53 protein-coding genes and 1 tRNA gene (1 of these 54 only partly in view) are annotated in these 56,220 nt (G+C 61.4%); 30 read left to right on the top strand and 24 right to left on the bottom strand.

Features of this window, described 5'->3' with window-relative positions:
• Positions 1-351 carry the 5' portion of a hypothetical protein gene (locus AAAX34_RS04530; RefSeq protein ID WP_349110160.1) on the bottom strand. The gene continues 1,413 nt to the left of window position 1, outside the view, so the window shows 351 of its 1,764 coding nt (coding positions 1-351); it begins with the start codon at positions 349-351; its stop codon lies beyond the left edge, outside the window.
• A gap of 294 nt (positions 352-645) precedes the next feature.
• On the opposite strand from AAAX34_RS04530, the gene AAAX34_RS04525 reads away from it, so the two are divergent.
• The gene (locus AAAX34_RS04525) at positions 646-1,446 is read left to right on the top strand and encodes an SDR family oxidoreductase (protein ID WP_006235414.1); all 801 of its coding nucleotides are present in this window, start codon (positions 646-648) and stop codon (positions 1,444-1,446) included.
• Between the two features lie 13 nt (positions 1,447-1,459).
• Here AAAX34_RS04525 and AAAX34_RS04520 read toward each other — a convergent pair whose 3' ends face one another.
• Positions 1,460-1,603: a hypothetical protein gene (locus AAAX34_RS04520; protein WP_349110158.1), complete on the bottom strand. Its 144-nt coding sequence runs from the start codon at positions 1,601-1,603 to the stop codon at positions 1,460-1,462.
• Between the two features lie 196 nt (positions 1,604-1,799).
• On the opposite strand from AAAX34_RS04520, the gene tgt reads away from it, so the two are divergent.
• Both tgt and AAAX34_RS04510 read left to right on the top strand, forming a co-directional pair.
• On the top strand, positions 1,800-2,939 hold the full coding sequence (gene tgt / locus AAAX34_RS04515) for a tRNA guanosine(34) transglycosylase Tgt (protein WP_349110156.1): 1,140 nt from the start codon (positions 1,800-1,802) through the stop codon (positions 2,937-2,939).
• Between the two features lie 235 nt (positions 2,940-3,174).
• The gene (locus AAAX34_RS04510; protein WP_349110154.1) at positions 3,175-3,933 is read left to right on the top strand and encodes a TIGR00730 family Rossman fold protein; all 759 of its coding nucleotides are present in this window, start codon (positions 3,175-3,177) and stop codon (positions 3,931-3,933) included.
• 168 nt (positions 3,934-4,101) lie between these two features.
• Here AAAX34_RS04510 and AAAX34_RS04505 read toward each other — a convergent pair whose 3' ends face one another.
• Positions 4,102-4,962 (bottom strand): DegV family protein, encoded by an 861-nt coding sequence (locus AAAX34_RS04505; RefSeq protein WP_349110152.1) that lies wholly within the window; start codon positions 4,960-4,962, stop codon positions 4,102-4,104.
• 156 nt (positions 4,963-5,118) lie between these two features.
• Between AAAX34_RS04505 and AAAX34_RS04500 the strand changes: the two genes are divergently transcribed.
• From AAAX34_RS04500 to AAAX34_RS04460, 9 genes are all read left to right on the top strand, one after another.
• On the top strand, positions 5,119-5,781 hold the full coding sequence (locus AAAX34_RS04500; RefSeq protein WP_349110150.1) for an HAD hydrolase-like protein: 663 nt from the start codon (positions 5,119-5,121) through the stop codon (positions 5,779-5,781).
• 55 nt (positions 5,782-5,836) lie between these two features.
• Entirely contained in the window at positions 5,837-7,273 is a 1,437-nt protein-coding gene (locus AAAX34_RS04495) for a M20 family metallopeptidase (RefSeq protein ID WP_349110149.1), read from the top strand.
• Positions 7,274-7,662: 389 nt separating this feature from the next.
• Positions 7,663-8,601, top strand: coding sequence for a phosphate ABC transporter substrate-binding protein (locus AAAX34_RS04490; protein WP_349110147.1), 939 nt, complete (start codon positions 7,663-7,665; stop codon positions 8,599-8,601).
• 24 nt (positions 8,602-8,625) lie between these two features.
• Positions 8,626-9,534: a phosphate ABC transporter permease subunit PstC gene (gene pstC / locus AAAX34_RS04485; protein ID WP_006235426.1), complete on the top strand. Its 909-nt coding sequence runs from the start codon at positions 8,626-8,628 to the stop codon at positions 9,532-9,534.
• Positions 9,527-10,453: a phosphate ABC transporter permease PstA gene (gene pstA, locus AAAX34_RS04480; RefSeq protein ID WP_195239468.1), complete on the top strand. Its 927-nt coding sequence runs from the start codon at positions 9,527-9,529 to the stop codon at positions 10,451-10,453. Before pstC ends, pstA begins: the two co-directional genes overlap by 8 nt.
• Positions 10,450-11,322: a phosphate ABC transporter ATP-binding protein PstB gene (gene pstB, locus AAAX34_RS04475; RefSeq protein WP_195239469.1), complete on the top strand. Its 873-nt coding sequence runs from the start codon at positions 10,450-10,452 to the stop codon at positions 11,320-11,322. The genes pstA and pstB overlap by 4 nt, the downstream gene beginning before the upstream one ends.
• A gap of 163 nt (positions 11,323-11,485) precedes the next feature.
• Positions 11,486-13,345 (top strand): ABC-F family ATP-binding cassette domain-containing protein, encoded by a 1,860-nt coding sequence (locus tag AAAX34_RS04470; protein ID WP_195239470.1) that lies wholly within the window; start codon positions 11,486-11,488, stop codon positions 13,343-13,345.
• Positions 13,346-13,351: 6 nt separating this feature from the next.
• A complete protein-coding gene (locus AAAX34_RS04465; RefSeq protein ID WP_349110144.1) occupies positions 13,352-14,122 on the top strand; it encodes a Cof-type HAD-IIB family hydrolase in 771 nt (256 codons plus the stop codon).
• A gap of 187 nt (positions 14,123-14,309) precedes the next feature.
• The gene (locus AAAX34_RS04460) at positions 14,310-14,699 is read left to right on the top strand and encodes a metal-dependent transcriptional regulator (RefSeq protein WP_349110143.1); all 390 of its coding nucleotides are present in this window, start codon (positions 14,310-14,312) and stop codon (positions 14,697-14,699) included.
• 279 nt (positions 14,700-14,978) lie between these two features.
• On the opposite strand, the gene AAAX34_RS04455 is transcribed toward AAAX34_RS04460, so the two are convergent.
• From AAAX34_RS04455 to AAAX34_RS04435, 5 genes are all read right to left on the bottom strand, one after another.
• Positions 14,979-16,931 (bottom strand): heavy metal translocating P-type ATPase, encoded by a 1,953-nt coding sequence (locus tag AAAX34_RS04455; RefSeq protein WP_349110142.1) that lies wholly within the window; start codon positions 16,929-16,931, stop codon positions 14,979-14,981.
• 100 nt (positions 16,932-17,031) lie between these two features.
• Positions 17,032-17,250 (bottom strand): heavy metal-associated domain-containing protein, encoded by a 219-nt coding sequence (locus tag AAAX34_RS04450; protein WP_349110140.1) that lies wholly within the window; start codon positions 17,248-17,250, stop codon positions 17,032-17,034.
• A 63-nt stretch (positions 17,251-17,313) separates the two neighbouring features.
• Positions 17,314-17,679 carry a metalloregulator ArsR/SmtB family transcription factor gene (locus tag AAAX34_RS04445; RefSeq protein ID WP_055285819.1) on the bottom strand — a complete coding sequence of 122 codons (366 nt, stop codon included), beginning with the start codon at positions 17,677-17,679 and terminating at the stop codon, positions 17,314-17,316.
• 389 nt (positions 17,680-18,068) lie between these two features.
• Complete coding sequence (locus AAAX34_RS04440; protein ID WP_349110138.1) at positions 18,069-19,190, bottom strand: hypothetical protein; 1,122 nt, start codon at positions 19,188-19,190, stop codon at positions 18,069-18,071.
• A 638-nt stretch (positions 19,191-19,828) separates the two neighbouring features.
• Entirely contained in the window at positions 19,829-20,797 is a 969-nt protein-coding gene (locus AAAX34_RS04435) for a hypothetical protein (protein ID WP_006235437.1), read from the bottom strand.
• 172 nt (positions 20,798-20,969) lie between these two features.
• On the opposite strand from AAAX34_RS04435, the gene AAAX34_RS04430 reads away from it, so the two are divergent.
• Positions 20,970-22,070: a putative manganese transporter gene (locus AAAX34_RS04430; protein WP_349110136.1), complete on the top strand. Its 1,101-nt coding sequence runs from the start codon at positions 20,970-20,972 to the stop codon at positions 22,068-22,070.
• A gap of 165 nt (positions 22,071-22,235) precedes the next feature.
• Here AAAX34_RS04430 and AAAX34_RS04425 read toward each other — a convergent pair whose 3' ends face one another.
• Genes AAAX34_RS04425 through AAAX34_RS04415 form a run of 3 tightly spaced genes read right to left on the bottom strand, consistent with a single transcriptional unit; the run spans position 22,236 to position 23,320 of the window.
• Positions 22,236-22,718 (bottom strand): DUF188 domain-containing protein, encoded by a 483-nt coding sequence (locus AAAX34_RS04425; RefSeq protein WP_349110134.1) that lies wholly within the window; start codon positions 22,716-22,718, stop codon positions 22,236-22,238.
• A complete protein-coding gene (locus AAAX34_RS04420) occupies positions 22,719-23,138 on the bottom strand; it encodes a DUF308 domain-containing protein (RefSeq protein WP_349110132.1) in 420 nt (139 codons plus the stop codon).
• Between the two features lie 8 nt (positions 23,139-23,146).
• Entirely contained in the window at positions 23,147-23,320 is a 174-nt protein-coding gene (locus AAAX34_RS04415) for a hypothetical protein (RefSeq protein ID WP_349110130.1), read from the bottom strand.
• A 264-nt stretch (positions 23,321-23,584) separates the two neighbouring features.
• Here AAAX34_RS04415 and AAAX34_RS04410 point away from each other — a divergent pair, with 264 nt between their 5' ends.
• The 3 genes from AAAX34_RS04410 to AAAX34_RS04400 all read left to right on the top strand — a co-directional run bounded on the left by AAAX34_RS04410 (position 23,585) and on the right by AAAX34_RS04400 (position 25,534).
• Complete coding sequence (locus AAAX34_RS04410) at positions 23,585-24,256, top strand: nitroreductase family protein (RefSeq protein ID WP_349110128.1); 672 nt, start codon at positions 23,585-23,587, stop codon at positions 24,254-24,256.
• An 82-nt stretch (positions 24,257-24,338) separates the two neighbouring features.
• Positions 24,339-24,881, top strand: a complete 543-nt coding sequence (locus AAAX34_RS04405; protein WP_349110127.1) for a histidine phosphatase family protein — start codon at positions 24,339-24,341, stop codon at positions 24,879-24,881.
• 17 nt (positions 24,882-24,898) lie between these two features.
• Positions 24,899-25,534 (top strand): histidine phosphatase family protein, encoded by a 636-nt coding sequence (locus tag AAAX34_RS04400; protein ID WP_195192211.1) that lies wholly within the window; start codon positions 24,899-24,901, stop codon positions 25,532-25,534.
• 128 nt (positions 25,535-25,662) lie between these two features.
• On the opposite strand, the gene AAAX34_RS04395 is transcribed toward AAAX34_RS04400, so the two are convergent.
• From AAAX34_RS04395 to AAAX34_RS04370, 6 genes are all read right to left on the bottom strand, one after another.
• Positions 25,663-26,352 (bottom strand): DUF1015 family protein, encoded by a 690-nt coding sequence (locus AAAX34_RS04395; RefSeq protein ID WP_349110125.1) that lies wholly within the window; start codon positions 26,350-26,352, stop codon positions 25,663-25,665.
• 39 nt (positions 26,353-26,391) lie between these two features.
• Complete coding sequence (locus tag AAAX34_RS04390) at positions 26,392-27,612, bottom strand: M20 family metallopeptidase (RefSeq protein WP_349110123.1); 1,221 nt, start codon at positions 27,610-27,612, stop codon at positions 26,392-26,394.
• 177 nt (positions 27,613-27,789) lie between these two features.
• Entirely contained in the window at positions 27,790-28,953 is a 1,164-nt protein-coding gene (locus tag AAAX34_RS04385) for a phosphoglycerate dehydrogenase (protein WP_118259326.1), read from the bottom strand.
• Between the two features lie 69 nt (positions 28,954-29,022).
• Positions 29,023-30,147: a 3-phosphoserine/phosphohydroxythreonine transaminase gene (serC, locus tag AAAX34_RS04380; protein ID WP_349110121.1), complete on the bottom strand. Its 1,125-nt coding sequence runs from the start codon at positions 30,145-30,147 to the stop codon at positions 29,023-29,025.
• Positions 30,148-30,288: 141 nt separating this feature from the next.
• Positions 30,289-32,031 (bottom strand): DNA/RNA helicase domain-containing protein, encoded by a 1,743-nt coding sequence (locus tag AAAX34_RS04375; RefSeq protein ID WP_349110119.1) that lies wholly within the window; start codon positions 32,029-32,031, stop codon positions 30,289-30,291.
• A complete protein-coding gene (locus tag AAAX34_RS04370; protein WP_215673928.1) occupies positions 32,024-32,380 on the bottom strand; it encodes a nucleotide pyrophosphohydrolase in 357 nt (118 codons plus the stop codon). Before AAAX34_RS04370 ends, AAAX34_RS04375 begins: the two co-directional genes overlap by 8 nt.
• Positions 32,381-32,479: 99 nt before the next feature.
• Here AAAX34_RS04370 and AAAX34_RS04365 point away from each other — a divergent pair, with 99 nt between their 5' ends.
• Positions 32,480-32,686, top strand: coding sequence for a hypothetical protein (locus AAAX34_RS04365; protein ID WP_192934449.1), 207 nt, complete (start codon positions 32,480-32,482; stop codon positions 32,684-32,686).
• 41 nt (positions 32,687-32,727) lie between these two features.
• Here the strand turns inward: AAAX34_RS04365 and AAAX34_RS04360 are convergent, their stop codons facing one another.
• On the bottom strand, positions 32,728-34,329 hold the full coding sequence (locus tag AAAX34_RS04360; RefSeq protein WP_349110116.1) for a potassium/proton antiporter: 1,602 nt from the start codon (positions 34,327-34,329) through the stop codon (positions 32,728-32,730).
• Between the two features lie 253 nt (positions 34,330-34,582).
• Here AAAX34_RS04360 and AAAX34_RS04355 point away from each other — a divergent pair, with 253 nt between their 5' ends.
• The gene (locus AAAX34_RS04355; RefSeq protein WP_349110114.1) at positions 34,583-35,422 is read left to right on the top strand and encodes a metallophosphoesterase family protein; all 840 of its coding nucleotides are present in this window, start codon (positions 34,583-34,585) and stop codon (positions 35,420-35,422) included.
• A 307-nt stretch (positions 35,423-35,729) separates the two neighbouring features.
• Here AAAX34_RS04355 and AAAX34_RS04350 read toward each other — a convergent pair whose 3' ends face one another.
• Positions 35,730-37,313, bottom strand: coding sequence for a lipopolysaccharide biosynthesis protein (locus AAAX34_RS04350; protein ID WP_349110113.1), 1,584 nt, complete (start codon positions 37,311-37,313; stop codon positions 35,730-35,732).
• A gap of 181 nt (positions 37,314-37,494) precedes the next feature.
• Here AAAX34_RS04350 and AAAX34_RS04345 point away from each other — a divergent pair, with 181 nt between their 5' ends.
• The 6 genes from AAAX34_RS04345 (at position 37,495) to AAAX34_RS04320 (ending at position 43,956) form a co-directional block, all read left to right on the top strand.
• The gene (locus AAAX34_RS04345) at positions 37,495-39,066 is read left to right on the top strand and encodes an L-lactate permease (protein WP_349110112.1); all 1,572 of its coding nucleotides are present in this window, start codon (positions 37,495-37,497) and stop codon (positions 39,064-39,066) included.
• Between the two features lie 278 nt (positions 39,067-39,344).
• Entirely contained in the window at positions 39,345-41,015 is a 1,671-nt protein-coding gene (gene pckA, locus AAAX34_RS04340) for a phosphoenolpyruvate carboxykinase (ATP) (protein ID WP_349110111.1), read from the top strand.
• 227 nt (positions 41,016-41,242) lie between these two features.
• Positions 41,243-41,962 (top strand): phenylalanine--tRNA ligase beta subunit-related protein, encoded by a 720-nt coding sequence (locus AAAX34_RS04335; RefSeq protein WP_349110110.1) that lies wholly within the window; start codon positions 41,243-41,245, stop codon positions 41,960-41,962.
• Between the two features lie 170 nt (positions 41,963-42,132).
• Entirely contained in the window at positions 42,133-42,582 is a 450-nt protein-coding gene (locus AAAX34_RS04330; protein WP_035137250.1) for a MarR family transcriptional regulator, read from the top strand.
• A 119-nt stretch (positions 42,583-42,701) separates the two neighbouring features.
• Positions 42,702-43,556 carry a DegV family protein gene (locus AAAX34_RS04325; protein WP_152067984.1) on the top strand — a complete coding sequence of 285 codons (855 nt, stop codon included), beginning with the start codon at positions 42,702-42,704 and terminating at the stop codon, positions 43,554-43,556.
• A 79-nt stretch (positions 43,557-43,635) separates the two neighbouring features.
• Positions 43,636-43,956: an MGMT family protein gene (locus AAAX34_RS04320; RefSeq protein ID WP_349110108.1), complete on the top strand. Its 321-nt coding sequence runs from the start codon at positions 43,636-43,638 to the stop codon at positions 43,954-43,956.
• Positions 43,957-44,349: 393 nt separating this feature from the next.
• Here AAAX34_RS04320 and trpS read toward each other — a convergent pair whose 3' ends face one another.
• A complete protein-coding gene (gene trpS, locus AAAX34_RS04315) occupies positions 44,350-45,399 on the bottom strand; it encodes a tryptophan--tRNA ligase (protein ID WP_022094797.1) in 1,050 nt (349 codons plus the stop codon).
• A 159-nt stretch (positions 45,400-45,558) separates the two neighbouring features.
• Complete coding sequence (locus AAAX34_RS04310; RefSeq protein ID WP_349110106.1) at positions 45,559-46,758, bottom strand: MraY family glycosyltransferase; 1,200 nt, start codon at positions 46,756-46,758, stop codon at positions 45,559-45,561.
• Positions 46,759-47,295: 537 nt separating this feature from the next.
• Between AAAX34_RS04310 and AAAX34_RS04305 the strand changes: the two genes are divergently transcribed.
• The 5 genes from AAAX34_RS04305 (at position 47,296) to proB (ending at position 51,725) form a co-directional block, all read left to right on the top strand.
• Positions 47,296-48,222, top strand: coding sequence for a radical SAM protein (locus AAAX34_RS04305; RefSeq protein ID WP_341864611.1), 927 nt, complete (start codon positions 47,296-47,298; stop codon positions 48,220-48,222).
• Positions 48,223-48,372: 150 nt separating this feature from the next.
• Positions 48,373-48,445 (top strand) — tRNA-Ala (locus AAAX34_RS04300).
• A gap of 64 nt (positions 48,446-48,509) precedes the next feature.
• Entirely contained in the window at positions 48,510-48,929 is a 420-nt protein-coding gene (locus AAAX34_RS04295; RefSeq protein WP_349110103.1) for a hypothetical protein, read from the top strand.
• Positions 48,930-49,012: 83 nt separating this feature from the next.
• Positions 49,013-50,518 (top strand): nicotinate phosphoribosyltransferase, encoded by a 1,506-nt coding sequence (locus AAAX34_RS04290; RefSeq protein ID WP_349110102.1) that lies wholly within the window; start codon positions 49,013-49,015, stop codon positions 50,516-50,518.
• 79 nt (positions 50,519-50,597) lie between these two features.
• Entirely contained in the window at positions 50,598-51,725 is a 1,128-nt protein-coding gene (gene proB, locus AAAX34_RS04285; RefSeq protein ID WP_035137237.1) for a glutamate 5-kinase, read from the top strand.
• A gap of 99 nt (positions 51,726-51,824) precedes the next feature.
• Here proB and AAAX34_RS04280 read toward each other — a convergent pair whose 3' ends face one another.
• Entirely contained in the window at positions 51,825-53,243 is a 1,419-nt protein-coding gene (locus AAAX34_RS04280; RefSeq protein ID WP_349110100.1) for an alpha/beta fold hydrolase, read from the bottom strand.
• Between the two features lie 112 nt (positions 53,244-53,355).
• On the opposite strand from AAAX34_RS04280, the gene AAAX34_RS04275 reads away from it, so the two are divergent.
• Positions 53,356-54,642: a glutamate-5-semialdehyde dehydrogenase gene (locus tag AAAX34_RS04275; protein ID WP_349110098.1), complete on the top strand. Its 1,287-nt coding sequence runs from the start codon at positions 53,356-53,358 to the stop codon at positions 54,640-54,642.
• 74 nt (positions 54,643-54,716) lie between these two features.
• On the opposite strand, the gene AAAX34_RS04270 is transcribed toward AAAX34_RS04275, so the two are convergent.
• Complete coding sequence (locus AAAX34_RS04270; RefSeq protein WP_349110097.1) at positions 54,717-55,568, bottom strand: IS3 family transposase; 852 nt, start codon at positions 55,566-55,568, stop codon at positions 54,717-54,719.
• A 20-nt stretch (positions 55,569-55,588) separates the two neighbouring features.
• Positions 55,589-56,086: a helix-turn-helix domain-containing protein gene (locus AAAX34_RS04265; protein ID WP_349110096.1), complete on the bottom strand. Its 498-nt coding sequence runs from the start codon at positions 56,084-56,086 to the stop codon at positions 55,589-55,591.
• Positions 56,087-56,220 lie beyond the last annotated feature (134 nt).

Raw genomic sequence — 56,220 nt, 5'->3', positions numbered from 1 at the left:
AGCGGCCTCTTCTTCCTCGGCGTCAACGTCGGCATCGGCGACGGCGTCTTTCATCGCTTTGACAGCATCCATCATGGAGTCCATGACGGCATCGAGCTCTTCTTCCGAAGACACCTCGATGGGGCCCGCTGCTTGCGGGGCGTCGTCCTGTACAGGGGCGTCGTCCTGAGCGGGTGCATCGTCGTTTTGCTCATCGGCGTTTTCTGTTTCGGTGGTTTCCGCCGTAGCGCTTTCGTCCAAGATGGGGTCGTCGATGTCGATACCATCGCAGGTCACAGTGTCAGTATCTGCGGTGACGTCTGCGGGATCATCAATATGCTGTTGAGTCTGGGGGTCCAGCTCGTCTGTCATAGGCATGTGCTCCTCATCGTTGTTTGTCACCCTATGATAAAGTCTCGCGCCGACATCCCGCGCGCCGCAGCAAAGTTTCAAAACGTGTTCGATGGCTCGATCTGATAACAATAACTCGGCCGCTTTATCCAGTTTGTGCTTGACAATCCCTTCGCCGAACGACGTGGTGCCGTTCGCCTACCGCGGTCTTTTATTTTCGCTTGAACACGCTAAAGTTGCATCTCAGCTTTTGGCGCGTGAAGTTGGATGCGCGCAGTCGGCGGGCGTGCCCGTCGCGATTTGAAAGGACTATGTATGGGACTTTTCACTGGTAAGACCGTGATCGTCACCGGCGGCGGCAAGGCCACGCTTAAGGACGGTTCTGCTGGCTCCATCGGCTACGGCATCGATATCGCATTTGCCAAGGAGGGCGCGAACCTCGTCATCACTGGCCGCAACGTCGCCAAGCTCGAGGCCGCCAAGGAGTCTCTCGAGGCCGAGTACGGTGTCAAGGTTCTGCCTGTTCAGGCCGATGTCTCGGCTGGTCAGGACAACGAAGCCGTCGTCCAGAACGTCATCGACAAGGCCATTGAGGAGTTCGGCCGCATCGACGCCGTCGTCAACAATGCTCAGGCCAGCGCCTCGGGCGTGACCATCGCCGATCACACCATGGACCAGTTTAACCTGGCCATTTACTCCGGTCTGTATGCTACCTATCTGTATATGCAGAAGGCCTATCCGCACCTGAAGGAGACCAAGGGATCCGTGGTCAACTTTGCTTCGGGCGCCGGCCTGTTTGGCAACTATGGCCAGTGCAGCTATGCTGCCGCCAAGGAGGGCATCCGCGGCCTGACCCGCGTTGCCGCCAACGAGTGGGGCAAAGACGGCATCAACGTCAACATCGTGTGCCCGCTTGCCTGGACTGCCGCGCTCGAGAACTTCCAGGATGCTTACCCCGAGGCGTTCAAGGCCAACGTTCACATGCCGCCGGCGGGCCACTACGGCGACGTCGAGAAGGAAATCGGCCGCGTGGTCGTTCAGCTCTGCGGTCCCGACTTTAAGTACATGAACGGCGAGACCGTCACCCTCGAGGGCGGCATGGGCCAGCGGCCCTAGCAGTTACGCGGTTCTACGAACCGCGTAACCAGTTGACGCTGCAAACCCGCCAGAGCGGCAATCTGTCTTTCAACTTCGGCGGCATGACCAGAAGGTCAATGCCGCCTTGTTTCAAGGCACCTTGCTCGCTTTGGCGGGTTTTCGCTGTCGGTGCCATAACATCGGCGTTGCTGTGGCTGTCGGAAATGATCCGTTGGGGACGGAGGAAAACGGATCATTTTTTATCCTGGTGCATTGGTGCATTGGTGCAAGGGGGCAGGTTTCCTTTGCACCAGTTTCTGTCGAGTCGGTGCTTCTTGCGGGTTGCCCGTATAATGGTTTGCGTATGAACCGCAACCAAGGAGTTCCAGTTTATGGACCAGAGCCTTTTTAAATTCGATCTGATCGCCGAGGATCCGACGACGCATGCGCGTGCCGGCGTGCTGCACACCCCGCACGGCGACATCGAGACGCCGATCTTCATGCCCGTGGGCACAAAGGCAAACGTCAAGGGCATTCCTACCGAGACCGTCAAACAGCTCGGCGCCCAGATCGTGCTTGCCAATACCTATCACCTGTCCATGCGTCCCGGCGAGGACACCATCGCCGAGCTGGGCGGCCTGCACAAGTTTATGAACTGGCACGGCCCTATCCTCACCGATTCGGGCGGCTTCCAGGTGTTCAGCCACAACGATGCCGTCAAGCTCACCGACGAGGGCGTGCGCTTTATCGTCAACGACTATGACGGCCGCCATGTGTTCTGGACGCCCGAGGACAACATGGAAATCGCCATGAAGCTCGGTTCCGACATCTGCATGCAGCTCGACCAGTGCCCGGGCTATCCCGCCACGCGCGCCTACGTTGAGCGCGCCGTTGAGCTGTCGAGCATGTGGGCTGAGCGTTGCTATAAGGCGCATACCCGCGACGACCAGGCACTCTTTGGCATTGTTCAGGGCGGCATGCACCTAGATCTGCGCCTGCGCTCGCTGCGCCATCTGGAGGAGTGCGGCGACTTCCCCGGTTACGGCATTGGCGGCTACTCGGTGGGCGAGGACCACGAGACCATGTTCGAGACCCTGGCACCACTCGTAAGCGAGTACATGCCCATGCACAAGCCGCGCTACCTGATGGGCGTCGGCAACCCGACGACGCTCGTGCGCGGCGTGGGCGTGGGCATCGACATGTTCGACTGCGTGCTGCCGACGCGCACGGGCCGCATGGGTACGGCGTTCTCCAGCGAGGGTCGCCTCAACTTCCGCAACGCCCGCTTTGCGCACGACGATGGCCCCATCGATCCCACCTGCACCTGCCCGGTGTGCACGGGCGGCTACAGCCGCGCGCTCATCCGCCACATGGTCACGCAGAAGGAGATGCTCGGCGGCATTTTGCTGTCGATGCACAACATCTACTACTTGCTCAACCTTATGCAGCGTGCTCGCCAGGCCATTATCGAGGGCCGTTACGGTGCGTTCGTGAGCGACTGGATGAACAGCCCTGCGGCGGTGGATTACTAAGAGCTGCGGGCGCGCTTGCGGGTGCGCTTGCGCGGTGTCGAGGCCACGTGCCAATCGACCGTGCACAACCGGCACCGGGCATCGCATGCGCCGGCATCGGCTGCGCGACCGCTGACCGATAGCTTGCAAGTGCTTGATGCATCGTGGGTACCATACCGAATAGTTGATGCTCGGGCGGGTGTTTGGCGCATGGCGTCGACCCCGCCCGTTTTTCTTTTTCTCGATAGGAGCACCCATGATTAAGAACGAGAACGTCGAGGGCGAGCCTGCCTACGACGAGACGTACCGCCGCGGCCCCGTGGTTATGCGCGGCCCCATGATTCCTAAGGACAACACCTACGCCAACCTGCTGGCGCCCGAGGAGTCGACCGATTGGCTGCATGCCGATCCGTGGCGCGTCCTTCGTATTCAGGCAGAATTCGTCGATGGTTTTGGCGCGCTGGCCGAGCTCGGACCTGCGGTGACCATCTTCGGTAGCGCCCGCACGCCCAAGACCGATCCGCTCTACAAGGCGGCGCGTACCGTCGGGCGCAAGATCGCGCAACGTGGCGTGGCGGTCATCACCGGTGGCGGCCCCGGCATCACGGAAGCGGCCAACAGGGGAGCGGCGAGTGTCAACGGCAAGTCAGTTGGCCTAGGCATTGAATTGCCGCACGAGCAGGGGCTCAATAAATACGTGAACCTCGGCATGGACTTCCGTTACTTCTTTGTGCGCAAGACCATGTTCGTCAAATACAGCTCGGGCGCCATCGTGTTTCCCGGAGGTTTTGGTACGCTCGACGAGATGTTCGAGGTACTCACGCTGGTGCAGACACACAAGGTCAAGCGCATGCCGCTCGTGCTGGTGAGCAGCGAGTACTGGCAGGGCCTGTTCGACTGGCTCAACGGCCCGGTGATGGGCGCCGGTATGATCAGCCCGCTCGATCCGGATCTGGTACACATTACCGACGACCTCAACGAGGCCGTCGACATCGCCCTGAGCGGGCTGATGTAGAGTAGCTAAAATGGGACGGGGCTAAAAAGACTGGTCTGAAACGTTTGATACCAGTCTTTTTAGCCCCGTCCCAAATGAACTGCTTCTAAGTTGCGGTGGAATAGGGATTGATTTGCGGCTGATAAGCCAAAAACAGTCCCTATTCCACCGCAAGTGGTAAAGGTGCCCCTAGTGGATGGGCTGGTAGCGGGGGCAGTAGCTGATGGCGATGGCATCGACGCCTACGTGGGTGGCGATGGTGCAGCCGATGGGGCCGGTGCCGGCGTCTACGTAATCCTGACCCGCGAGTGCCTCGTTGACAAGCTCCTGCTCCTCGGCGGCGCCGGTCGTGAGCACGCGCACGCTGGAGCCCGGATACTCGGCCAAAAATGCGAGGCAATCTGCCATGGTGTTGGCAACGATGCGCTTGGCGCCGCGGCCCTTTTTGATTGCCTTGATCTCGCCCGATTTCCACTCCGGCGAAACGGCCAGGCGAATGTTGAGCATCTGCGTGAGCTGGCCGGCGAGCTTGGCCGCGCGGCCGTTCTTGACCAGGTTCTCGAGCGTGCGCGGAATCAGTAGCAGATGGGCGTCGGGCAGCGTCGCGCGGATCCGCGCCTCGGTCTCGTCTAGGCTGCGGCCGTCCTCGCGCATGGCGAGCGCGTACTCCACCAGCAGGCCCTCGGCGCCCGAGCCGGTGCGCGAGTCGATGCAGCGCACGTCGAGCTCGTGGGTCTCGGCGACCAGGCATGCGTTGGAATAGCAGGCGGACCATTCGCTGCACAGCGAGATAAAGATCGCGCTATCGTGGCCGTCAGCACGCACGCGGTCAAAGAGTGCCTTGAACTCGCCGGCGCTCGGCTGCGAGGTGTGCGGCAGTTGCTCGGAGCCGGCCATGCGCGCGACGTATTCCTCGGCGGTAATCTGCACCTGGTCGAGCAGGTCCTCGCCCTCGATAATCACATGCAGCGGAATCACGTAAATGCCGAGCTCTTGAGCGCGGGCGGGGGAGATGTCCGACGTGGAGTCGGTTATGATGGCAAAAGACATAATTGCACCTTTCGTTGGGGCGCTTGCGCGCCGCCTTCTTAGAGCAAAGTGCGACAAGTATAGTGGAGTTGCTCTACATTGCTAGGTTCAATTGTTGAATAGTCAACAGTTTGAAGTGACGGTGTGGAAATCATCAACTGGGGAAGAGGGATGCCGATGGCGGCATTGCAGCTATGCGAGCGGCCGGTTGTGCTGTTCGATTTTGACGGCACGGTGGCCGATACGGGCCGGGCGGTGATGACCTCGACGCGCAAGACGTTGGCCGCGCGCGGGTTTTCGGAGGCGCAGATGGGTGACCTGCGCCGCATGATCGGGCCGCCCCTGTGGAAGAGCTTTCACGACTTTTATGGCTTCTCCCGCGAGGAGTCGCTTGTGGTGGCTGACGAGTACCGTGCCTTTTTTGATGAGCTGGGACCTGAAGAGTATCCCGTGTTCGACGGAATCCCCGAGCTGCTCGATGGCCTTGTCGCGCAGGGGCATCGCATGGCGGTCGCGACGTCTCGCATGGAGGCGAAGTGCATCGATATGGTGCATGAGCTGGGGATTTGCCAGTTTGAGGCCGTGGTCGGCATGAATCCGCCGCAGGGGCGCGAGACCAAGGCGGATTCGGTCCGCGATGCCCTGGCGGCCCTGGGTGCGACCGCGGACGAGGCCGTGATGATCGGCGATCGCTTCAACGATGTGGAGGGCGCACACACAATGGGCGTGCCGTGCATTGGTATCTATTCGGGCGCGGCGGCGCCGGGCGAGCACGAGGCGGCGGGTGCCGATGCAGTGGTGCACTCGGTGGCCGAGCTTGCTAAACTTTTCGCTATCTAATAGACGTAATGTGAGGGACGGGCGTACCCGTCGCTCATTGGTAAGGAGGTCGTCCATGAATCAGGTGGAGCAGAGCGTTACCGAGTATGTCGACGAGGTCTGGGAGGATGTCGTCGCCGATATCGAGCAGTTGGTGAGTTATCCGTCCGTGGCAGTTTCTGCCGATGCGGAGCCCGGCGCGCCGTTTGGCCGCCCGGTCCGTGATGCGCTCGATTGCGCGCTCGGTATCGCGCAAAAGCTCGGCTACCAGACGAGCGATGACGAGGGCTATGTGGGAATCGCCGATATCCCGGGCCGCGGCGACAAACAGCTCGCGACTATCTGCCACGTGGACGTGGTTCCCGCCGGCCCCGGCTGGAACACCGACCCGTTTGCGATGGAGCGTCGCGAGGGCTGGCTGCTCGGCCGCGGCGTGATCGACGACAAGGGTCCGGCCGTGCTGTCGCTCTACGCCGGCGCCTACCTGCTCAAGCACGGCATCGTTCCGCGCTACACCTTCCGCGCGCTGCTGGGCTGCGATGAGGAAGTGGGCATGTCCGACGTTCACCATTATCTGGAGAACTACGCGAATCCCGACTTTCTGTTTACGCCCGATGCCGAGTTCCCGGTCTGCAATGCCGAGAAGGGCCAGTTTGGGGCGACGTTCGTGAGCCCCAAGATCGACGGCGGGCGCATTGTGTCCTGGAGCGGTGCCGAGGCGAGCAACGCCATTCCGTCGCAGTCCATCTGCGAGCTCGCGATTGCCGCTGATGAGCTGCCGGCGCCGGTCGAGAACGCCGACCGCTTGGAGATTACGGCGCTTGATAATGGCCATGCGCAGATTTTCGCCCACGGTATCGGTGGCCATGCTTCGATGCCCGAGGGAACGATCAATGCCGTCGGCCTGATCGTGTCGTATCTGCGCGAGGCCGAGGACGCGTTTGGTGCACGCGACGAACGTCTGCTGACGCCTGCCGAGCACGAGTTCGTCAAGTTCCTGGCCTTTGTGCATGCGGATGCCTATGGTCGCGGCCTGGGTATCGATGCGACGAGTCCGGCGTTTGGCCCGCTTACCTGCAACGCTGGCGTCATCCGCGTGGCGGATGGCCATATTGAGCAGGTCATCGACGTGCGCTTCCCCGACAGCTCGAGTGCCGATACTATCCGCGAGCAGCTCGACCCGCTCGTGGGCCGTTTTGGCGTGACGTGCCAGCTGGGTCGCGCGAAGGTGCCGTTCTCGGTGTCTGCCGACGATCCGGCCGTGAAGGCGCTTATCGATACCTATAACGAGTTTACGGGCAAGCAAGCTGAGCCCTTTGCCATGGGCGGCGGCACGTACGCGCGCAACTTTGCCCGCGCCGTATCGTTTGGCCCCGAGGAGACCGGCCTGGAGCTGCCCGCATGGGGCGGTCAGATGCACGGCCCCAACGAGTGCGCCAACGAGGAACAGCTTAAACAGGCGCTCAAGATCTATATCGTGGCGATCCTGCGCCTCAACGAACTTGAGCTGTAGGGCTTCCCCAGGCACCCGACCTTGCCCCTCAAACCGTCGCTTGCGTACCAAAGTACGCGGCGCTCCTCTTTCGGGGCAATCTCGGGCACCTGGGAAACCCCTATATCCTGCTTGGATACAAACTTGCATTACGAGCCCGGTGCTTCGGCCCGGGCTTTTTCTGTTGCGGTGGGGTAGTCATTGGGGACGTTCCTTTGGTGTAAAAGGTGCGCCATGTTCGGCGCTGGATTGTTATCCGTTTGTAAAGGCTGGGCAGAGCTTGCGGTAAGGGTCTATCAATAGCCCGTAAGAAACCGCAGATAAGGCGGTCGTCGCCCGATCGGGGCCGTATCTTTCCAAACAGCAAAGCGGGCGGGGTGCCCGCGAGTCGCATGTATGAAAGGAAGATCATGCTCGATCAGGCTTATTCTCGTCGTCAGTTCCTCGGCCTCGCTGGTGGTCTTGCCAGCATCGTCGGTCTCGGTCTCGTTGGTTGCGGCGGCTCCGGCGCATCCGACGCCGCCGACAAGGGTAGCGCCGCTGCTGCCGAGTCCGTCTCCGGCGAGGTGACCTACGACGGCGCCTCCTCGTTCCAGGCTCTCGTCGAGGCCGCTGCCGAGAAGTTCATGGATGCCAACCCGGACGTCTCCGTCTCCGGCTCGGGTAACGGTTCGGGCAAGGGCCTGACCGCTGTTGCCGCCGGCACCGTCACCATCGGCAACTCCGACGTCTTCGCCGAGACCAAGCTTGAGGCCGATCAAGTCAAGAACCTCGTCGACCATGAGGTCGCCGTCGTGGGCATGGGCCCCGTCGTCTCCAAGAACGTCAAGGTCGACGACCTGTCCCTCGAGCAGCTCAAGGGTATCTTCTCCGGTCAGATTACCAACTGGAAGGAGGTCGGCGGCGACGACGCCACCATCGTCGTCCTCAACCGCAAGGCCGGCTCCGGCACCCGCGCCACCTTCGAGGCCGCCGTCTTTGGCGATGAGGCCGTCGACTTTAAGGGCGACGCCGAGCTCGACAAGTCCGGCGACGTCCAGACTCAGATGGGCAGCACCGATAACGCCATCTCCTACCTCGACTTCTCGCACTTTGACGATTCCAAGTTCAACGCCATCAAGGTCGAGGGCGTCGAGCCCAAGAGCAAGAATGTCACTGATGACTCCTTCAAGATCTGGGCTACCGAGCACATGTACTGCTCCAAGGACGCCGACGAGGCCACCAAGGCCTTCCTGGAGTTCATGCTTTCCGACGACGTCCAGGGCAAGCTCGTCGAGGAGCAGGGCTTCATCCCCGTCTCTGCCATGAAGGTCGTCAAGGACGCCAGCGGCAAGGTCTCTGCTAAATAAGTAATCGCCCCGGAAAGGTTTGCAATGGCAAAACAGCTGCCAAAGCGCGACCTTGAGAACGTGGGCCTGGGCGTCACGGGCGCGTGCGTAGCGCTCGTGACGCTTGTCGTTGCCGCGCTCATCTTTATGGTCGCCCAAAAGGGCCTCTCGGCTTTTGTCAAGGACGGCGTCTCGGTCGTCGAGTTTTTCACCGGCACCAAGTGGGACCTGGCCAACACAGCCGAAAACGGCCTGCCCTATACCGGCGCCCTGCCCCTGATCGTCACCTCGTTTGCGGTCATGGTGCTCTCCACGCTTATCGCGCTGCCCATCGCCATCGGCTCTGCCATCTTTGCGGTCGAGATTAGCCCTAAGTTTGGCTCTAAGATCTTTCAGCCGCTCATTGAGCTTTTGACCGGCATCCCCTCGGTCGTCTTTGGCCTGATCGGTTTTCACGTGGTCGTCGGTCTTATGAAGAGCGTTTTCCACGTGAGCACGGGCCTGGGCATCTTGCCCGGCGCCATCGTGCTGGCGGTCATGATTCTGCCGACGATGACCACGCTTTCGGTCGATGGCCTGCGCGCCGTGCCCGACGGCTACCGCCAGGGCTCGCTCGCGCTGGGCTACACCCGCTGGCAGACCATCTGGCACGTGGTGCTCAAGTCCGCCATGCCGTCGCTCATGACCGCGGTTATCTTGGGCATGACCCGCGCCTTTGGCGAGACGCTCGCCGTGCGCATGGTCATCGGCGGCATCGAGGCCATGCCGACGTCGCTGCTGTCGCCGGCTTCGACCATCACCACCACGCTCACCACGTCCATGGCAGTCTATGCCGAGGGCTCGGCCCAAGACGATGTTCTGTGGGCGCTCGGCCTGCTGCTGATGGGCATGAGTCTCATCTTCATCCTGATCATCCACCTTATCGGCCGCAAGGGGGCGAAGGCTCGTGGCTAGCACGCGTATCCACATCGACGAGGCGAGGCTCGGGCGTGTCCAAAAGCAGGACCGCTTCGCCACGGGCGTGTTGACGGCGATCGTCGCCATCGTCATGCTCATCGTCGTCTCCATGGTGGCCTATATCCTGTTCGAGGGCATCTCGACGCTGTTCCAGCCGGGCTTTCTCACGGAGCCGTCGCGCGCCAACGGAACGCAGGGCGGCGTGCTCTACCAGCTGTTCGACTCGTTCTACCTGCTGCTGATCACCCTGATCATCTCGGTGCCCATCAGCCTGGGTGGCGCGGTCTTTTTGGTTGAGTACGCACCCGACGGACCCGTCCGCGACATTGCCTCCACCGCCATCGAGACGCTGTCCTCGCTGCCTTCCATCGTTGTCGGCATGTTCGGTTTTCTGGTGTTCTCGGTGCAGCTGGGCTGGAAGTACTCCATCATCTCCGGCGCCGTCGCGCTCACCATGTTCAACATCCCCATCCTGGTGCGCGTGATCCAGCAGGCACTCGAGGACGTGCCGCAGGCCCAGCGCGATGCGTGCCTGGCCATGGGCCTCACTCGCTGGGAGGCCACGCTGCACATCCTGATCCCCGAGGCCATGCCTGCCATCGTGACGGGCATCGTGCTTTCGGCCGGTCGCGTGTTTGGCGAGGCCGCAGCACTGCTTTTTACCTCGGGTATGAGCTCGCCGGTTCGCCTGAACTTCTTGAGCTTTAACCTGTCGAGCCCCACCTGCGCTTGGAACGTGTTCCGTCCCGGCGAGTCGCTCGCCGTGCACATCTACAAGATCTATGGCGAGGGCAGCCCCGAGGCCCAGCAGATTGTTTGGGGCACCGCGGCGCTGCTGATGATTTGCGTGCTGCTGTTTAACGTAGTCGCCCGTATCGTGGGCAAGCAACTGGCAAGAAGGATGACGGCCGAATGAGCGAGATGAATGCAACGCCCGCAACCGAAGCGGCATCGTCCGAGACCCAGGACTTCCTGTCGAGCGTGGGGGAGAGCGAGAAGCGCGTGCGCGTGAGCGGCAAGGCCGTGAGCGACGAGGTCGTGCTCTCCACCAAGGACGTCAACGTGTACTATGGCGACCACCATGCACTGCACAATACGTCGCTCGACTTCCACAAGGGCGAGATCACGGCGCTCATTGGGCCTTCGGGCTGCGGTAAGTCGACCTTCTTGCGTAGCCTCAACCTCATGAATCGCGAGATTCGCGGCTGCCGCGTGGAGGGCGAGATCAACTATCGCGGGCGCAACGTGAACACCAAGACCGAAAACACCTACGAGCTGCGCCGTTCCATTGGCATGGTGTTCCAGCAGCCCAACCCGTTCCGCAAGTCCATTCGCGACAACATCACGTTTGCGCCTAAGCGCCACGGCATCACCGACCGCGACGAGCTCGACCGCATGGTCGAGGAGAGCCTGCGCGGCGCGGCGCTGTGGGACGAGGTCAAGGACAAGCTCGACAAGAGCGCCCATGCGCTTTCGGGCGGTCAGCAGCAGCGCCTGTGCATCGCGCGCACGCTGGCGCTCAACCCCGACGTGATCTTGTTCGACGAGCCCTGCTCGGCGCTCGACCCCATCTCGACGCTGGCGATCGAGGACCTCATGTCGTCGATCGTTGCCGACCGCGCCATCGTCATCGTGACGCACAACATGGAGCAGGCGTCGCGTGTGTCCAACCGCACGGCGTTCTTCTACATGGGCGATATGGTCGAGTACGACGAGACTGACGAGATTTTCCAACGGCCCAAGGACAAGCGGCTGAATGATTACCTCACCGGCATGTTCTCCTAGTCCGGGACATGCTTGAGGCCCGCGGTGGCCACGGTCGCCACGGGACTGATTGGAGAGGCGGGTCATCTCTTGTGGGAGATGGCCCGCCTTTTTGTGTCGTGTGCGGCCCGCCTTTTCGCTGCTATCATGGACAACGTTGAATTTCTACGAAGGAGCAGGGCATATGGCGATTCTTTTGGGATGCGATTCCGTCAGCCTAGAGTTTCCCACCAAGCATATTTTCGATAGCGTGACGCTCGGCGTGGGCGAGGGTGACCGCATTGGTATCGTCGGTAAAAACGGCGACGGCAAGTCGACGCTGCTGAGCGTGCTCGCCGGCACGCTGGAGCCCGATGACGGACGCGTGACGCACCGCCGCGGCACGACGATTGGATTGCTCGGCCAAAAGGATAACCTGGTCGATACCGACACCGTGCATCATGCCGTCGTCGGTGACACGCCTGAATACGAGTGGGCCTCGAGCCCGCGTACGCGCCAGATTCTGGCCGGCCTTATTAGCGATGTGCCCTGGGAGGGCACGGTGGGCGAGCTTTCGGGTGGCCAGCGCCGTCGCGTGGACCTCGCGCGCCTGCTGATCGGCGACTATGACGTGCTCATGCTCGACGAACCCACCAACCACCTGGACATGCGCACCATCAACTGGCTCGCGCGTCACTTAAAGGCCCGCTGGCAGCGCGGCCAGGGCGCGATGCTCGTGGTCACGCACGACCGCTGGTTCTTGGACGAGGTCTGCACCAGTATGTGGGAGGTCCACGACGGCCAGGTCGATCCCTTCGAGGGCGGTTACTCCGCATATATCCTGCAGCGCGTGGAGCGCGACCGCATGGCCGCGGTTACCGAGGAGCGCCGTCGCAACATGGCGCGCAAGGAGCTCGCGTGGCTGAGCCGCGGCGCCCAGGCGCGTTCCACCAAGCCCAAGTTTCGTGTTGATGCCGCTCGCGAGCTGATCGCCGACGTGCCGCCCGTGCGTGACGAGCTGGAGCTCAAGCGCCTCGCCGTGAGCCGCCTGGGCAAGCAGGTTATCGACGTGGTCGACGTGGACGCCGGCTATGCGGATGCCGGCGGCGCGCCCAAGCAGGTGCTCTCCGATGTGACCTGGCTCATTGGTGCGGGCGACCGCTATGGTCTTTTGGGTGAGAATGGCGCTGGCAAGTCGACGCTGCTTGACGTGATCCAGGGCAAGATTGAACCCACGCGCGGCCGCGTGAAGATTGGCCAGACAGTGCGCTTTGGCGTGCTGTCGCAGCAGCTCGAGGAGCTCAAGCCCTACATGGACGACACGATCCGCGAGGTGCTCGGCAACTATAAGAAGTACTACGTCATCGACGGCAAGGAGACTTCGCCCGAGAAGCTCTGCGAGCGTCTGGGCTTTACGACGCAGCAGCTCTGGAGCCGCATCGGCGATCTTTCGGGCGGTCAGCGCCGTCGCCTGTCGCTGTTGCTGACGATTCTGGACGAGCCCAACGTGCTCATCCTGGACGAGCCGGGCAACGACCTGGATACCGACATGCTCGCGATTGTCGAGGACCTGCTGGACGGCTGGCCCGGCACGCTGATCCTGGTGACGCACGACCGCTTTTTGATGGAGCGCGTGACCGACCAGCAGTGGGCGCTGCTCGACGGCCACCTGACGCATATGCCCGGTGGCGTGGACCAGTACCTGCGCCTGTGCAACGCTACCGCCGAGGGCGAGCCCGTGGGCGCGCCGAGCGCCAAGACCGGCACGTTCGACACCGGTGCCGCGGCAACTGCGGCCGAAAAGCCCAAGTCGAGCGGTCAGCCCAACGGCCTGTCCAACGCCGAGCGCCAGAAGCTCCGCCGCGAGGTGAGTTCGCTCGAGCGCAAGATGGAGACGCAGCGCACCCGCGTTGAGGAGGCCGAGGCCGCGATGGCCCAAGTCGATCCCACCAACTACACGGCGCTCGGCGAGCAGCAGGCAAAGATCGACGAGGCTCACGCTGCCATGGACGAGCTGGAGATGGCGTGGCTCGAGGCGAGCGAAAAGCTCGAGGGCGAGGAGTAGGCGAGAATGATCAAAGCCGCGTTTTTCGATATCGACGGCACGCTGCTGAGCTTTAAGACCCACCGGATTCCGGCGTCGGCGCAGCAGGCGCTCGACAGCTTTCACGAGCAGGGGATCGCGTGCGTGATCGCCACGGGCCGTCCGACCTACCAGATGCCGGACTGGCTGTTCGACCTGGGCTGGGATGCGTACATTACGCTTTCGGGCCAGCACTGCTTTGATGCCGAGGGGGTTTACCGCAGCTGCCCGATCGATTCGGACGACGTCGCGGTGATTGTGGACCAGGTGGCGCAGGGGCGCTACGACTCGCTGTGCATGCAGGGCGAGAACTCGTTTGTGAACCGCCTGTCCGAGCGCGTGGTGACGGCTGGCAGCAACGCGGGAATCGTCTACCACGAGGAGCCGTTTGAGCACGCCTTTGACGCACCGGTCTACCAGTTCTGCGCCTTTGTTGATCCGGCCGACGAGCATATCGTGACTGATGCGGTGTCGCATTCGCTCACCACGCGTTGGTGCGACCTGTTCTGCGACATTATTCCCGCCAACGGCGGCAAGGATCTGGGCGTGGCGGCGACGCTGGAGCGCCTGGGCATCGACGCGAGCGAGGCGATCGCCTTTGGCGACGGCGAAAACGACCTGTCGATGTTCTCGGCCGTGGGCACAAGTGTGGCCATGGGCAACGCACAGGACACGGTGAAAGCTGCGGCGACCTATGTGACGACTGCCGTGGACGACGACGGCATCTACAACGCCGCGAAGCACTTTGGATTGATGTAACTGCGGGCCGGCACCTGGCACCTGGGGACACTCCTTGCGGGGCGTCCCCATTTTGTTTTCGTCCCGCACGTTTTGTGAAACACGGCTAACTTTTAGGCAAAGTAGTAAGACATGGGCAACTTCTGCGGTAAAGTTAGTCGTGGAAAGTATCCAAAGGCTAACTAGCAATCATCGCGAAAGGCGGCCCATGGCCCTACGTGAATCCGGAGAAGACTATCTCGAATCGATCTACGTTCTGTCGGAACGTCAGGGCATCGTGCGCTCGATCGACGTTGCGGAGTACCTCGGCGTAACCAAGGCGAGCGTTTCCAAGGCCATGGCGACGCTGGAAAGCAACGGCTATGTCGAAATGGGCAAGCGCGACGTTCATCTGACAGAACGCGGTATTGAGGTTGCCCGTCAAATGTGGGAGCGCCATTGCTTTTTTGTGGGGTTGCTAGAGGACGCAGGCGTAACGCCCGAGGTTGCCTCGCAAGAGGGCTGCCACATGGAGCACTGCCTGAGCGAGGAAAGCTTCGAGAAGCTACGGGCGATGTTGGGCCGGGAAGATGTAGCGGGTCCAACAACAGAAGCCTAACTGTCCCACAGTAGCGCGGAGTTCACGCAAAGCGCGAACCAGCGACTGGGACCAGCGGTCCTTTCGGCCAAGTCCATTTCAGCAAAGGAACCCTGCCAGCAAGCGATGCTCAAGAACCGCCTGCGATGTTACCGCAGGCCGGGACCGGGCTTGGTCTTGAAAACATTCCACAGCGCGAGGCCCGCCTTTCCGTTGCTCCGCAAGAGCAGGAAAGGCGGGCCTCATGCGTGAGGACGTTTTCAAAACCAAGCCCGGTCCCGGCCGGACAGTTCACGAACGCTACAGGTTCTTGACACCCATCGCGCGCATGGCGTTCAGGATGGCGATGATCGCCACGCCTACGTCGCCGAACACGGCAAGCCACATGTTGGCGATGCCCAGTGCCGCAAGCACCAGAATCAGCAACTTAATGCCCAGCGCAAAGATGATGTTCTGCCAAACAATCGACATGGTCTTGCGCGCCACGCGGATCGCGCGGGAGATGTTGGACGGCTTGTCATCCATGAGCACGACGTCCGCCGCCTCAATTGCGGCGTCCGAGCCCATGGCGCCCATGGCGATGCCAACGTCTGCGCGGGTGAGCACGGGTGCGTCGTTGATACCGTCGCCGACAAAGGCGAGCTTGCCCTTGCCGCTTTCGGCCGCGAGCAACGCCTCAACACGCTCGACCTTATCGCCCGGCAGCAGCTGCGCGTGGAACTCGTCGAGACTGAGTTGCTTGGCCACAGACGCCGCAACCTCCTCGCGGTCGCCCGTGAGCATGACGGTGCGCTTGACGCCGGCGGCGTGCAGGTCGCTGATCGTCTGCTCGGCATCGGCCTTGACGGTGTCGGCAATTACAATGTGGCCGGCATAGATGCCATCGACCAGCACGTGAAGGATCGTACCGACGACCTCGCAATCGGGCGCTTCGACTCCGGTCGCGGCGAGCATTTTTGCGTTGCCAACGACGACGTGCTTGCCGTCGATGGTTGCCGTCACGCCATGGCCCGCGTCGTTGGTGGAGTCGCTTACGCGCTTGGGGTCGACCTCGCCATGGTAGGCGGCGCGCACGGACTGCGCGATGGGGTGATCGGAGAACGACTCCGCAAGGGCTGCGACCTCGAGCAACGACTGCTCGGTATAGCCAGACTCGGGGTGCACCGCGACCACCGAGAACGTGCCGTTGGTGAGGGTGCCCGTCTTGTCAAAGACGACGGTGTCCACGTCGGCGAGCGTCTCGAGGTAGTTAGAACCCTTGATGAGAACGCCCAGCTTGGAGGCGCCGCCGATGCCGCCAAAGAAACTGAGCGGCACGCTGATCACCAACGCGCACGGGCAGCTGACGACCAGGAAGGTCAGACCGCGCAGGATCCAGTCGGACCAGGCGCCGGTGACCAAGCCGCCGCCGAGCGCGAGTACCGCGGCAGCGCCGGTGACGGCGGGCGTGTAGATGCGGGCAAAGCGCGTGATGAAGTTCTCGGTGCGTGCCTTCTTTTCGCTGGCATTCTCCACGAGCTCCAGGACGCGCGCGACGGTGGACTCGCCAAAGGGTTTGGTGGTGCGCACGTGGATGAGACCCGTCATGTTGATGCAGCCGCTGATGATGTCGTCGCCGGACTTGGCGGGGCGGGGAACTGACTCGCCCGTGAGTGCGGCGGTGTCGAGCTGGGTTTCGCCCTCGACGATGACGCCGTCGATAGGCACGCGCTCGCCGGGCTTGACCACGATCACGGTGCCGACGGCGATGTCATCGGGGAAGACCTGCTCGAGCGTGCCGTCGGGTTGCTCGACGTTGGCGTAGTCGGGCGCGATGTCCATCATGGCGCTGATTGACTTGCGGCTTTTGCCCACGGCATATGTCTGGAACAGCTCGCCGACCTGGTAGAACAGCATGACGGCGGCGCCTTCGGCCATGTGCGGATCGGTGTCGGGGAAGAGCACCATGGCAAACGCGCCGATGGTCGCGACGGCCATGAGGAAGCTCTCGTCGAACGCCTTGCCGCGGCGGATGTTGTTGTATGCCTTTTGGAGCACGTCGTAGCCGGCAATCAAAAACGGCACGAGGAACAGTGCGAAGCTGGCGTAGATGTCGCCCGGGGTGCCGAATGCGGCAGTGAGGGTGCCGAGCTCATCGAGGGCGTACACCACGGCAAAAATGCCCAGCGCTACCAGGATGCGGTTGCGCTTATGCTCGAGTGACTCTTTTTTCTTGCGCTTCTTCTTTTTCTTCTTGGGGTCGGCGGTGGCCATGACTCGTATCCTCCCATTTGAATGTATGAACACTCGCTCATATAATTTCGCGAGCAAAAGCCGCGGCAAGCGCGGCCTTGCAGGTTGGCGTAAGCTTGGGCTAGAGAATGATCTCGCAGTCCGGCTCGGCGTCGGCCGTAAACTCTACAACGCGGTTGAGCACCTCGTCGAACTCGGCGTCATCGGCCTCGATCGTCAACTTCTGGGTCATAAAGTTGACGGACACGGATTTGACGCCCTCGAGCTTGGCCAGCTCGTCCTGAAGCTCGCGCGCACAGTTGGCGCAGTCGATCTCGTCGAGCTTAAACTGCTTTTTCATGGTGGGTTCCTTTCTCTGTATTTGCGGCTTGGGTGCAGCCCGCGCTGGTACCGTGGTTGGTTGCTATTCGCAGATATGACTCATGCCCTGGTTGAGCATGGTGTAGACGTGATCGTCGGCAAGCGAGTAGAGGATGTTGCGGCCGTCGCGGCGGAACTTGACCAGGTGCGACTGCTTAAGTGTGCGCAGCTGGTGCGATACTGCCGACTGCGAGGTTTCGGTCGCTTCGGCGATGTCTGCCACGCAGAGCTCGCGGCCCATGAGGGCATAGAGGATCTTGATGCGCGTGGTGTCGCTGAAGACCTTGAACAGGTCGGCGAGGTCGTAGAGAAGCTCCTCGTCGGGAAGGTCCTCGGGCGAGCAGGTGGTGGGGATCGCGGGTTCGGTGGCCTCGATGTCGGGTTTCGTTTCATCAACGCGGATGCTCATTGCAATATCCTTTCATATGAACATGCGCTCATATAACTTGCTTCCGATTATATGAGTGTATGTTCATATGTCAATACAATTTGCGTTAATTTCGATGACTGCTTGCCGCCTCTGCGATTTTCTGTGGGTTGGGAGACATCGACGCAATGCTCGCCAACATATTTCGAGATGTTCGGCTAGCATGCTAAGAAAGCCACCTTGAGAAGCATTAGAACTGTTCATATTTGTACTTTATCGTGTCAAATACCGCGAGAATCAGTTCTTCCTCTACGGGAGTTCCTGCAGAATCAGTTTTATCTAAAGTTATATTGAGCATTGCTGCAGCCAATCTGGCACATCGGTGGCCGAATAAGTCGAAAAATGTAGGTGGACATCCGCAGAGATCGCCTTTAGAAGAGCGAATTCTCAATTAGATCAATAATCGTGTCGTCTTCCGTGCGGTTTTCATCGATTTTTGCGAACGTGTCGCATTCCCAAGCCCCATTGATTTCCTCAGCAAGGGCCCCGACGTGTTGCATGTCGTCGGGTTCGGGCACATCGTTGATGCTCGGGTCATCAGCTTGCGGATATTGGCTTGCAATTTCGCGCTTGGCGGCCTCTTCTTCTTTGAGTGTCTCCAGGACGCGGCGACCGTATTCGAAGTAGCGCCGCAAGACAAATTGACGAAGAGTTTCTTGCAGGATGGCGAAGTTATCCGGGAGTCGACCGGGCCATATCTTCTCGCGAATGCGAATCGCTTCCATGACCCGTTTAAAAGCGGACTGTTTGAAAAACGAATGACGATTAACTGTGATAACGGCATATCCCATGTTTCGCAGCGTGTTTCGGCGCTCCTCGTCAATTGATTGCTGCTCGGGTTCGTCGTGGTAAAAGCCGTTGTATTCGATATCGGTCATCGAATTTTCGAGCAGCGCGTCGAGGTAGAAAACCGTCCGTCGCGTTAGGGCGGCGTATCTTTTGGGGACTGGGATCGGATAATCCGTTTTGATAGCGCGTATGGCTAAGCCACCCATTGACTTGGGCATTGTCAGCATCATGACAAACGCCGTTTCGAGTGGGGAGCGACAGCCTTCGTGTACATAAGAAAGTGCCTTAAGTGCTTTATTAGATCCACGATACCCCGGTGCCTCTGAAAAGAAGGCTCTGAGCTCTTCAACGCTGGTTAGGGCTGGGCGCTCGCGATATTGAGTTTCGTCGGACGTTCCAAGCGCGTAGGAGCCGCAGATTTCAAAGTAATACTCAACGAGCTCCGAAAGGTTGAGGTCGGCTGTTGCTTCTAACGCGCACAGCTTGATATCGACGATGTAGACGTTCGGCTCGAGTTCTAGGTAGCTTTCTGCATCAAACGTATAGTGCGTGCAGTGGCAGATGCAGCCCTTGCGGTGCCTTTTGGCATTATTGGAAAACGTCAGCACATGGATACGTTCAGAATCGACATTCTTTCTGTTGAGCCATGCTCGTGCCGCTTCCAGGTCGGACGTGGTCGGCGCAGACACCCTGATCTTTTCCATAGGTATGGGACCGGTCGCGTAGCTTGCGAGCGAGTTGGCTGTTTGGTATACAGCGCGTGCCGTGGTATGTGACAGAATGATTCCCATACGCGCATGATGGCATAGCGGACGCCGCATACGCCCGAAACTTCGGGCAACGGTATTGGGGCGCGGCTTATCTTCTGCGAACGGTGGGTTTTTGAGCTGTCGTATTGAGGGAGCAGCTTTGGCTGGGGAGGTTTCTGCCGGCTGCCCCTTTTTGATGAACTTTAGTTGCGGATTCGTAGCTTCTAAGCGTTTTTGCCGACCGCTCAGATGCCTCACCAACATAATTTGAGTTATTCGGCCTTATCCTATACAAATAGGTGCGATCGCAACGTCCTATTCGAATTGATTCAGGTAGATTTATGGGGCTTGGTTGCGAAATTAAGGCGATTTTAGCTTCGATTGCGGTTCAAGGGGCCTTGACTAGTGGTTCAGCTGGCCGAACAACTCGAAAAATGTAGGTGGGCCAACCTGCCGACTATGTGAAGCACGCGTATTTGCTCGTTTTGATGAAAACTAGGGTGCAGCCATAAGGCTGCGCCCTAGTTTACTGCGTGTCGGTGTGCCCAGACGGATTGCGCTGTGCCTGGCAGGCGCTCCCGCAGATGGATCGGTTATTTCGCGAATAGGTTCTTGAGGTTGAACTCGGCCTGAACCGTGCGGAGCATGAGGTCGGTGTCGTCCAGGCCCAGGTGCTGCTCGTTGGCGTCGGCGGCGAGGGTTCCACGGCGGCGCGCCCAGTTCTCGAGCGCGGCGGGGGCGGATTCGCGGGGGAGCGAGCGGACGTCGGCATCCAGGCTGCGGCAGATCTGGCGCGAGTCGATGACGATGATCTTGCCGGCACGGCGTGCCTCGGCGTAACCGTCCAGGTGGATCTTGAACCAGCTGTCCTCAAAGGCGGCGTTGTGCGCCATGTACGGGTACTTCTTCATGAGCTTGAGCAGCTGCTTCTGCAGCTCCTTGTTCTCGCGGAACGGCTTCTTGCCGTCGATGTCGTCCCAGGTGATGTGGTGGATATTCGACAACGGCACATCCTCGCCGCGGTAGATATCGGGCAGGCCGCAGTAGTGTGCCTCGGCGTCGTGCGGGACGGCGTCGCTGGTGAGCTCCATGATCTCCCAGCCGACGTTGATGATGTAGCCGCGCTCGGGTGCACGGCCGGTGGTCTCGATGTCGATACCGAGCACGGTGCCCTGGATGGGCTTGCGGGCGTAGGCCACGCCGAGCGCGTCGCGGTCGCCGCGGATTTCGCGCATAACGGACGCGGCGGTGCGCTTTTGCATCTTGCCGATGGCGGCGCAGGTGTCGGCATCGGACAGGCCGCGCGAAAGCGTCGCGGGCGTCACGTTGCGCAGGCGTGCCTCGCCAATCTGGTCGCACAGGTCGCGGTTGCGGTCAGCCAGGTCGCGCACGGTGGCAAAGTCGAAGCTGGGGTCGCCCTCGGCGGTAAAGTACTCGGTTTCGAGCACCTTAAGGGCCTCTTCGCCCTTCTGGCGCTCGGACTCCATGGCGCCGTGATCGCCATAGATAAACATGGGAATAAACGGCTGGCGCTCGTATTCGAGTGCTTGTGAAACGTTCATATAACTGCTCCTTGGACGGGCCGTGTCGCGCGGCTCGGTGGCATTGAGTTATGGCGAGATGATAGTTTACCATGGGCAACTATTGGCACCACGCCTAGGACAACTACAATACCCTAGTTGACCGCTAGGACTTTTACAATGCTGCCGAAAGACACGAAAGGTTCCATCCGTCATGGATTTGCTGATTGATATTCTGCTCGACGCCGGCAAGGACACGCTCTCGCTGGTGCCGTTTTTGTTGGTGACGTATCTGGCCCTCGAGACCTTGGAGCACGTCGCGGGCGACCGCGTTAACGGGGCCATCAAGCGCGCCGGTGCCGCGGGCCCCGTGGTTGGCTCGTTGCTGGGCATGGTGCCGCAGTGCGGCTTTTCGGCAATGGCGGCCACGCTGTATGCCGGTCGTGTCGTGACCTTGGGCACGTTGGTGGCGGTGTTCCTTTCGACCTCCGATGAGATGCTGCCGCTGTTGCTCGCCGAGCAGGTGCCCGTGCAGACCATGGCGATGCTTTTGGCTTCGAAGGCACTGATCGCGCTGGTCACGGGCTTTATCGTGGACGCGGCTATCCGCGGCCTTCGTCGTAATGCCCGCGCGCATGCGGCGATTCGCCGTACCGTGCTGGGGACCGCTGCCAATCCGGCTCATGTGAACTGCGCGCACGACGACCATACCGGGGGCGACATCATTGATGAAGTGGCCGAGGCGGGCGTGAGCGCCGACCACATCCACGAGTTGTGCGAGCGCGACCATTGCGGTTGCGATGATGATGAAGATGAACACGAGCGCGACCACGGACACAGCCATGACCACGGTCACGCAGGCGAGCATGAGCACCACCACGGCCATGGGCACGACCACGGTCACTCCCACGAAGGTGCGCCCGTCCTGTCGATTATCCGCAGCGCGATCTCGCACACCGTGCAGGTTTCGGTTTTTATTATCCTGGTGACGCTGATTCTAGTTGCCGTGCTCGAGACCTTCGGAGAGTCCGCGATCGAGCAGTTCCTGCGTGGCAACGAGACGCTCGCCGTCTTGGGCTCGGCACTCGTCGGCTTGATCCCCAACTGCTCGGCCAGCGTGGTCATTACGCAGCTGTACCTGGAGGGCGCGCTACAGCTGGCGCCGATGCTCGCCGGCACGCTCATTTCCGCCGGCGTGGGCTACCTGGTCCTGTTTCGCACCAACCGCAGCGCTCGTGAAAACGCCGTGTTCCTGGTCATGATGTACGTCATCGGCGCCGGCTGGGGCCTTATCCTATCCGCCTTTGGCCTCTAAGTAGGCCTAAAAAATGGGCTTCAAATAGCCATGCTCGGCGCCTGCGCAATGCGGCGACGCATGGCATTTTGAAGCCCGTTTTTTGTTGAGCCATGGATTCCGAGCGCTCACACCGCTCAAAACAAAAAGGTAGATTTCCGGGCATGTCCCGAAAATCTACCTTGGTTAGCGCAGCAGCTCGGTGAGGTTGCGCTTAAAGCGGGCCCGGTCTTCGCTGGTAAATGCCGCCGGACCGCGAGTGCGACCGCCGGCGCGGCGCACCTTCTTTTCCTCGTGGCGAATAAACAGTTGCATGTCGATGGTCGCCTTATCGTAGACGCGCCCGCGCACGCCGATGACGGCGGCATCGCGCCCGAGCACCATGCTCGCCAAGCCAATGTCCTGCGTCACGACTACGTCGCCCGCCTGCAGGCGTTCGACAATGGCAAAGTCGGCGCTGTCGGCGCCCACGCTCACATCGAGCGTCGTGACCCAAAATCCGCGTCGCGCATGCTCGACGTCGCGCGGATCGTTGCGGCGAATGTGGCGTTCCAGGTTCTGTGTGCTGTTGCCGGCGATAACGACGGCAACGCCCGCCCGCCGCGCGCAGTCAATCGACTCGCGCGTGACCGGGCAGGCGTCTGCATCAATAAAGAGCGTTCGCGGCATCTAGTGCACCAGTTTGCCAAATTGAATAGCGCGAACAATCAGCGTTACGCCAAACACCAGCAGTGCGGCGCCGCTAAAGATGACGAGCATCTTGGCCGACCACAGCGGATAGATAAACACGAACATGCCGGCGATGATGGAGAGCGCGCCGCTCAGGATGGCGAGGGCACGGTTGGACGAAAGCTCGGACTCCAGAATGGACATGACACCTTCGACGATCCAGCCAAAGCCGGCCACGATAACCACCATCGTGGTGAGCGTCGCGGTCGAGAAGGCCTGGTTGCGCAGGATTATGACGCCGCCCAAGATAATGAGTAGGTTGGAGATGGTGCTCGTCACGCGCCAGCCGGTGGGCAGCAGTGGCTCGAAAACAGCGGTAAACAGCCTGATCGCGGCCGTGATCACAAAGTAGAAGCCCAAGACGGTCGTTAGGAAGACGAGGACTTGGCAGGCGCAAACAGCAGTGCGATGCCGGCGACGAGCGCCAAGACGCCCGTGATGGCGTAAATCCAGCGCACGGCCTTGACGGCCTTGCCTGCCATGCTTTTCTCGTCAAATCCAAACTGGCTCGATTTTTGGTCATCATTCTTAAAGATGCCCATAATGTCTCCTTTCCGTGCGGTGCACGTCGCGTTCATTGCTCTCCGTGCGGCGTACGCCAAAAGTGCTGCAACAAGTATCGCCCAAGGGCGCCGATGCATGGGGCGGGAAGGACGAATTGCCGCCCCACATTCCCGAATTGTTACTTTTGTTCCCGCTCCAGTGAGGATTAATCAACAATTGTAGAACATTACGCCGCTGTATGTAATTGCCTAGGTTTTAGGTTAGATTCTCCTAAGAACAATTGCCCGAAATTGGGGGTCCCTATGAACGAAACAGTTCCCGCGTCGCCGTCGAGCGCGGAGTCGATGGCAAAGCAGGGTTGCGAAAAGCTCGGCTTGGAAGCGTTTGATGCGCTGGTCCGTCGTGCCCGTACGTGCCGCCGTTTTGACGAGTCCATGCGCGTGCCGTGCGAGTTTTTGCTCGAGCTGGCGGAACTGGCGCACCTGGCTCCCTGCGGCGCCAATGCTCAGCGTCTGCGTTTTCATGTGGTAAGCGGTGCAGAGGACTGCGCTCGCGTGTTTGACGAGCTTGCATGGGCCGGCGCGCTTAAGGACTGGCCGGGTCCTGCCGAGGGTGAGCGCCCGACCGGCTACATCGCGATTCTTGCCGAGCGCGCCGTTCCGGGCAAGCCCGCCGCTCCCATTACCGATGTCGACACGGGCATTGCCGCGCAGACGATGATGCTCGCCGCCCGCAGCGCCACGCCCGAGGTGTCAGCCTGCATGTTCAAGGCCTTTACGCCCCACGCGATCGATGCCATGGGGCTCGATAGCGACAAGTATGAGCTCAAGCTGATCATGGCGTTTGGCGTTCCGGCCGAGACGCAGGTGATCGATGCGATCGATTCCAACCCCGACGGCTCAATTAATTACTGGCGCGACGAGGCGCAGGTGCACCACGTACCCAAGCGCCCGCTTGCCGACGTACTGGTGTAGCTGAGCGTCACCGCGGCGTGATCAGACGGTGAACCGCCACAAAGGTGCCTGTCCCCTTTGCGGTGGCGCGAGAGGAGGGCGTGTGGCAGATTTGTATTTGGTGCGGCATGGGCAGACTGAGCTCAATGTGCAGAATATTTTGCAAGGTGGGCATGATTCGCCACTTACGGCGCGCGGGCGCGAGCAGGCGCTGGCGACGCGCGCGGCGTTTGAGGCGCGTGGCGTGACCTTTGACCGTGTGTATTCCTCCCCGTTGGGCCGGGCGCGGCGTACGGCTGAGCTAATTGCTGGTGAGGGCCGCTCGATAGAGCTGGTCGATGATCTACGCGAGTGGCATTTGGGCTCGCTGGAGGGTACATCAAATCGCGATATGCCGCCGCAGCCCTGGGGTGATTATCCGGTCGCGTTTGGCGGCGAGTCGGAAGTGCAGCTCCAGTTGCGTATGGTCGCGGTGCTGTCGCGCATCATGGCCAGGCCGCAGCACGACTGCGTGCTGGCGGTTTCCCACGGCTCAGCCTGCCAGGAGTTTCTTGAGTATGTGACTGGCAGGGGAGAGCTACCCGACAACGGAGCCGTGCTTCATTTTGGCTATTGCGACGGGGCGTTTTCGCTCCTTGATTGGTAACGAACGAAAGGACCCCTATGAATAAAGACCTGTATCTGGTTCGTCATGGGCAGACAATATTCAACCTTAAGCGCATCATTCAGGGTTGGAGTGACTCGCCGCTCACGCAGTTGGGTTGCGACCAGGCGGCGCGCGCCGGCATGTTTTTACGTGCGCGCGGCATTGAGCCCGATCATGCCTACACCTCTACGCTTCATCGCACCGAGCAGACTATCGCCAACTTGTGGCCGGGCTTGGCGTACGAGCGCCTGGACGGCCTGCGTGAGTGGTTCTTTGGCGACTTTGAAGCCGAGCGCGTGATGCTTATGCCCGAGCGCCCGTGGCGTGATTTCTATCGTCAATTTGGCGGCGAGGGCCAGATCCAGGTGCGCGAGCGCATGGTGGCGACGTTGACCGAGCTTATGCAGCGTCCGGACCATACGTGCGTGCTCGCGGTAAGCCATGGCTCGGCTATCAAGGAGTTTTTGGACCACGTGAGGGGTGCGGCGGCTGACGAGCGCGATCGCGTGCCGGGCAACTGCTCGGTGCTGCATTTCGTGTTTGACGACGAGGCCGGTACGTTTGAACTGGTTGAGATTTTCACGCAGGAAGACTACGCGCGCGAGCTGGGGCTTGAACCGCTCGTGGCTACTGCGGGTCCGCAGCGCGGATAACGCGAGCGCGGCGGCACGGGTCGCCGGCTAATTTCTCGACGCAAAAGGGGCGGAGATGCATGTACCTGCTGCATCTCCGCCCCCTGTTTGTTGAGCTGCCGATTTTTGTGCCGGGCGGTCTGGTCTTGCTAGAACCGCGCGACCTGGTGCGTGAGCAGACCTGTCGGAACCTGCGGCGCGGCGCCGCTGACCTGCGCGGCGGGGAAGAGCACGGCAACGGTAAAGTTGAACGGCTCCTTGCCGGTGTACGTTCCGGCGACACGGGCCTCATCGGCCAGCAGCTGCGACGCCCCGGTTAGAGCGGCGGCGTAGGCGGGGTCGTCGGCCAGTGCCGGCTCCGGTGCTTGGTCGAGCATGGCGCGGATGGCCCCGACGGCCTCCTCGCGCTTGACCTCCCACGCGCGGTGCGTAATGCCCGCGGGGTCGGTGACGGCGTAGAGCGACGCGCCCTCTTTGGCAGCGCCCAGGATGATGTCCATGACGGGCGACGCCTCGTAGGAGAGCGACACGGGGCGCGGCTGCACCTTAAGTTCGGCGATCGCGCGCGCGGCGGTGAGTGCGTCGACGCTCTTGGCGGCGGCCTCGTCGCTACCCGTCAGCACGTTAACCGGGCAGATCGCCACGACACCTGTTACGCGCCCCGGCTCCCCCGAACATTCGTACACGTAGTATGCCGCACCCGGATCTTTGAGCATGAGCCCATCGGCAATCGCGCCGCGCAGGGCTTCGTCGTCACTCAGAATGCCGCCCATTGCAGGCAGCGCCTCGAGCACGCGGTCCTGAGCCGGGCGGATGCAGGGAAACGGAAGTGCTTTCATGGGCGGTCCTAACGCACGAGTCGGTTTGTTCGCGGCTTATTATGCCCCAACTTGGCCGCTCGCGTCCCAGAGCACGTTATCGGCGAGCGCGATTAGCACCTGCTGACAACGAACGATATCGGCGTGGGGCACATATTCGTTGGGCTTGTGCGCGAGCGCGAGCGACCCGGGACCGTAGCTCATGCAATTGCGGTTACCTGTCTTGCCGGCAATGACGGCGGTGTCGGTGTAGCCGGTAAAGAAGCCGACGGTCGTGTCCGCGTCCGTCACGTCATCGGCGGCACGCTTGAGCGCTGCTAGAAGGGGAGAGTTCGGGTCGCGCTCGATGGCGGGGCGGTCGCCCGTCACGGTGTAGCTGCCATGGCAACCGGGAACGGCGGCTTCGGCGACGGCGATGGCCTGCTCTACCATGCGCGTCGCGGCGGCCGTATCGGTCGGCGGGGTCAGACGCATGTCGACCCAGACTTTGGCGCGGTCGGGCACGACATAGGGGCGATATCCGCCCTCGATTTGGCCAAACGTGATGGTCGAAGACCCCAGCTCATCGTGCGCGGGCAGCGCCACAAACGCGCGACGGAGCGAACACACGACCTCGGCCATGGCGGCGACGGCATCCGCGCCCTTCCACGGCTGGCTCGCATGCGCCGTCACGCCAGCCATTTCAATCTCGAACCACGTACGCCCCTTGTGCGCCACCTGGATCTGTCCGTCGGTGGGCTCGGTGTCCAGCACCCATTCGCGCGAACCGACCCAGCCGGCATCGATGGCTGCCTCGGAGCCTCGCATAAAGTCTTCCTCGTCGACCGAGCAGATGAGCGAAAAGCCGCGGCGGGGCAGCGCGCCATCCGCCGCCACGCGCTCGAGCGTATGGACCAGTGCGGCAATGGCACAGGCCAGGCCACCCTTCATATCGCAGGCACCGCGGCCGTAGAGCTTGCCGTCGCGCACGACCGCCCCGAGCGGCGTAATGTCCGCGTCCCAGCCGTCGCCCAGCGTAACGGTATCCATATGGCAGATATAGACGAGCCGTGGCTCGTCGCTTTGGCCCGGCACGGTGACCATAAGGTTGCGGCGCCCGGGCAGCACCTCGAGTTCCTCAATCTGCACGGCATCGAGTACCGGATGGCTCAGCTGCGCTAACCGTTCCTCAACCAACACTTTGATATAGCGTTCAATCTCGCCCTCATACGCACCTGGGTCGGAACTGTCGATCCGCACGAGCCCTTGCGTAAGCCGCCAAGCAAAATCTGTATCAACCATAGGCACCTCACAGATAGTTAGGTCAACATACAGATTGTATGCCAAGAAGCGGCTCGGTGCATTTAATGGAGCGCTCACAAAAACGGGGGCGCCTCTCGTGCGAAAGGCGCCCCCGTGGGCATTCAATGTCAGTGACGGGCAGGCCACATGGGGAACTGCCCGTCAGATCAGCCGGCGCTACTTGATCACGCGCACGCGATACATCGACGGAATCTGCTTGAGCGCCTCGATGGTGCTGCTGTCCAGGTGCTCGTCGGTGTCGAACATGGTGTAGGCGTTCTCGCCAGCGGACTCGTTGGTCATACGCTGCACGTTGGCGTTGTCCTTGGCGAGAATGGCCGTAATCTGGCCGATCATGTTGGGCACGTTGGCGTGCAGGCAGGCGATGCGGCTTGCGGCGCGCGCCTTGCCCATGCTGCAGGCGGGGTAGTTGACGCTATGTGCGATGTTGCCGTTCTCCAGGTAATCCTTGAGCTCGCTGATGGCCATATCGGCGCAGTTGGCCTCGGCCTCGCCAGTGCCGGCGCCCGAGTGCGTGGTGATAAACGTGTTGGGCATCTTGACGGTCTTGGGCGTGGCAAAGTCGCAGCTAAACCAGCTGAGTTTGCCCGCGCGCAGGGCGGCGTCGACGGCGTCCTCGTCAATGATGGTCTCGCGTGCGTAGTTGATGAGCACGGCGTCGGGTGCCAGCAGGTTGATCTGCTCGGTACTGATCATGCCGATGGTGTCGGCCTTGCTGGGCACGTGCACGGTGAGGTAGTCACAGCCACGGCAGAGGTCCTCGAGCGTGCCCACGCGCTGCACCTCGCGGCTCAGCACCCACGCGTGCTCGACGGAAATGAACGGGTCGTAGCCGTAAACGTCCATGCCCAGGTCGACGCAGGCGTTGGCGACCTTGGAGCCCACGTTGCCCAGGCCGATGACGCCGATGCGCTTGCCCTTGAGCTCGCGGCCCACAAAGGCCTTCTTGGCCTTCTCGGCATCGACCTGAATCTCGGGGTCGTCGGCGTTGTCGCGCACCCAGTTCATCGATTGCACCACGCCGCGGCTCGAGAGCACCAGCATGCCTAGGACGAGCTCCTTGACGGCGTTGCTGTTGGCACCGGGGGAGTTAAAGACGACGACGCCCTTCTTGGCGTATTCCTCGACGGGGATGTTGTTGACGCCGGCACCGCAGCGGGCGATGGCGCGGATGCCCTCGGGCAGCTCGTAGCCGTGCAGGTCGGTCGAGCGCATCAGGATCGCGTCGGCCTCTTCGGCGGTGCTCACAAATTCGTAGCCCTCGCCAAACTCGACTTTGCCGTCCTTGGTAATGTCATCGATGGTTTTAATCTTGCGCATGGAAAACTCCTTAGCAGGTTTGTCTAAAACAAGTGGTTTGAAGTGGCTGGTCGGCCCGTGTGTTGCGGGCTAGTTAGATCGCGGACTCAAACTATGCTGCGCTTCGAAGTCCTTCATGTACGTGGCCAGCGCCTGTACGTCCTCCATGGTGACTGCGTTGTACACGCTGGCGCGCATGCCGCCGACGAGGCGATGGCCCTTGACGTTTTGGATCTGGTGCTCTGCCGCGCCCGCAACAAAGGCGGCGTCGAGGTCGGCGTCGCCGGTGCGGAACGTGACGTTGGCGATGGAGCGACTGTCTGTCTGCGCGGTGCCGTGGAATAGTTTGCTGTTCTCGAGCAAGTCGTAGAGCAGGTTGGCCTTGGCCCAGTTGCGCTCGACCATGGCGGCAAGTCCGCCGGTCTGCTCCACCCAACGGAACACCTTGCCGCACACGTAGATGCCAAAGGTGTTGGGCGTGTTGAGCATGGAGCCCTTGGCGGCCTGGGTCTTAAGGTCCAGGTACTGCGGCGTCTGCGCAAAGGCCGGGCCGTCAGCGATCAGGCCGTCGCGCACGATAACCACGGTGACGCCCGCGGCGCCGGCGTTTTTCTGCGCGCCGGCGTAGATGAGTCCGTAGCGCTCGACGTCGAGCGGCTGCGACAAAAAGCAGCTCGAGACATCGGCGACCAGCGGTACGTCGCCGCAGTTGGGCAGCTCGTGGTACATGGTGCCAAAGATGGTGTTGTTCTGGCAGATGTAGACGTAGTCGAGCCCGTCGCCCGCGGCCTCGGCGGCAATGCGCGCGTTGACGTCGGCCATGGTGGGTATGCGGTCGAAATTGGTGTCCTCGGAGCTCGCGAGCAGCACGGCCTCGCCGTACTTGGCGGCCTCCTTGTACGCCTTGTTGGCAAAGTTACCGGTCACGACGTAGCCGGCGCGGCCGCGGCGCATGAGGTTCATGGGGATGCCCGCAAACTGCAGCGTGGCGCCACCCTGCAAAAACAGGACGCGGTAGTTGTCGGGGATGCTCAGCAGGCGGCGCAGGGTTGCCTCGGCGTCGTCGATGATCTGCTGGTACATGCTAGATCGATGGCTCATCTCGAGCACGGACATGCCGCAACCGCGGTAGTCCATCATCTCGTCGGCGATCTCGGCGAGCACGCTTGTAGGCAGCGCGGCCGGGCCAGCTGAGAAGTTGTGCACACGTGCCATCTTCTAGTCTCCCTCGTAGTCGTTTGAACGTTCGGGATACTTTAGCACAGTGGAGCGCTAGGCGCGACCGCATCACGGTAAAACTCGACTACGCCGCTATGATTTACAGGATGGTTACATGGGGGAGCGCGGTCGCTAGGTCTATACCACCGGGATATACCGTGAAAGGTGCTCTTTGAGCGCGGGGTCGCACACATAGAGATACGTTCCTAGCATGCCGCGCGTCATGAGGACGTAGTAGGCGTTGACGATAATCTTTTGCAGATCATCGTCGCTTGCCTTTTTCTTGGCAACGGCATCTTTGAAGTTCGCTCTGTTAACGTAGACTGCATCTTTGTTCGAATCGTAGTAAATGTCGGGACCCAGAATTACGAATCCGTAGTTGAGATCGTAGCCTTGTACCGTATGAATGCATCCGACTTCGTTGACGGCGTTGGCGGAGTTAACCCAATCCTTCTGGGTCGAGTTCCAGCGTTTGGGAATGCCCTCGATGACGATATCGAACGCATCTTTATTGCTCTTGCTTTCCCATTTCCAAGCAAAACCGGCTGTCATACGGGACAGCCCAACTTCTTTTTCTTTGGCCTGCTGTAGGGAGCAGAAATCTTCAAACCGGTCGACTATGCCAAACTGGTACCTGGGGATATCACTGTCAGGATCGCCGGCTTGCGAGTCGTAAGGCTGAGAGGCAAAGAGCTCATCAAACTTCATGCCGGCATGCATGTACGCTTTGTTATCAAGCAGGTCGTAGACGAAATCGAGGTACTCATCGCCGCCACGCACACGCATTTGGGTACTCAAGTTGAATTCTTCGGTCTCGATGCCAGCTTCTTCGAGTTGGTTGAGTCGCTGCTCAAGGCCATCTCGGTTGAGTCCCGATGCGCGGACTTGCTGTTTGGGGTCATAGAACAAATACGCCTTGTCGCAGCATTTGAAAATCCAATCCACCTGGTTACTCGTGCGCGGCAAGTTGAGTCGTTCGCATGTGTTGTAGAAAGCTCCGATGCCGGCGCCGGCGGTCAAGTAGTTTCCCAGTCGGTGCGCCTCGTCGACAAGCAAGATGTCATACCGATCGTTTTTTGTGACATCGCTGGGGCTCAGGATGTCGCCGGGCTTTAGCCCGGGGAGGAAGTGCGTGAGTTTTTTGAGCGTCTTGCTCAGAGACTCCATGGGCGTCACGAAGCCGACCCGCAGACCGGAAAGGTTCGGCTCATTTTTGATTTTGAACATGAGACTGATGGCGAGGATTGTTTTGCCTGTTCCCGGCGCGCCGTTCACGACGGTTACGCGCTCTTTCTTGGGACCGCCGTGTTTAATGTCTTCATGCTCTTGCTCGAGCCGCCTGTAAATCGCCTCAATCGTTTCGTATTGATCGGGCGTGAGCGTTTTAAAGGGCGAGAATTTGAACAGGTCAGTGTTCTCGAGCTCTTCGATGGGGTGGATCGCATAGTTCTCTTCGCGAAGCTTCGTCCAGAGGTCTCTGAACTTCTGGCGATACTGAGGTCGCTCAAAATAATCGAACTGGGCATAGCCATTGTTGGCGTTGGTTACTTGGTATTTTTCGTCAGCGCAGAACAGCTCGATAAGTCGATTCTCAAACTCAAATGTTGCTGATTGATTGAAGGTTGGGTTGTCAATCAGAAGGGTCCGGTCGAAGTCTTTGTCCACGTTTGCGGCGTGTTGCTTCATGCGGCGTCGATAATTGGTCGTTTGACCGATGTACGCCGTTTTGTTTTTGCTGTTGGTCAGGATGTAGAGAACAGGCCAGCTTTCGTCGTGGTGCGACCCTGGCTTTGGCGTGCCAAAGTCTTGCAGCGATTTGCTTGTCTCGAAGGGCTGGGGCAGGGGAAGCGTGTATTGCCGAAGGGCGAACTCGTTACTCATGGTGGTCCGCCTTTCTATATTCGCTGGAGCTGGTGTCGACGGGATAGCGCTCGCCATTGCGTTTGAGTTTGGACGAGAGCGCCTTTGGGAGGTCGATTCCGTTTAGGTCGGCGAAACGCAGGAGAAAGAGGAGCGTGTCAGCGACTTCGTCTTCGATGGCTTGGCGCTGATCAGGGTTATCGAACATTTCTGCAATGCGCTCGTCGCTCATAAAGCGGAAAAGCTGCAGCAGTTCGGAGGCTTCGGTTGCCATGCCGATGGCGAGCTCTTTTGGCGTGTGATATTTGCGCCAATCGCGCGCATCACAAAAATCTCTGACTTGTTCCGTCATGGCATTGAGCTTGTCCATTGTCCGCAACCCCCCTGATGGTCAATGTTTAATTATGGCGTTGTCTGAGATTTAGTGCATCTCATTTATGGTGCTCGATTAATCAACAGCGGTTACCCGGTGGGAAGCTGCAGCATTAAAATCAATGTCGATGTAGGTCAGCTGCACGAGAGCTTGCTCGATCGCGCGGGGAGTGCGGCCGGCGTGGACTTTCCCGCCGCCCTGCTCGACGTGGTGGATATCGAGGACGAGTCGCCCCAAGAGCTCCTGGCCCGAGCCGAACGCGAGGGCCTCGACCTCCGCGACTTTGCCGTGGGTGACAGCTAGTAGCTGAAGAGGGATGGGGGCAGCTAATTTGGGACGGGCTGCTACGACGCTAGCGTGGCGATGACGGCTTCGTCGCCGGCGTATATTAGGGTGTTGCCATCGGGGATGATCGTTTGGCCGTCGCGCTTGAGCATCACCACGATAAAGGGGTGCTTGCCCTGCGGCACATCGCGAAGACGCTGGCCGGCCAGGCGACCGTGGGGGGTCACGGTGACCTCGCGCAGCGTAACCTCGGCACGCTCTTCAAACGTTGGCGCGGCCATCACCAGCAGGTCACCTTCCTCGATGACGGTATCGCCGTTGGGCAGCACCGGGTGCGCACCGTCGCGCAGCACCAAGACCACCAGCATGTCCGTCGCGCTGCCAATGTCCGCGAGCGAGCGTCCGGCAAACGGATGTCCAGCGCCCACCTTGAGCTTTACAAACGACATGCCGTCCTCGTCGCGGTAGTCGTTAAAGGTGCGGCGCACGTCGCCGGTCGCATCGATCATATCGAGCTTCTTCGCCACCGCCGGCAGCAGCGAGCCCTGCACCACAATGCTCGACACGGCAATCACAAACACCAGGTCAAATAGGTTGTGTCCGCCGGGAACGCCGGCCACCACGGCAAAGAGACTAAAGACGACCGAAGCTGCTCCGCGCAGACCCGCCCAGCTTACGAGTGCAACCTGGCGAGGGTTCGTCCTAAACGGCGCCAGCAGCATGCCTACGGCGATGGGGCGGCTCGCAAAGAGCATAAACGCCATGAGTGCCAGGCCCGGTAGCAGCATTTGCGGCAGGCGTGCGGGTGTAACGAGCAGGCCCAGCAAAAAGAAGATGGTCATCTCTGCCATCTCGGTGAGGGTGTCAAAGAAGTGCGCCATCTCGACTTTGCCGGTGATGTCGCTGGCACCCAGCACAATGCCGGCCAGGTATACAGCCAAAAAGCCGTTGCCGCCCAGGTAGCTCGGCAGCGCGTAGGCGACGATGGCCACGGCGAACAAAAAGATGGTCTGCGCGTCCTTGGCCGTTGCGTGCGCGCGTTCAATCAGGCGGCCCGCCGCCCAGCCGATGGCAAGGCCCAGGCCCACGCCCAGGATAATCTGCTTGGCCAGCAGTGCGGGAATGTTGATGTCGCCGCCGGCCGCGAGTGTAGCGAGCACAGCGGTGAGCATGTAGGCGACGGGGTCGTTGGAGCCCGATTCGACCTCGAGCAGCGAGTCGGTGCCGCCCCTCAGCGAAAGGCTGTGCTCGCGCAGAACGCTAAAGACGCTGGCCGCGTCGGTGGACGCCACGACCGATCCCAGCAGCAGGCCGCCGATCCAGTCGAAACCCAGCACAAAGTGGGCGAATACGCCGGTGATGCCGGCAGTGATGACGACGCCGAGCGTGCTCAGCAGCACTGCAGGTATGGCGACGGGCTTGGCGCGGTCGATGTTGGTGTTAAAGCCGCCGTAGAACATGATGAACAGCAGCGCCGTGCTGCAGACGGTTTCGGTGAGTGCGTAGTCGCTAAAGTCGATGTGCGCCGGGCCGTTGACGCCCAACAGCATGCCGAGCGCGATAAAGATGAGCAAGGTGGGGAAGGGGAGTTTTTTGCCGACGGGTTTGATGGTCAGGCACAAAATGATGACGAGGCCGATAAAGAGAAGGATCTGGTTCATGGATGGTGTCCGCTCCTGGGTGGTTGGCGTGGCACGGTCAGTTGTCTGCGGTTATTTGTACCCAAAGATGGTGGGTTTATGGGGTTGGATTGCGGGCATGCGCGATACCGTCATAGACGGCTGCCGTCTTTGCCTCTGCACGGAAACCCTTTCCAGCTTTATTGCAACGGAGTACAATGGGTAACGTTTAAGTTCAACTTGAAGTTTTAGTTGCGGCGCCGGGCTTAGGCCGCAATGCAAGGAGAGGCGTACCATGGCGATCTATGTGACATCTGATGCTCACGGGCACGTGCGTGCGCTTGACGAGGCCCTGTCTAAGATCTCGTTGACGTCCGACGACACGCTGTACGTGCTGGGCGACATGATCGATCGCGGGCCCGATCCGGTCGGCGTTATTAAGCTCGTGCGTTCGCTGCCCAACGCCCACGTGCTCAAGGGTAATCACGAGCAGATCATGCTCGATGCCATCATTGGCCAGGATCCGCTCGATGCCGAGACCTGGGATATCAACGGTGGCTGGACGACGCGCGAGCAGCTCAACGACATGGAATTTGAGGCATACGAGGAGCTCGTGCGATGGATGGCCGCGCTGCCGCTCTACGCGGTGGTCGAGACTGCCGAGCGGCCGTACCTGCTGGTGCACGCCGGCATTCAGACCGAGGCGGCGCGTGCGTTTTTGCTTGAGCATGGTGTCGATTGCGGCGACGGCAGGGGAGCGGTCGATGCCGATCGCGAGCTGCTGCAGCAAATGCTCGCCGTACAGTCGTCCGATGACTTGCTCTGGATTCGCCATGGCTATTGGGATGCCCCGACGGGGCTGCTTTCTGCCGAGGGCAAGGGTCCGGTCGTGGTGAGTGGCCACACGCCAACGGTGTCGCTCGGGCGTTATTGCGAGGTCGGTGGTCTTGCGGGGCTCGATGAGGAATCGGGACGAGGGCAGATCGTGCGCTTGGGCGGCGAGGACACTGCCGGTGTGCCCGATCGCATCGACATCGACTGCGCCGCCGCCACCGGCTCCGAGTTCGGCCGCGTGGGCATCCTGCGCCTGGACGACGGGGCGGAGTTCTACGCGAACATCAACCCGGGCGAATAATCGGTGCAAGCGGTAGCTAATTTGGGACGGGGCTTTTTTGACTACTTTTGCCCTTCTGCCCGCTAATTGACTTCTCTCGGACGGGGATTAAATAATCATTTGGCTGCCCGCTGGCTAAGTGAGTAGACTTTTTTGGAAATGCCGAGCACCCAACATATTTGCCTCAATAAAACCGCAGGTCACGGACTTGTGCTTTGTCGGTGTGGTGCGGGATTCGGTAAAAGTCTACTCACTTAGTTTTGCGTGTCCGCAACGAGACTCCCGCCGGGGTGATTCCACCGCAAATTAGCTTCTCCCATCGCCGCAATTAGGCGCCGTACGGATTCCGGTCCCTCTCTATGCGTTGGCGGATGTGGGCGTACTCGATAATCAACAGTACCAGCAGTAGGGCCATGATGGCTAGGTAGCTCACGACGGCGCCCGTCAGGCAGAGCAGATTGATCAGAATCACCGGGAGCACCACGCTCACGGCAAAGCAGATCAGGTAGATCTTGGTGACGTCTCCAGCGTGGCGCAGCACCGTGATGATGGCGTAGATAAAGTCGATGGCCGCGGTGACGCCGCCGGCGACGACCATCAGCAGCGCCAGCGTACGGTAGCGTTCAAAGCTGAGACCGTACATAAAGCTCATGAGGGGAATACCGGGACCTGCCATAAATGCGGCGCACACGCCGGTGATGATCACGATCAGCGCCATAACGGCAACGATAATCAGGTCAAAGCGACGACGCTTGCGAGGATTAGCCCAAATGCTCGACAAGCGCAGGAGCTGCGGTTTATAGACAAATCCAATGCTCAACAGAATAGCCTGAGCTGGAAAAAACAGGGCATTAAAGTACAGCTGGAATTTGTAGGCCAGCGTTCCTTCCATCACAAACTTGGGCATGCTTTCGATAAGGTTGAACAGGAATAGCGCGCCAAAGAGTGGGGCGCACTGGACAAACAGGTGGCCGACCTCGCGCAGGCTTACGCGGCGCGATTTTTCGGTCTCGAGCAGGGCGAGCGGCGCGGTGACCAGCACGAGCGAGGCGATCGCGGCAATGCCCATGGCCATGGCCGCGATGGACATGCTGCGCGTGAGGAACAGTGCCACGCTAAAGACCGCGATGACGCCGACGGAGCGTAGCGTTTGGCTCATGCCAGCCAGGTAGAGCTTGTCGGCCTGCTGCAGGCGGCCTTCGTACACGTCGGCGACGCCGTCGATGACCTTATACAGGTAGACGCCCAGGCCGATCGTCGCCATCTGCGTGTCATAGCCGCGGGCGCTGCTGTACATGAGGCCGCAGCCTAGGGCGAGCGCTCCGCAAAGCCAGCGGTTGAGCTGGTAGGAGGCAAAGGACGTCTTTTCGTCGATATCCGAGACCTGGAAATTGCGCACGCCGTAGTTGCACGCGATCATGATGAGCGTGCCGGTGACAAAGGCGATGGAGAATTTGCCTGCTTCTTCGGCGCCCACGAGCTGCGTAGACACGATGGTGAGCAGCGGAAACGCCAAGCCCCACACGGCGGTGCCCAGGGTATTCCAGAGATAGTCGCGGCGGGTGGCGTGCTCCTCGTATTCCGCTTCCTGCATGGAGAAGCCGCCGCCGTAAACGGCGCCGAGCAGGCGGTTCCACCAAGCGTTGACCATGCGGCGGATGGGGCCGGGCTCCCGATCGCGTTCGCGCCGGCGACGGCGCGTGGCCTGGCTGCTGTCGGGGCCGCCGGCGTTGCGCTGGCTCAGCTCTTGGATGCGTGCGAGTTCCTCGGCAGTGTGCGAGGCAGGGAAGAGGCCGTTCTCGATGCGGCCGCCCCGGGCCTTCGCGGCGCCGTCTCTCGATGCAGCGGGGTTGGAGATGCCGTTGCGGCGGGCGATGGCGCGGCGGATGCTATCGAGGGGCGTGATGCTCAAGGCGGAGTCCTTTCTATTGCTGCGCTCTAGTATAGACGCGACGGTGTTCGCTCGTGTTTTTGAACGGATTGTTCAATATTTTCGGCAGGCGGCTGTAATTTGTCGGTAAGTGTGCGGTATCCTGTTGAAGTTTTGTGACACCCCCCGATGCCGCCCACGCGGCACCAAGGAGCTTCTACCTATGGACGTCGCCGCATTCTTACTGGCTCTTGTGCCGATTATTTGGCTGGTCGTGATGCTGCTGTGCTTTAAATGGCCAGCTTGGAAGGCCGCTATCGGATCGTTTGTCCTTTCGTGCTTGCTTGCCTTCGCATGGTGGCACCTGCCGGCAGCGCAGATCGCGACCGCCTCGCTCGAAGGTTTTTTGATGGCTCTGTGGCCCATCGTCCTGGTGATCATCGCCGCGGTGTTCACGTATAACCTGTGCGTTCGTACGGGCGCTATGGAGGTGATCGGCAGCATGATCACCTCCATCAGCAGCGACCGCCGTCTGCTGGCGCTGCTCGTGGCTTGGTGCTTCGGTGGCTTTATGGAGGGCATGGCCGGCTTCGGTACCGCTGTCGCCATTCCCGCCGGCATGCTCGCGGGCCTGGGTTTTGAGGCCGTGCCTGCCGTGCTCATCTGCCTGCTGGCCAACGGCGTGCCCACGCCCTACGGCTCCATCGGCATCCCCACGGTGTCCGTTGCCGACCTGGTGGGTTTGGATTCCCTTCACCTAGCGACCGTTCAGCTGGTGCAGCTCGCACCGTTCTTTGTGGTGATGCCGCTATTTATTGTGCTGGTTGCGGGCCGTGTTGCCGATGACCAGGGCAATGCCGCGAGTGTGGGCGAGCGTCTGCACGGTGTTGCCGGCGTGGCGTTGCTCTCCGGCGTGTCGTTTGTCGGCGCGGCTCTGGTCGTTGCCATGTTTGTGGGTCCCGAGCTGGCCGTGGTCGTAGGATCCATCGTTTCGCTCGTGCTGACAGCTGCGCTTGCCATGCGTGCCGAGAAGTCGGGGCATCTGGACGCACGCTTTCACATGAATATCGAGGCGGGGGAGAAGCTCACCGTTAAATCGGCGCTTTCGGCCTGGTCGTGCTTCATTCTGATTTTTGTACTGCTGCTGGGTACGTCCAACCTGGTGCCCGCCGTGCATGCCGCGCTTGCGCCCTTTGCAAGCCACGTGCAGGTGTATTGCGGCGAGAACCCCGGTACGCTTACGTTTTCGTGGATCAACACGCCAGGCGTCTGGATCTTCCTGGCCGCGTTTGTCGGCGGTGCCATTCAGGGTGCTTCGCCACGCATGATGGGCGAGGTGCTGGCCGCGACTGTGAAGCAGATGATGCCGACGGTGATCACGATGCTTTCGGTGCTGGGCTGTGCCAAGGTGATGGGCTATGCGGGCATGATCTCTTCGATCAGCGCGTTCTGCATCGCCGTCGCCGGTGGGCTGTACCCGATTCTGGCTCCGTGGATCGGTGCGGTTGGTGCGTTTGTGACCGGCTCGGGCACGTCCTCGGGCATGCTGTTTGGCCCCATTCAGAGCCAGGCTGCCACTGCGCTGGGTGTGAGCGACTACTGGATGGTCGCGTTGAACGCCCTGGGCGTCGCCGCCGGTAAGATGATCTCGCCGCAGACCCTCGCCATTGGTCTTGCCGCCGTGCTCGTGCGCGGTAAGGATGCCGAACTCCTGGGCGCCGTCCTGCCCTACGCCGCCGGCATGCTGGTCCTGATGAGCGCCATAGCCATGCTCGGCCAAGGCCTGCCGCTGTAGTCGGCACTTAGGGACGTTCCTTATGTGCCGGCACTTTGGGAACGTCCCTAAGTGCCGGCATCCGGGGACACTCCTTGAATGTTGTCTGTTCAAGAGTGTCCCCAATGACTAGTCGTTTAAAAGCGTCCCCAATGACTAGGCCGCTTGCCTGCGATTTTTGACCGTTGGGCGGGCTTGCCGCCCTTGCCGCAAAAACGTTTTTGCATATCGGGTACAACGGGCTTTACGTGAGTAAAGTGCGCGCCGCGTCCACGTGCCGCGTTTTTAAAGGAGGCCCCATGCCTGGTGTTACCCCTGCAGAAGTTCTGTCCAATTTTGGTATTACGCTGGTCGAAGATCCCGCCGAGAATCAACCCCGTCTGCTGGTGGACCTGCCGGCGGCAGAGCTTGTCGAGCACGCTATTCGTCGCAAAGAGGGCCGTATGGCTTCTAATGGCGCGCTCGTGATCGAGACGGGGGAGCGCACTGGTCGTTCGCCCAACGATCGTTTTATCGTTGACACCCCCGATGTTCACGACAAGATCGCCTGGGGTGCGGTCAACCGCCCACTGTCCGTCGAGAGCTATGAGGCCATCAAGGCCGGCATCGTCGACTATCTCAACGAGCGCGACGTGTTCGTCACGCGCGGCATGGCGGGCGCTGACCGCAACCACACGCGTCGCCTGCTTGTTGCCTGCGAGCGTGCCAGCCAGGCACTCTTCATTAAGCAAATGCTCGCCCGTCCGCTCGCCCGCGAAATCGCGCGCACCGGCGAGCCCGACTTCTGCGTGCTCGCAGCGCCCGGTTACCAGTGCGATCCTGCCATCAAGGGCCTCAACTCCAGCGCCGCCGTGGTCATCAACTTCCAGGAACGCGTGATTCTGATCGCCGGCACCGGCTACTCCGGCGAGATCAAAAAGTCCATCTTCAGCGTTATGAATTACCTGCTGCCCGTCGAGGATGACGTGCTGCCCATGCACTGCTCGGCCAGCATGGATCCCGTCACGCACGAGACTGCCGTGTTCTTTGGCCTGTCCGGCACCGGCAAGACCACGCTTTCGGCCGATCCCACGCGCCTGCTGATCGGCGACGACGAGCACGGTTGGTCCGACATGGGCATCTTCAACATCGAGGGTGGCTGCTACGCCAAATGCGAGGGCCTGGACGCCTTCCACGAGCCCGAGATCTTCAACGCTGTCCGCTTTGGCGCGATCTGCGAAAACGTGGTGCTCGACGAGAACCGCAAGCCCAACTACGATGACATCTCGATCACACACAACACGCGCGTGGCCTATCCCGTGGAGCACATTCCTAACGCGTGGACTAAGGGCATGGGCACCACTCCGAGTGTCGTGCTGTTCCTGACTTGCGACGCTTTTGGTGTGCTGCCGCCCATCTCGCGCCTGACGGCCGACGCCGCCATGTACCACTTTGTGACGGGCTTTACGGCTAAGATTCCCGGCACCGAAGTCGGCGTCATCGAGCCCACGCCCACGTTCTCTTCGCTGTTCGGCGAGCCGTTTATGCCACTCGACCCCATGGTCTACGCTAAGATGCTTGGCGAGCGCATCGCCGACGGCCGCACGCGCGTCTACCTGGTCAACACCGGCTGGATCGGCGGCGGCTACGGCGTGGGTCATCGCATCGAGCTGGCCTACACGCGCTCGCTGGTCGCGCGCGCCCTCGACGGCACCATCGAGGATAGCGAGTTCGTGCACGACGACATCTTTAACGTCGACATTCCCACGACGTGCCACGGTGTGCCCGACGGCATCCTGGTGCCGCGCCAGTACTGGCAGAGCACCGCTCGCTACGACGAGGCAGCGCATAACCTGGCGGTGATGTTCGAGGAGAACTTCGAGAAGAAGTACTCGCACCTGCCCGAGTCCGTCAAGGCTGCCGGACCGCACGCCCAGGTGTCCGCCGAGGCCCGTCATCGCGGCCGCGGCCTACTGGGACTCCGTCACTAGCGTCGCCGCGAGTCCATATCCACCACAAAGGGGACAGACACCGTTGTGGTGGTTTTGCTCGCGCGGAAGACTCGGGTTACAATACGCCTGACATATCGTCCCCTTCTCCGGATGGGGACAGCGCAAGCGCTCTTGTGACGGCACCGTAGGACTTTGAAGGTGGCCGTCGTAAGGGCGCTTTTTGTTTAGGCGCCCTCACTCGGGCGCGCACAATGAAGGGAGAGCGTATGAAGAGCTTTATTGCCGAGGATTCATTCTGGGAGCTGTTTCCGCAGGCAGCGGTCGGTGTTGTGGTCGTGGAAGGCATGAAGCCCACGGCTCGGATTCCTCAAGAGGACGTGGATGCGATTGCGGCGTTGCTCGACCGCGCCAATATCGATGCGGAGCGTCATCTGACCAGCGATACTATCAGCGAGAACGCACCGGTCAAGGCATGGCGCGAGGCCTATCGTCTGTTCAAGACCAAAAAGGGCGCGCGCTGCTCGATCGAGAACTTGCTCAAACGCGTGCTCAAAGGCAAGCCGGTGGGCCACATTACGCCCGCGGTGGATATTTACAACACGGTGTCGCTGACCTACGCGCTGCCCGTGGGAGGCGAGGATCTGCATGCGATCGAGGGGGACCTTCGCCTGAAGGTGACCGACGGTGGCGATGCGTTCTTGCCGCTTGGCGAGGAGGCGGACGATCCGACGCTGCCCGGCGAGCTCGCCTACATCGACGATGCGGGCGCTGTGTGCCGCTGCTGGAACTGGCGCGACGGCGTTCGCACGGCGCTGTCCGATGATTCGGCCGATGCGTTCCTGGCGATTGAGTGCGTGGAGCCCGAGCGGATGGGGGATTGCCAGGCTGCGATCGATCGCTTAGCCGAGCTGCTTGAGCGCTATCTGGGAGCGACGGTTGTCATTAAGACGCTTGTGACCCGCGACAATCCTTGCGTGGAACTGTAGCGGCGCCTAGAACCTATTGATGCCCCAAACCACCACAAAGGTACCTGTCCTCTTTGTGGTGGTTTTTATGTTGATGGGTTAACAAATGGGGTATTTGGGTACGGGTGTCGCCTTATGCGACTAAGATGTTTACCCGTAAGCATTATGCAAGCGAAAGGCGGTCGTCTCCCATGCAGCAGAACGACGAGACACGTTTCGAGGACTTTGTCGGACTGATCAGCGGGCTCTACAAGGAGATTCAGCGCATTAAGACATCCGAGGGCGCAAGGCTGGGCCTCAAGGGCTCCGACGTTATGTGCCTTTACTATCTTGAGCGCAGCAAGGACGGCCTGACTGGCGCTGACCTGGCTCGCATGGCAGGCGTGACCCGCGCCGCCGTCTCGCGTACGCTCGCGCATCTGGAGGAGGGCGGCTACGTCGAGGTCGACGATTCGGGCGATGCCGCCGTTAAGTATCGTGCTCCGGTGCGCCTGACCGCTCTGGGCGGCGAGAGCATGAGCGAAGCGGACCGCATCATTCGCGAGGTGCTCGATACCACCGGTAAGGCTATGGGTGTGGAGCAGCGCGAGCAGATGTATGCGTCGCTGCGCACGATTCTCAACACCCTGCGCGAGCTGTAGGGCCGCCAAGGCTTTTGCTTCCAATTAACAACTGCATAGTCCTGTTTGAGCGCGTATACCGTGCCGGGGCCTTGCTGTCAAAATTCCCTGCGCGGGACCTGCGCAAGAAAGGATTCGCTATGTCCGTCCGCATTATTACCGATTCCGCAAGCGATATGTCGCCGGCCGAGCACCCAGCACTGGCCGTTTTGCCGCTGTCCGTCACCTTTGGCACCGATGTGTACATGGATGGCATCGACATCGATCACCAGCGCTTTTACGAGATGCTCGTGGAGCGCGATGAGCTGCCCAAGACCGGCCAGGTCAACCCGTACGCGTTTTCGCAGGCGATTGCCAAGGTTCGTGAAGCCGGCGATGAGGCTGTGATTATTACCGTGGGCGCTAAGCTATCAGGCACCAATCAGAGTGCCCGTACCGCACTTGCCGAGGCGCCGGGCGGCGACGTGTACGTGGTGGATAGCAATAACGTCACTCTGGGCGAGCGTGTCCTGGTCGAGTATGCCCTGCGCCTGGTGGATGAGGGCCGTAGTGCGGCCCAGATCGCGGCGGCCGTCGAGGCCGTCCGTGACCGCGTGGTCGTCATCGGCCTGCTCGAGACGCTGGAGTACCTGGTGCGCGGCGGTCGTCTGTCTGCTGCGGCCGGCGCCGTGGGCACGCTGCTCAACGTAAAGCCTGTGGTGGCTGTCGAGGACGGTCTGATCGTGCAGCTGGGCAAGGCGCGCGGTTCCAAGAACGGCCGCAACCTGCTGAACCAAAAGGTCGAAAAGGCGGGCGGCATCGACTTTTCCATGCCGCTGGCGCTCGGCTATACGGGTCTTTCGGATGCGGTGCTCAAGAAGTATATCGAGGACAGTGCCGCGTTGTGGGCCGGCCATGCCGAGGGTGAGCTGCCCATCCACACTATCGGCGCCACCATCGGCACCCACGTGGGCCCCGGCGCTGTAGCCGTAGCCTTCTTCCGCCCCGCCAACTAGCTTTCCGGTCAAAACCACCACAAAGGGGACAGGTACCTTTGTGGTGGTTTATGCTGGGTTCGGTTGAAAGGAGCACGCAATGGCGTCTGAGGGCTTTTTTGAACGGGTGTACGAGGTGGTCGAGCAGATCCCCGAGGGGATGGTCGCCACGTATGGTCAGGTGGCGCTGCTTGCCGGTCGACCACGAAGTGCGCGGTATGTGGGGCATACCCTGCATAGCAATCCGCGCCCCGGCGAGATTCCCTGTCACCGCGTGGTGTTTGCCGACGGGCGCATATGCGAGGGTTTTGCTTTTGGCGGTCCCGATGCTCAACGTGAGCTTTTGCTAGGGGAGGGTGTGGCGTTTAAGGACGACATGCACGTCGACCTGGCCGTCTGTCGTTGGCCTGCCGGACTCTAACAGCTCTGCCGTGGTCAAAACCACCACAAAGGTGCCTGTCCCCTTTGTGGTGGTTTTCCGTTGCAGGTTTACCTGGGCTAACTTATGGAGAAGGTGTGGCGGAGCATATTGACGCTAGAAAGTAAACCACGGTGAACTATATTGTATTCAGCAACGGAGCAGGCAATAGGCGATGAAAAAGCCTGCCCTGTTGAGTTTGATTCGCATTCCTCCCCTCTGTGCGATTCAACGGTGTACTTCGGGAACAGGCCCGCTGGCAACTAACTGCCGGCGGGCCTGTTCCTGTTTGTCGGGGGAGTGCGATGGGCGGAGCCGAACAGGTCGGGCATCAAAAAAGGCGGACGCCGTAGCGCCCGCCCTAAAGCAATCGAAAGCTCAAGCCAGCAGATCGGTCTAGTACACCATGCCCATGGCGTCCTGAACCTCTGCCAGGGTCTGATCGGCGATCTCGTTGGCGCGACGGTTGCCCTCGTGCAGGACGTCCTTTACATAGTCCAGATCGTTCTCGTAGCGCTGACGGCGCTCGCGGATCGGCGCGAAGTACTCGTTGACGGCCTCGGTCACGTACTTCTTGAGCTGGCCGGAGCCGCCCATGCCGATCTCCTCGGCAATCTCGACCTCGGAGCGACCGGTGCAGATGGCGGCGGTCGAAAGCAGGCCGGACACGCCGGGGCGGTTCTCGGGATCGAACGTGATCATGCGCTCGGAGTCGGTCTGGCTCTTCTTGATGCGTTTGGCCGTCTCCTCGGCGGTCATCGAAATATTGATGGCGTTGCCGTAGCTCTTGCTCATCTTGCGGCCGTCCAGGCCGGGCAGCAGCGGGGTCTCGGACAGCAGCGCCTCGACCTCGGGGAACACCTTGCCGTAGCGGTTGTTAAAGCGGCGGGCGATGGTGCGGGTGAGCTCGATGTGCGGCAGCTGGTCGCGACCGACCGGCACCACGTTGCCCTTGCAGAACAGGATGTCGCAGGCCTGGTGCACCGGGTAGGTGAGCAGGAGGCCGGTAAGCTCGTGGCCCGAGGCCTCCATCTCGGCCTTGACCGTGGGGTTGCGCGCCAGCTCGGCCTCGGACACCAGCGACAGGAACGGCAGCATGAGCTGGTTGGCGGCGGGCACGGCGGAGTGCGCGTAGATCATGGTCTTGTCGGGGTCGATGCCGCAGGCAAGGTAGTCCATGACCATGTTGTACACGTTGTCCTGGATGTGCTCGGTGGTGTCGCGGTCAGTGATGACCTGGTAGTCGGCGATGAGCACGTTGGTCTTGGCGCCCATGTCCTGCAGCTCAACACGGCCCTTGAGGGTACCGAAGTAGTGGCCCAGGTGCAGACGGCCGGTGGGGCGATCACCGGTGAGCATGGTGAACTTCTCGGGCGTATTGGCCAGGCCCTCGCGAATGGCGTTGCTCTTTTGCAGCGCGACTTCGTAGCTGTTCTCGTTTGGCATGATTGCTCCTAACGTATGTTCATGGGTCAAGATGATAACGCGTTTATTGGAGGGGCGGGACGTAAGTAGGCGAGGGGCGGGAGAGGGGTGGCTTGTGCGGTGGGTGCGGCGCGGCTGCGCTTGGCCAACGGTGCCTTGGCACATCCTTGGCAGCTTGCCCTAGAGCTTGTGGTGGCGCTCTTCTTTGCGCTCCTCGGCTGCCTGCTCCTCCTGCTCAAAAGCGGGGTCGTCGGGGGTGACGAGCTCGTCCTCGTGCGTGCGCTTGTTGTAATGGTGGCGCAGCACGGGCTCAAACAGATGCAGATGCTTGGCAAAGGCCGCCGAGCCAATGGCGAGCACGGTAAAGATGAGCACACGCATGGGCACCTCGACCTGGTTAATCGCGGCGGCGCCGGCCGAAAGCATGATGCACCAGGCATAGATGAGCAGCACGGCCTGTTTTTGGTTGTAGCCTTCTTGGATCAGGCGGTGGTGGATGTGGCCCTTGTCGGCCTGCCCGATGCTAATGTGGGCGCGCTTGCGGCGCACAATGGCGCTAAACGTGTCGATGATGGGCACGCCGGCAACGATGAGCGGGATGATAAGCGAGGTGAGTGCGGCGGTGCGGCTCACGTTGAGCAGCGAGATGGAGCCCAGCGCAAAGCCCAGAAGCAGCGACCCCGAGTCGCCCAAGAAGATGCTTGCGGGGTTGAAGTTGTAGCGCAAAAAGGCCAGACAGGCGCCAAAGAGCGCAATGGAGAGCGCGGCGGCGTCGATGCGGCCCGAGAGAACGGCCATCGAAAACATGGTGAACGACGCGATGCCGCAGATGCCCGTGGCCAAGCCGTCGAGGCCGTCGATGAGGTTAATGATGTTGGTGAATGCCACCAGATAGATTACGGTGATGGGGTAGGCGAGCCATCCGAGCATGATCTCGCCGGGGGCAAACGGGTTGACGATGACGCCGATTTTTAGGCCGCCGATACAGGCGATAAGCGCGGCGAGGACTTGTCCGGCCAGCTTTTGCTTGGGCGTGAGCTGGAAGACGTCGTCGATAGCGCCGGTCGCAAAGATGACGGTAAAGGAGAGCGCCAGCATGGGGTAGCTGATGTGCAGACGGGGGTGGGGCACCAAAACGGGCGGCCAACCCAGGTACCAGGTGCCTAGGATTTGCACAGTGCAGGCGACGACCAGGCCCAAAAACACCGCCGTTCCGCCCAAACGCGGGATGGGCTTGGTGTTGATGCGGCGCTTAGAAGGATAGTCGACGGCATCGAGCTTAATTGCCAAGCGCTTGACCAGGGGCACCGCGAGGAAGGTCGTGATAAAGGCCGCCGCTGCCACGCATAGGTACGGTATGTAGCTCGGGGATGAAGCCATGAATCTAAAAACCGCCAAGCGTCGAAGGAAAAGGTCAGAAGAACGCCATGCGCAAAGGGCATAGCCGAACCATAATACTCGACCAAGGGGGGTACATGGAATTGCACGCAGCGATAATCACGCGCTTACCAGATATTGGGATGTTGTCGATGGCTTGTCGGGATGCCGGCGGGGATCCATATGGACTGTAATGGTGATTTTCGGCAAAAGAAAACCACCCCCCACGTTACGAAAATGAACCCACCTAAAACAGGTGGGTGCCCTCATCGACTGTTCCAGCGTCCTTAACAACGAAGGATACCTGTACTAGGTACGACTGTGTGGGCTCCCTAAATAAACGCGACGGTTCACCCAGTTGCTCCGCGGGGGGCGGAATACCTACATCATAAAGCGGCACTTTATCGATTCCAGTCTTGACATTACAAAAATCGTGTCGGACGATTACGGCGCCTTGGGCTCGAGCCGTCTGTGGGGTTGATCCCTTTACGTTTGAGCTGCTGAATCGTTGTTTTGGAGCATGGTTTTATGCCGACGTCGTTGACCGAACTTTTTTCGCCCGCCTGCCATTTGTGTCCGCGCCGTTGCGGTGCGGCGCGCGATGAGGGCGCGCACGGCGTCTGCGGTGCTAACGACACGCTCAAGGTGGCCCGCGCCGCGCTTCATATGTGGGAGGAGCCGCCTATCTCGGGCGAGGCCGGTTCGGGCACGATCTTCTTTAGCGGCTGCTCGCTCAAATGTATCTACTGCCAGAACCACGAGATCTCGACCGGCAATTTTGGCCTTGAGATTTCGCCTGAGCGCCTGGTCGAGATTATGCTGGAACTGCAGGACCAGGGTGCCAACAACATCAATTTGGTGACGGCGACGCACTATGCGCACCTGTTGCCTGCCGCGATTGCCGCGGCACGGGCGCGCGGACTGGTTATCCCAATCGTCTACAACACGAGTGGTTACGAGCGCGCGAGTGCCGTGGCGGCGCTGGGCGACCTGGTCGATGTGTGGCTCACCGACTTTAAATATGCCGATGCCGGGCTTGCGCAGTCGCTCTCCCATATAAAGGATTACCCGCGTGTGGCCGTGTCGGGTCTGGCCCAGATGGCGCGCGAGATCGAGCGCCGCGGGGGAGAGTTGGTGGACGAGGACGGGCTTATGAAGCGTGGCATGATCGTGCGTCACCTGGTGCTTCCGGGGCATGCAGACGATTCGTGTCGCGTGCTGGACCTGGTGTGGCAGACGGTGGGCGACGTGCCGATCTCGGTTATGAACCAGTACACGCCCAATGCGCTCATGCGCGAGCAGGGCGGCGACCTGGCACGCGCCGTGACGCGTGAGGAGTACGAGCAGGTGCTCGACCATGCCGACGACCTGGGTTTTACGACGATGTTCTGGCAAGAGGGCGGCGCGGTAGACGAGAGCTTCACCCCGGCCTTCGACACCACCGGTGTTCTTACCAGCGCAAAGTAGTGCGTTCGTCGATGATTTTTCTGGGACGGGGATAAAAAATCATCGAGAGGATCGCCTGTTCGAAAAGTTGCCAAAATAGCCGCGCCCCAAAAAGACTGGTTATTGGGCGTTGACAGTTGGCGAGCCGTAGGTAAAATATCGACTTGTCCTGGGGACGTAGCTCAGTTGGGAGAGCGCTGCCGTCGCATGGCAGAGGCCGAGGGTTCGACTCCCTTCGTCTCCACCCTTGGATTTGATAAGCCGCTGACATTGTGTCGGCGGCTTTTTTTAAAAGAAAGGGCTATACCATGGCCGAGCTTGAGTCCCAACCATTGTCCGACGAGGAGCGCGCTGAGTTGGAAGAGCTCCGCGCTGAGAAGGCCCGCCGCGAGGCTCGGGAAGAGGCCCGTCGCGAGCGTGAGGAGCTGGCTGCCCTGCGCGCCGAGCGTGCGAAGGCCGAGGGGGCCGTCGCCAAGGCCACATCCGAGTCGGCGCCCGTCGCGCCCAAACCGCAGCCTAAAAAAGCCGCTCGTCCCAAGCCCGTCGATTCCAAGCCGAGCCGTGACGAGATGACGTTTGCCCAGCGCATGGTTACCTCTAAAGAGCCTGTGGACGAGGACGATATTCCCGGCATGCCGCCGGCTCAAAAGCTCATCATCGCGCTCGCCCTGATTGGGTTTATCGTCTTTATGGGCTACACGATCACGGGCAGCATGGGTCTGCACTAACCGAACCGCACCCGACGCCCCACTCGCGTATTCCGCCTCGTCCAACCCTCAACTTCTGCACAACGCATCCGAAAGGTCGCCCCATGGCTTTGACCGACATCTCGCATCCCACCGACATCGCAATGCTCACCGATCTGTACGAGCTCACTATGGCCCAGGGCCTGTGGGAGAGCGGCAAAGCCAATGAGCAAGGTTGTTTTACGGCGTTTTACCGTGACCATCCGTTTGGCAGCGCGTACGCCGTCATGTGCGGCACCGCCGAGCTTCCTGAGCTCGTCGAGAACCTGCGCTTTACGTCCGATGACATCGAGTACCTCGACTCGCTTCAGGCTCCCGCCGGCGGTGCGATGTTTAAACCCGCATTCCTCGACTACCTGCGCAACTTCCGCGCGCATGTGAACATTGACGCCGTGCCCGAGGGCGAGCTCGTTTTTCCGCGCGAGCCCATGGTGCGCGTCACCGGTCCGGCGCTGGAGTGCCAGCTGCTCGAGACGGCGCTGCTCAACATCGTCGGCTTCCAGACGCTTGTCGCCACCAAGACGGCGCGCGTGGTGCTCGCCGCTGACGGTCGCCCCGTGGCGGAGTTTGGCCTGCGCCGTGCCCAGGGCCCCGATGGCGGCCTAGCTGTTGCGCGCGCGAGCTACGTTGCCGGCTGCTCCTCTACGTCCAATGTGCTCGCCGGCCGCCGCTACGGTATTCCCGTCTTTGGCACGCATGCGCACAGCTGGGTGATGAGCTTCGATTCCGAGCTCGAGGCCTTCCGCGCCTTTGCCAAGTCGAGCCCCAAGAACTGCACGCTGCTCATCGACACCTATGACGTGCGCGAGGGCTGCGAGCATGCCATTACGGTTGCCAAGGAGATGGAGGCGGTGGGCGAGCGCCTGTCGGCTATTCGCATCGACTCCGGCGACCTTGCCAAGCTCTCCAAGTATGTTCGCGGCCGTTTTGATGCCGAGGGCCTGCCCTATGTGGGTATCTCGGTGTCCAACGACCTGGACGAGTACACGATTCAGTCGCTGCTCGACCAGGGCGCGCCCATCGATAGCTTTGGCGTGGGTACCAAGCTCGCGACCTGCTACGACCAGCCGGCGCTGGGCGGCGTGTACAAGCTTTCCGCCCGCCGTGCGAGCGAGGCCGACCCGTGGACGCCGGTGGTCAAGCTCTCCGAGCAGCCCTATAAGCGCACAATCCCGGGCGTACAGCGCGTGCGCCGTTATTACGACGGCTTTGGCGGCCCGGTCTGCGACATGATCTACGACGAGGACCATCTGGCGGGGGAGGGCGCCGCGCGCGGCAATACCCTCGTGGCCGTGAATGATGCCGCCCTGGTGACCGACGTGTCCGAACTTGAGTATCGTGAGCTGTTGGTGCCGATCGTGCGCGACGGCAGTGCGGTGGCTCCGCGTGAGAGCATCCAGGACGCGCGCGAGCGCTGTGTTTGGGCGCTCGATCATCTGGATGCGGCTTTCAAGCGCTTCCTGTATCCGCAGACCTACGTGGTGGGTATGGAACAGGGCCTGGCCCAGGTGCGCGACGAGCTCGTGCGCAAGAATATGGCCGCGGCCTCGGCTTTCCCCTGGGCAAAATGATTCCTTGGGCGGTAGGGGCGAGTCACGCTCCCTTGGCCGCCAGCTCGGCCGTTCGCTGAACAGTTGATTGGTTTGACGTATGACGACTTCTTATAAAACGATGGTGGTAAAGATCGGTTCGTCCACGGTGGTGGGCGCCGATGGCAAGGTCAACCGCGCCTTTATCGGCGGACTTGCCGATCAAGCTGCAGCGCTGCGCAAGCTCGGCTGGCGTCTGGTCGTGGTGAGCTCGGGCGCTATTGCCTGTGGCTATCCCGTGTTGGGCTTCGACCGCAAGCCGGTCGGCGACCTTCCGAGCCTGCAGGCCTGCGCCTCGGCTGGTCAGTGCATCATCTCGTCGGCCTACGACGAGGAGTTCCATGCGCGCGACCTGCTCACCTCGCTCGTGCTGCTCACGCGTCACGACACGGCGCGTCGCACGTCCTACCTGCACGCGCGCGACGCCCTGCTGCGTCTGGTGGAGCTGGGCGTGGTGCCGGTCGTCAACGAGAACGACACCGTTACCGTCGACGAGATCAAGTTTGGCGACAACGACACACTGGCGGCGCTCGTGAGCTGCCTGGTATCTGCCGATCTGTGCGTGACGCTCTCGGACATCGATGGCCTCTATACCGCCAATCCGCACGAGGACCCCACGGCCGAGTTCGTCCCGGTCGTGCATAAGATCGATGCCAAGATTATCGCCTCGGCAGGCGATTCTTCGACTTCGGTGGGCACGGGCGGCATGATCACCAAGATTCGCGCGAGCCGCATCCTGATGACGGCGGGCATTCAGAGCGTGATTTGCTCGGGTGAGGAGCCCGATGCGCTCGTGCGCCTCGCCCGCGGCGAGAGCGTGGGCACGCTGTTCGATCCGCCGGCGGAGCGTCTGGACATCGCACCCCGCAAGCTGTGGATCGCGCTGGGCGACAAGGCGCATGGCTCGGTGACGGTCGATGATGGTGCTGCGAAGGCGCTGGTCAGTCGTGGCTCTTCCCTGCTTGCGGTAGGTATTCGCGAGGTCGATGGCCAGTTTGCCGAGGGCGATGTGCTCGATGTGTGCGATCCGAGCGGTATGGTCGTCGCCCGCGGTATCGCTGAGGCCGATTCGGACGTGCTGGAGCTTGCCGCCGGTCGCCGCCAGGACCAGATCGCCAGCAACCGCCTGCTCGCTAACCTGGCCGAGAAGCCGGCAATCCACAGGGATAACTTGATCGTATTTGCATAAAGAAAGACAGCGCTGCGGATCGTTTCTCGCAGCGCTGTCTTTCTCGTGCCGGCACTTGGGGACGTTCCTTTTGTGCCGGCAGGTGGGGACACTCCTTTGCTAGAAGATCTGGCGCAGGTCTCCGCGGTTGAGGGCTTCGTCGAAGAGGTGCTTGAACACCACGCTGCCGTGCAGGCCGTCGTGCTCGAACTCGTTGGTCACCCAGGCATGCGAGTTGCCCACGCGGCTGAGCGTATCGAGCTGCAGGCCCGAATCCACGTACATGTCGTCGAAATACACCGCGGCCTGGAGCGGCACCTCGTTGCAGGCCAGGCGCTGCGGGTCGTAGATCTTGTCCCAGCTGGTGTCTTCCATCAGCAGGTCCATGGCGGGCTTGAAGGGCTTGAGCTCGGGCATCTGCTCGAACATCCACGGGAACATGGCCTCGCCGGTAAACATGAGCGGGCGCGCGAGGGTGTCGAACTCGGCGCGGTGTGCCTTCTCTTCGGCCGCGGCCCAACCAATGGGCATAGTGTCGCCGTCGGCGTATATGAACTCCTGCAGCGTCCAGTACAGCGGATTCGTGCGCGTGTTGGTGCGCTCGAAGGCGCGCATCAAAAAGCTGTCAGATACCGAGGCGCCGCAGGTCAGCGTGCCGTCGCCGTCAACAAAAGCGTGATCGATAATCCAATGCATACGCTCAAAGCTCGGCTTCATGCCAAAGTCGCTGCCCATGAGCTGTAGGCGCTCGACCGTCATCGGCGAGCCGTCGGGCAGCACGGGCTTCTGAGCCTCGAGCGCATCGGCCAGGGCTGCCACGCGCTCGACGTCAGCGGGATAGCGGTCATAATACTGCTGCGTCTTGGCGGCCATACGCGGGAAGGTGTGCGCGTAGACCTCGCTTGCGCTCGCCGGCACGTGGGGGATTCCGCCGCAGGTAAAGCTCGCCGCCACGCCCTCGGGGAAGAGCGACAGGTAGCTCAGCGTCAAAAAACCGCCGTAGCTTTGGCCGAGCGTGACCCACGGCTTGCCGCCAAAGCCCACTAGGCGCAGGTACTCAAAATCGCGCACGATGGAGCTGGCGAGGTGGCGCTTGAGGAAGTCAGCCTGCGAGCGTGCGGCATCGGAGCCGGTCGCCGTCGCGCGCTCGCCCAGTGCGGCAATCGTGCGCCCGTCTACACAGCTACTGCGTCCGGTGCCGCGCTGGTCGGGAAGGACCACGCGGAAGTGCTTGACGGCCTCCTCGATCCAGCCGTCGCTTGTGGGCGACAGCGGACGCGGGCTCTCGCCGCCGGGGCCGCCCTGCAAAAACAGGAGCAGCGGCAGATCGTCGTTGATGCGGTCGGGCGCGCAAACCACGCGGTAGAAGAGCTTGATGCTCTCGGGCGCGCCGGCGATGGGTGCCGGCATAGCGCCGCGGCGCATGGTGCTGCCGACGGCCAGGAGCATCGGCTCCAGGCCGCGCCAGTCAAGGGGGACATCGATGCTGTGATCCTCGACGTAAAGGCCGGGGACGTGGTACGAAGTGATGAGGGCCATGTGAGTCTTCCGTTCGTTGCGGTGTTTCGGGTTGACCAATTCTACCGCCGCGGGCGAGGCCATGCACAAATCGGCTACCATGGTTGCAAACTTCTAGGAGAAAGGGCCGCCCATGTCGGTCGATATAGCCACGTATGTCCACGATCTTGCCGTTGCCGCCAAGGCAGCGTCGGCCTCGCTTGCCACGGCGAGCGATGAGCAGCGCCAGGAGGCCGTGCGCGCCATGGCCGCAGCACTGCGCAACGGTGTCGACTCCATCGTCGCCGCCAACGAGCTCGACATGTCCGCCGCGTGCGATGCGGGTACCTCGGCCGGACTGCTCGATCGCCTGCTGCTGACGCCTGAGCGCGTCGAGGGCATGGCCGCCGGCCTGGAAAAGCTCGCCGAGCTGCCCGATCCCGTGGGCCGCGTGCTCGACCACCGCGTGCTTGCAAGCGGCGTGGACCTGACCCGTGTGAGTGTTCCGCTGGGCCTGGTCGCTATGGTCTACGAGGCGCGCCCCAACGTGACGGCCGACGCCGCAGGCATCTGCATCCGTACCGGCAACGCCTGCATTCTGCGCGGCGGCTCGCTGGCCTATCACTCGTGTGCCATGATCGCCGAGCTGCTGGCCGATGCGCTCGAGGCCAAGGGCTTCCCGCGCGAGGCCGTGTCGATGATCGAGTCCACCGACCGCGAGGCCACTGGCGAGCTCATGAAGCTCCGCGGCATTGTCGACGTACTCATTCCGCGCGGCGGTGCAGGCCTGATCCAGCGCTGCGTGCGCGAGTCGCTTGTGCCGGTGATTGAGACGGGCACGGGCAACTGCCACATCTACGTGCATGAATCCGCCGACTTTGATAAGGCGCTCAACATTATCGTTAATGCCAAGACCCAGCGCGTAGGCGTGTGCAATGCCGCCGAGTCGCTGCTGGTCGACCATGCTGTGGGCGATGCGTTTTTGCCTGCGGTCGTTGCCGTGCTGCACGATCACGGCGTGCTCATTCACGGCGACGAGGCCACGTGCGCCGCGTGCGCCGACGCCGGCTTTGTGGAGGGCGATGACTACGTCGCCGCGACTGAGGAGGACTGGGGTCGCGAGTACCTGGCGCTCGAGATGAGCGTGAAGGTCGTGGCAAACGAGGACCAGGCCATCGCACACGTCAATCGCTACGGCACGATGCACTCCGAGGCCATCGTTGCCGAGGACACGGACGCTTGCGAGCGCTTCCTGGATGCGGTCGATGCCTCGGCCGTGTACGCCAACGCCAGCACGCGCTTCACTGACGGCGGCGAGTTTGGCCTGGGCGCCGAGATCGGCATCTCGACCCAAAAGCTCCACGCCCGCGGCCCCTTTGCTGCCGAGGCCCTCACCACCTACAAATACAAGCTCCGCGGCACCGGCCAGGTCCGCCCCTAACGCCCACTCAAACAATAACCACCACAAAGGGGACAGTGAACTGCGCCCCGAAACTTGGACTGAATAAATAGCGACTACGCCGCAAGGGCCCGGTTCCGGAACTCCTCCGGCGTCAGGCCCTTCAATTTTACCTGCCTGCGCCGCGTGTTCCAATGGGCTATGTACTCCTCCAGGTCGCGCTTGAAGTCCTCGAAGCTGCCCCACTCCCTGCCGCGGTAGAACTCGTCCTTCACGTGGCCGAAGAGCTGCTCGGTGGCGGCGTTGTCGATGCAGTTCCCCTTGCGCGACATGCTCTGGGTGATGCCCGCCCCCTCCAGCCTGGAGGTGTAGGACTCGTGCTGGTACTGCCAGCCCATGTCCGAGTGCATGGTCGGCGCCGCCCCGCCGGGCAGGGCCTCGAGGAGCCGGTCGAGCATCCTGTGCTGCTGGGCGAGGTCCGGCGAGGTCGATATGTCGCTCGCCACGATCTCCTTCGTGCAGAAGTCGAGCACCGGGGCCCAGTAGGCCTTGGCGCCGGCGACCTTGAACTCGGTGACGTCGGTGCCGAGCTTCTGCCACGGCCCCTCGGCGCCGAAGTCCCTCGCGATGACGTTCTCGAACGTGCTCCCCACGAGCCCCCTGTAGGAGCTGTACCGGCGGCGGGAGGCCCGGCGGCGTATCCCGCACCGGATGCCCATCTCGCGCATCATCTTGAGCACGGTCTTGTCGGCCACGACCGCGCCCAGCTCGGCACGCAGGCACATGGCTATCTGCCGGTGCCCGCAGCCGTTGGCGGTGCGCGAGAATATCTCGGCCGCGGCGTCGCGCAGTTCGGGCCTGGTCGGCCTCCGCGGGTGCGCCAGCGCGTAGTAGTAGGTCGACCTCCTGAGCCCCGAGCACTCCAGCAGGTGGCGCAGGGAGTGCCCCTCCGCCCTCAGCGCCCTCACCGCCTCGGCCGCCGCCCTGGTCAGAGCCCGTCCCGCTCGACCAGGGCGCGCAATTTTTTTAGGTAGGCGACCTCGGCCTCGAGCCTGCGGCAGCGCTCCTCGAGCTCCTGCTCGCGGGTGCGGGCCCGGGGCTTCGACCTCGACCCCCTCGGCCTGCCCTTCGGTCCGGGCCGCAGCGCCTCGGCGCCGCCCTCGCGGTAGAGCCTGCACCAGCGCTCCAGCGGGGACTTCGACCTGATCCCGAACTCGGCCATGGCGTCGGTCTTCGCCATCCCGCCGTCGACCACGGCCGACGCCGCGGCGACCCTCTGCTCGAATGTGTACCTGGATTGTTTCCCGCCCATGGACAGCAGCGCCTCGCTTCCGAACGCCCGGTATACCCACTGCCATTCTCTCACGGTCTCGCGGGAGACGGACAGGGTCTCGGCCGCCGGCTTGCAGCCGACGCCGGCGTCGAAGAGCTCGACGGCCCGCCTCCTGGACTCCAGGTCGTGCTTCACCCTGAGGTCTATACTCATGGAAAACTGGAGTGGGAAGGATAAACTGGACTTTCTTTTAAGGATCCTCAAGCGTATTGCCGCTCGTATTCCACTGGAGACATGTAGCCCAGGGTGGAATGCATGCGCACCCTATTGTAATAGAGCTCTATGTA

Source organism: Collinsella sp. CLA-ER-H4 (genome assembly GCF_040092395.1).
Lineage (GTDB): Bacteria > Actinomycetota > Coriobacteriia > Coriobacteriales > Coriobacteriaceae > Collinsella.
The sequence above is the reverse complement of the archived record's forward strand: the minus strand, read 5'-3'. Positions and strand labels throughout refer to the sequence as shown.

What these genes read in the sequence shown, in the direction of transcription:
- AAAX34_RS04525 (WP_006235414.1), top strand. Translation starts at nt 646, where the DNA reads ATGGGACTTTTCACTGGTAAGACCGTGATCGTCACCGGCGGCGGCAAG.
- AAAX34_RS04520 (WP_349110158.1), bottom strand. Translation starts at nt 1,603, where the DNA reads ATGGCACCGACAGCGAAAACCCGCCAAAGCGAGCAAGGTGCCTTGAAA.
- tgt (WP_349110156.1), top strand. Translation starts at nt 1,800, where the DNA reads ATGGACCAGAGCCTTTTTAAATTCGATCTGATCGCCGAGGATCCGACG.
- AAAX34_RS04510 (WP_349110154.1), top strand. Translation starts at nt 3,175, where the DNA reads ATGATTAAGAACGAGAACGTCGAGGGCGAGCCTGCCTACGACGAGACG.
- AAAX34_RS04505 (WP_349110152.1), bottom strand. Translation starts at nt 4,962, where the DNA reads ATGTCTTTTGCCATCATAACCGACTCCACGTCGGACATCTCCCCCGCC.
- AAAX34_RS04500 (WP_349110150.1), top strand. Translation starts at nt 5,119, where the DNA reads ATGGCGGCATTGCAGCTATGCGAGCGGCCGGTTGTGCTGTTCGATTTT.
- AAAX34_RS04495 (WP_349110149.1), top strand. Translation starts at nt 5,837, where the DNA reads ATGAATCAGGTGGAGCAGAGCGTTACCGAGTATGTCGACGAGGTCTGG.
- AAAX34_RS04490 (WP_349110147.1), top strand. Translation starts at nt 7,663, where the DNA reads ATGCTCGATCAGGCTTATTCTCGTCGTCAGTTCCTCGGCCTCGCTGGT.
- pstC (WP_006235426.1), top strand. Translation starts at nt 8,626, where the DNA reads ATGGCAAAACAGCTGCCAAAGCGCGACCTTGAGAACGTGGGCCTGGGC.
- pstB (WP_195239469.1), top strand. Translation starts at nt 10,450, where the DNA reads ATGAGCGAGATGAATGCAACGCCCGCAACCGAAGCGGCATCGTCCGAG.
- AAAX34_RS04470 (WP_195239470.1), top strand. Translation starts at nt 11,486, where the DNA reads ATGGCGATTCTTTTGGGATGCGATTCCGTCAGCCTAGAGTTTCCCACC.
- AAAX34_RS04465 (WP_349110144.1), top strand. Translation starts at nt 13,352, where the DNA reads ATGATCAAAGCCGCGTTTTTCGATATCGACGGCACGCTGCTGAGCTTT.
- AAAX34_RS04460 (WP_349110143.1), top strand. Translation starts at nt 14,310, where the DNA reads ATGGCCCTACGTGAATCCGGAGAAGACTATCTCGAATCGATCTACGTT.
- AAAX34_RS04455 (WP_349110142.1), bottom strand. Translation starts at nt 16,931, where the DNA reads ATGGCCACCGCCGACCCCAAGAAGAAAAAGAAGAAGCGCAAGAAAAAA.
- AAAX34_RS04450 (WP_349110140.1), bottom strand. Translation starts at nt 17,250, where the DNA reads ATGAAAAAGCAGTTTAAGCTCGACGAGATCGACTGCGCCAACTGTGCG.
- AAAX34_RS04445 (WP_055285819.1), bottom strand. Translation starts at nt 17,679, where the DNA reads ATGAGCATCCGCGTTGATGAAACGAAACCCGACATCGAGGCCACCGAA.
- AAAX34_RS04440 (WP_349110138.1), bottom strand. Translation starts at nt 19,190, where the DNA reads ATGGAAAAGATCAGGGTGTCTGCGCCGACCACGTCCGACCTGGAAGCG.
- AAAX34_RS04435 (WP_006235437.1), bottom strand. Translation starts at nt 20,797, where the DNA reads ATGAACGTTTCACAAGCACTCGAATACGAGCGCCAGCCGTTTATTCCC.
- AAAX34_RS04430 (WP_349110136.1), top strand. Translation starts at nt 20,970, where the DNA reads ATGGATTTGCTGATTGATATTCTGCTCGACGCCGGCAAGGACACGCTC.
- AAAX34_RS04425 (WP_349110134.1), bottom strand. Translation starts at nt 22,718, where the DNA reads ATGCCGCGAACGCTCTTTATTGATGCAGACGCCTGCCCGGTCACGCGC.
- AAAX34_RS04415 (WP_349110130.1), bottom strand. Translation starts at nt 23,320, where the DNA reads ATGGGCATCTTTAAGAATGATGACCAAAAATCGAGCCAGTTTGGATTT.
- AAAX34_RS04410 (WP_349110128.1), top strand. Translation starts at nt 23,585, where the DNA reads ATGAACGAAACAGTTCCCGCGTCGCCGTCGAGCGCGGAGTCGATGGCA.
- AAAX34_RS04400 (WP_195192211.1), top strand. Translation starts at nt 24,899, where the DNA reads ATGAATAAAGACCTGTATCTGGTTCGTCATGGGCAGACAATATTCAAC.
- AAAX34_RS04395 (WP_349110125.1), bottom strand. Translation starts at nt 26,352, where the DNA reads ATGAAAGCACTTCCGTTTCCCTGCATCCGCCCGGCTCAGGACCGCGTG.
- AAAX34_RS04390 (WP_349110123.1), bottom strand. Translation starts at nt 27,612, where the DNA reads ATGGTTGATACAGATTTTGCTTGGCGGCTTACGCAAGGGCTCGTGCGG.
- AAAX34_RS04385 (WP_118259326.1), bottom strand. Translation starts at nt 28,953, where the DNA reads ATGCGCAAGATTAAAACCATCGATGACATTACCAAGGACGGCAAAGTC.
- serC (WP_349110121.1), bottom strand. Translation starts at nt 30,147, where the DNA reads ATGGCACGTGTGCACAACTTCTCAGCTGGCCCGGCCGCGCTGCCTACA.
- AAAX34_RS04375 (WP_349110119.1), bottom strand. Translation starts at nt 32,031, where the DNA reads ATGAGTAACGAGTTCGCCCTTCGGCAATACACGCTTCCCCTGCCCCAG.
- AAAX34_RS04370 (WP_215673928.1), bottom strand. Translation starts at nt 32,380, where the DNA reads ATGGACAAGCTCAATGCCATGACGGAACAAGTCAGAGATTTTTGTGAT.
- AAAX34_RS04360 (WP_349110116.1), bottom strand. Translation starts at nt 34,329, where the DNA reads ATGAACCAGATCCTTCTCTTTATCGGCCTCGTCATCATTTTGTGCCTG.
- AAAX34_RS04355 (WP_349110114.1), top strand. Translation starts at nt 34,583, where the DNA reads ATGGCGATCTATGTGACATCTGATGCTCACGGGCACGTGCGTGCGCTT.
- AAAX34_RS04345 (WP_349110112.1), top strand. Translation starts at nt 37,495, where the DNA reads ATGGACGTCGCCGCATTCTTACTGGCTCTTGTGCCGATTATTTGGCTG.
- pckA (WP_349110111.1), top strand. Translation starts at nt 39,345, where the DNA reads ATGCCTGGTGTTACCCCTGCAGAAGTTCTGTCCAATTTTGGTATTACG.
- AAAX34_RS04335 (WP_349110110.1), top strand. Translation starts at nt 41,243, where the DNA reads ATGAAGAGCTTTATTGCCGAGGATTCATTCTGGGAGCTGTTTCCGCAG.
- AAAX34_RS04330 (WP_035137250.1), top strand. Translation starts at nt 42,133, where the DNA reads ATGCAGCAGAACGACGAGACACGTTTCGAGGACTTTGTCGGACTGATC.
- AAAX34_RS04325 (WP_152067984.1), top strand. Translation starts at nt 42,702, where the DNA reads ATGTCCGTCCGCATTATTACCGATTCCGCAAGCGATATGTCGCCGGCC.
- AAAX34_RS04320 (WP_349110108.1), top strand. Translation starts at nt 43,636, where the DNA reads ATGGCGTCTGAGGGCTTTTTTGAACGGGTGTACGAGGTGGTCGAGCAG.
- trpS (WP_022094797.1), bottom strand. Translation starts at nt 45,399, where the DNA reads ATGCCAAACGAGAACAGCTACGAAGTCGCGCTGCAAAAGAGCAACGCC.
- AAAX34_RS04310 (WP_349110106.1), bottom strand. Translation starts at nt 46,758, where the DNA reads ATGGCTTCATCCCCGAGCTACATACCGTACCTATGCGTGGCAGCGGCG.
- AAAX34_RS04295 (WP_349110103.1), top strand. Translation starts at nt 48,510, where the DNA reads ATGGCCGAGCTTGAGTCCCAACCATTGTCCGACGAGGAGCGCGCTGAG.
- AAAX34_RS04290 (WP_349110102.1), top strand. Translation starts at nt 49,013, where the DNA reads ATGGCTTTGACCGACATCTCGCATCCCACCGACATCGCAATGCTCACC.
- proB (WP_035137237.1), top strand. Translation starts at nt 50,598, where the DNA reads ATGACGACTTCTTATAAAACGATGGTGGTAAAGATCGGTTCGTCCACG.
- AAAX34_RS04280 (WP_349110100.1), bottom strand. Translation starts at nt 53,243, where the DNA reads ATGGCCCTCATCACTTCGTACCACGTCCCCGGCCTTTACGTCGAGGAT.
- AAAX34_RS04275 (WP_349110098.1), top strand. Translation starts at nt 53,356, where the DNA reads ATGTCGGTCGATATAGCCACGTATGTCCACGATCTTGCCGTTGCCGCC.
- AAAX34_RS04265 (WP_349110096.1), bottom strand. Translation starts at nt 56,086, where the DNA reads ATGAGTATAGACCTCAGGGTGAAGCACGACCTGGAGTCCAGGAGGCGG.